General features: G+C 69.7%; 54 protein-coding genes, 1 tRNA gene, 2 pseudogenes and 1 riboswitch (2 of these 58 only partly in view). Of the genes and pseudogenes, 35 read left to right on the forward strand and 22 right to left on the reverse strand.

Going from position 1 to position 55,066, the window contains the following annotated elements; genetic code table 11:
• Positions 1–586, forward strand: the end of a protein-coding gene (locus ACTMTU_RS23725) for an immune inhibitor A domain-containing protein (RefSeq protein WP_441265500.1). It extends 1,832 nt beyond the left edge of the window; only the last 586 of its 2,418 coding nucleotides appear in the window; its start codon lies off the left edge, out of view; it ends in the stop codon at positions 584–586.
• A gap of 122 nt (positions 587–708) precedes the next feature.
• On the forward strand, positions 709–1,023 hold the full coding sequence (locus ACTMTU_RS23730) for a hypothetical protein (RefSeq protein ID WP_441265501.1): 315 nt from the start codon (positions 709–711) through the stop codon (positions 1,021–1,023).
• A gap of 57 nt (positions 1,024–1,080) precedes the next feature.
• Here ACTMTU_RS23730 and ACTMTU_RS23735 read toward each other — a convergent pair whose 3' ends face one another.
• Together ACTMTU_RS23735 and ACTMTU_RS23740 are read right to left on the reverse strand one after the other, a co-directional pair.
• Positions 1,081–1,665, reverse strand: coding sequence for an isochorismatase family protein (locus ACTMTU_RS23735; protein WP_441265502.1), 585 nt, complete (start codon positions 1,663–1,665; stop codon positions 1,081–1,083).
• 208 nt (positions 1,666–1,873) lie between these two features.
• Entirely contained in the window at positions 1,874–3,202 is a 1,329-nt protein-coding gene (locus ACTMTU_RS23740) for a nicotinate phosphoribosyltransferase (protein ID WP_441265503.1), read from the reverse strand.
• Positions 3,203–3,312: 110 nt separating this feature from the next.
• On the opposite strand from ACTMTU_RS23740, the gene clpS reads away from it, so the two are divergent.
• The 8 genes from clpS (at position 3,313) to ACTMTU_RS23780 (ending at position 9,069) form a co-directional block, all read left to right on the forward strand.
• The gene (clpS, locus tag ACTMTU_RS23745) at positions 3,313–3,609 is read left to right on the forward strand and encodes an ATP-dependent Clp protease adapter ClpS (protein WP_441265604.1); all 297 of its coding nucleotides are present in this window, start codon (positions 3,313–3,315) and stop codon (positions 3,607–3,609) included.
• The gene (locus ACTMTU_RS23750; protein ID WP_441265504.1) at positions 3,609–4,202 is read left to right on the forward strand and encodes a DUF2017 domain-containing protein; all 594 of its coding nucleotides are present in this window, start codon (positions 3,609–3,611) and stop codon (positions 4,200–4,202) included. Before clpS ends, ACTMTU_RS23750 begins: the two co-directional genes overlap by 1 nt.
• A gap of 309 nt (positions 4,203–4,511) precedes the next feature.
• A complete protein-coding gene (locus tag ACTMTU_RS23755; RefSeq protein ID WP_441265505.1) occupies positions 4,512–5,963 on the forward strand; it encodes an amino acid permease in 1,452 nt (483 codons plus the stop codon).
• 80 nt (positions 5,964–6,043) lie between these two features.
• Positions 6,044–6,466: a Mov34/MPN/PAD-1 family protein gene (locus tag ACTMTU_RS23760; protein ID WP_005317009.1), complete on the forward strand. Its 423-nt coding sequence runs from the start codon at positions 6,044–6,046 to the stop codon at positions 6,464–6,466.
• A 166-nt stretch (positions 6,467–6,632) separates the two neighbouring features.
• Positions 6,633–6,764 carry a putative leader peptide gene (locus ACTMTU_RS23765; RefSeq protein ID WP_307706644.1) on the forward strand — a complete coding sequence of 44 codons (132 nt, stop codon included), beginning with the start codon at positions 6,633–6,635 and terminating at the stop codon, positions 6,762–6,764.
• An 88-nt stretch (positions 6,765–6,852) separates the two neighbouring features.
• A complete protein-coding gene (locus tag ACTMTU_RS23770) occupies positions 6,853–7,131 on the forward strand; it encodes a MoaD/ThiS family protein (RefSeq protein ID WP_441265506.1) in 279 nt (92 codons plus the stop codon).
• A 6-nt stretch (positions 7,132–7,137) separates the two neighbouring features.
• A complete protein-coding gene (locus ACTMTU_RS23775; RefSeq protein ID WP_441265507.1) occupies positions 7,138–8,088 on the forward strand; it encodes a PLP-dependent cysteine synthase family protein in 951 nt (316 codons plus the stop codon).
• A gap of 228 nt (positions 8,089–8,316) precedes the next feature.
• Entirely contained in the window at positions 8,317–9,069 is a 753-nt protein-coding gene (locus tag ACTMTU_RS23780) for an MBL fold metallo-hydrolase (protein ID WP_441265508.1), read from the forward strand.
• Between the two features lie 96 nt (positions 9,070–9,165).
• Here ACTMTU_RS23780 and ACTMTU_RS23785 read toward each other — a convergent pair whose 3' ends face one another.
• Complete coding sequence (locus ACTMTU_RS23785; RefSeq protein WP_441265509.1) at positions 9,166–10,434, reverse strand: PTS transporter subunit EIIC; 1,269 nt, start codon at positions 10,432–10,434, stop codon at positions 9,166–9,168.
• Positions 10,435–10,688: 254 nt separating this feature from the next.
• On the reverse strand, positions 10,689–11,948 hold the full coding sequence (locus tag ACTMTU_RS23790; RefSeq protein ID WP_441265510.1) for a PTS transporter subunit EIIC: 1,260 nt from the start codon (positions 11,946–11,948) through the stop codon (positions 10,689–10,691).
• A gap of 183 nt (positions 11,949–12,131) precedes the next feature.
• Here ACTMTU_RS23790 and ACTMTU_RS23795 point away from each other — a divergent pair, with 183 nt between their 5' ends.
• The 4 genes from ACTMTU_RS23795 to rdgB all read left to right on the forward strand — a co-directional run bounded on the left by ACTMTU_RS23795 (position 12,132) and on the right by rdgB (position 14,399).
• Positions 12,132–12,419, forward strand: a complete 288-nt coding sequence (locus ACTMTU_RS23795; RefSeq protein WP_268247311.1) for a PTS glucose/sucrose transporter subunit IIB — start codon at positions 12,132–12,134, stop codon at positions 12,417–12,419.
• A gap of 83 nt (positions 12,420–12,502) precedes the next feature.
• The gene (gene rph / locus ACTMTU_RS23800; RefSeq protein WP_441265511.1) at positions 12,503–13,237 is read left to right on the forward strand and encodes a ribonuclease PH; all 735 of its coding nucleotides are present in this window, start codon (positions 12,503–12,505) and stop codon (positions 13,235–13,237) included.
• A 156-nt stretch (positions 13,238–13,393) separates the two neighbouring features.
• Positions 13,394–13,780, forward strand: coding sequence for a hypothetical protein (locus ACTMTU_RS23805; RefSeq protein ID WP_441265512.1), 387 nt, complete (start codon positions 13,394–13,396; stop codon positions 13,778–13,780).
• Between the two features lie 16 nt (positions 13,781–13,796).
• On the forward strand, positions 13,797–14,399 hold the full coding sequence (gene rdgB / locus ACTMTU_RS23810) for an RdgB/HAM1 family non-canonical purine NTP pyrophosphatase (RefSeq protein WP_441265513.1): 603 nt from the start codon (positions 13,797–13,799) through the stop codon (positions 14,397–14,399).
• Between the two features lie 61 nt (positions 14,400–14,460).
• Here rdgB and ACTMTU_RS23815 read toward each other — a convergent pair.
• From ACTMTU_RS23815 to bcp, 5 genes and pseudogenes are all read right to left on the reverse strand, one after another.
• Positions 14,461–14,532: transfer RNA gene (locus ACTMTU_RS23815), tRNA-Leu, on the reverse strand.
• A gap of 55 nt (positions 14,533–14,587) precedes the next feature.
• Positions 14,588–15,002, reverse strand: a pseudogene (locus tag ACTMTU_RS23820) (HNH endonuclease).
• A gap of 25 nt (positions 15,003–15,027) precedes the next feature.
• Positions 15,028–15,663, reverse strand: a complete 636-nt coding sequence (locus tag ACTMTU_RS23825) for an HNH endonuclease signature motif containing protein (protein WP_441265605.1) — start codon at positions 15,661–15,663, stop codon at positions 15,028–15,030.
• 156 nt (positions 15,664–15,819) lie between these two features.
• Positions 15,820–17,316, reverse strand: coding sequence for a glycine betaine/L-proline transporter ProP (proP, locus tag ACTMTU_RS23830; protein WP_441265514.1), 1,497 nt, complete (start codon positions 17,314–17,316; stop codon positions 15,820–15,822).
• A 147-nt stretch (positions 17,317–17,463) separates the two neighbouring features.
• Positions 17,464–17,931, reverse strand: coding sequence for a thioredoxin-dependent thiol peroxidase (gene bcp / locus ACTMTU_RS23835; RefSeq protein ID WP_441265515.1), 468 nt, complete (start codon positions 17,929–17,931; stop codon positions 17,464–17,466).
• A gap of 126 nt (positions 17,932–18,057) precedes the next feature.
• Here bcp and ACTMTU_RS23840 point away from each other — a divergent pair, with 126 nt between their 5' ends.
• The 3 genes from ACTMTU_RS23840 (at position 18,058) to ACTMTU_RS23850 (ending at position 19,288) form a co-directional block, all read left to right on the forward strand.
• Entirely contained in the window at positions 18,058–18,378 is a 321-nt protein-coding gene (locus ACTMTU_RS23840; protein WP_441265516.1) for a DUF3618 domain-containing protein, read from the forward strand.
• 43 nt (positions 18,379–18,421) lie between these two features.
• Entirely contained in the window at positions 18,422–18,778 is a 357-nt protein-coding gene (locus ACTMTU_RS23845) for a GroES family chaperonin (protein WP_005317038.1), read from the forward strand.
• A gap of 84 nt (positions 18,779–18,862) precedes the next feature.
• A riboswitch (guanidine-III (ykkC-III) riboswitch) is annotated at positions 18,863–18,926 on the forward strand.
• A 41-nt stretch (positions 18,927–18,967) separates the two neighbouring features.
• Positions 18,968–19,288 (forward strand): DMT family transporter, encoded by a 321-nt coding sequence (locus ACTMTU_RS23850; protein ID WP_159691667.1) that lies wholly within the window; start codon positions 18,968–18,970, stop codon positions 19,286–19,288.
• Between the two features lie 53 nt (positions 19,289–19,341).
• Here the strand turns inward: ACTMTU_RS23850 and ACTMTU_RS23855 are convergent, their stop codons facing one another.
• Positions 19,342–21,978 carry a transglycosylase domain-containing protein gene (locus tag ACTMTU_RS23855; protein WP_441265517.1) on the reverse strand — a complete coding sequence of 879 codons (2,637 nt, stop codon included), beginning with the start codon at positions 21,976–21,978 and terminating at the stop codon, positions 19,342–19,344.
• 142 nt (positions 21,979–22,120) lie between these two features.
• On the opposite strand from ACTMTU_RS23855, the gene ACTMTU_RS23860 reads away from it, so the two are divergent.
• The 4 genes from ACTMTU_RS23860 to ACTMTU_RS23875 are packed head-to-tail and all read left to right on the forward strand — an operon-like array spanning position 22,121 to position 25,414.
• Positions 22,121–22,921: an ABC transporter permease gene (locus tag ACTMTU_RS23860; RefSeq protein WP_441265606.1), complete on the forward strand. Its 801-nt coding sequence runs from the start codon at positions 22,121–22,123 to the stop codon at positions 22,919–22,921.
• A complete protein-coding gene (locus ACTMTU_RS23865; RefSeq protein ID WP_441265518.1) occupies positions 22,914–23,717 on the forward strand; it encodes an ABC transporter permease in 804 nt (267 codons plus the stop codon). Before ACTMTU_RS23860 ends, ACTMTU_RS23865 begins: the two co-directional genes overlap by 8 nt.
• A gap of 7 nt (positions 23,718–23,724) precedes the next feature.
• Positions 23,725–24,693, forward strand: coding sequence for an ABC transporter ATP-binding protein (locus tag ACTMTU_RS23870; protein ID WP_441265519.1), 969 nt, complete (start codon positions 23,725–23,727; stop codon positions 24,691–24,693).
• 13 nt (positions 24,694–24,706) lie between these two features.
• Positions 24,707–25,414, forward strand: coding sequence for a DUF1707 SHOCT-like domain-containing protein (locus ACTMTU_RS23875; protein WP_441265520.1), 708 nt, complete (start codon positions 24,707–24,709; stop codon positions 25,412–25,414).
• A gap of 303 nt (positions 25,415–25,717) precedes the next feature.
• Here the strand turns inward: ACTMTU_RS23875 and ACTMTU_RS23880 are convergent, their stop codons facing one another.
• Entirely contained in the window at positions 25,718–26,962 is a 1,245-nt protein-coding gene (locus ACTMTU_RS23880) for an SGNH/GDSL hydrolase family protein (RefSeq protein ID WP_441265521.1), read from the reverse strand.
• Positions 26,963–27,074: 112 nt separating this feature from the next.
• Here ACTMTU_RS23880 and ACTMTU_RS23885 point away from each other — a divergent pair, with 112 nt between their 5' ends.
• The gene (locus ACTMTU_RS23885) at positions 27,075–28,493 is read left to right on the forward strand and encodes a DUF445 domain-containing protein (protein WP_441265522.1); all 1,419 of its coding nucleotides are present in this window, start codon (positions 27,075–27,077) and stop codon (positions 28,491–28,493) included.
• A 216-nt stretch (positions 28,494–28,709) separates the two neighbouring features.
• Here the strand turns inward: ACTMTU_RS23885 and ACTMTU_RS23890 are convergent, their stop codons facing one another.
• Positions 28,710–29,012, reverse strand: coding sequence for a hypothetical protein (locus ACTMTU_RS23890; protein ID WP_441265523.1), 303 nt, complete (start codon positions 29,010–29,012; stop codon positions 28,710–28,712).
• A gap of 152 nt (positions 29,013–29,164) precedes the next feature.
• On the reverse strand, positions 29,165–30,103 hold the full coding sequence (locus ACTMTU_RS23895; RefSeq protein ID WP_441265524.1) for a CHRD domain-containing protein: 939 nt from the start codon (positions 30,101–30,103) through the stop codon (positions 29,165–29,167).
• A 182-nt stretch (positions 30,104–30,285) separates the two neighbouring features.
• On the opposite strand from ACTMTU_RS23895, the gene ACTMTU_RS23900 reads away from it, so the two are divergent.
• A complete protein-coding gene (locus ACTMTU_RS23900; protein WP_441265525.1) occupies positions 30,286–30,900 on the forward strand; it encodes a COG4315 family predicted lipoprotein in 615 nt (204 codons plus the stop codon).
• Positions 30,901–31,062: 162 nt separating this feature from the next.
• Here the strand turns inward: ACTMTU_RS23900 and ACTMTU_RS23905 are convergent, their stop codons facing one another.
• Together ACTMTU_RS23905 and ACTMTU_RS23910 are read right to left on the reverse strand one after the other, a co-directional pair.
• Positions 31,063–31,593 carry a YunG family protein gene (locus ACTMTU_RS23905; RefSeq protein ID WP_441265526.1) on the reverse strand — a complete coding sequence of 177 codons (531 nt, stop codon included), beginning with the start codon at positions 31,591–31,593 and terminating at the stop codon, positions 31,063–31,065.
• Positions 31,594–31,666: 73 nt separating this feature from the next.
• On the reverse strand, positions 31,667–32,854 hold the full coding sequence (locus tag ACTMTU_RS23910) for a damage-control phosphatase ARMT1 family protein (protein ID WP_441265527.1): 1,188 nt from the start codon (positions 32,852–32,854) through the stop codon (positions 31,667–31,669).
• A gap of 264 nt (positions 32,855–33,118) precedes the next feature.
• Between ACTMTU_RS23910 and ACTMTU_RS23915 the strand changes: the two genes are divergently transcribed.
• Positions 33,119–33,586, forward strand: a complete 468-nt coding sequence (locus tag ACTMTU_RS23915) for a GNAT family N-acetyltransferase (RefSeq protein WP_441265528.1) — start codon at positions 33,119–33,121, stop codon at positions 33,584–33,586.
• On the opposite strand, the gene ACTMTU_RS23920 is transcribed toward ACTMTU_RS23915, so the two are convergent.
• Complete coding sequence (locus ACTMTU_RS23920) at positions 33,513–33,905, reverse strand: DUF1304 domain-containing protein (RefSeq protein WP_441265529.1); 393 nt, start codon at positions 33,903–33,905, stop codon at positions 33,513–33,515. The two genes, ACTMTU_RS23915 and ACTMTU_RS23920, sit on opposite strands and share 74 nt — an antisense overlap.
• Positions 33,906–34,224: 319 nt before the next feature.
• On the opposite strand from ACTMTU_RS23920, the gene ACTMTU_RS23925 reads away from it, so the two are divergent.
• From ACTMTU_RS23925 to ACTMTU_RS23940, 4 genes are all read left to right on the forward strand, one after another.
• The gene (locus tag ACTMTU_RS23925) at positions 34,225–35,469 is read left to right on the forward strand and encodes an AAA family ATPase (protein WP_441265530.1); all 1,245 of its coding nucleotides are present in this window, start codon (positions 34,225–34,227) and stop codon (positions 35,467–35,469) included.
• 18 nt (positions 35,470–35,487) lie between these two features.
• The gene (locus ACTMTU_RS23930; protein ID WP_441265531.1) at positions 35,488–37,317 is read left to right on the forward strand and encodes a VWA domain-containing protein; all 1,830 of its coding nucleotides are present in this window, start codon (positions 35,488–35,490) and stop codon (positions 37,315–37,317) included.
• 723 nt (positions 37,318–38,040) lie between these two features.
• Positions 38,041–38,169, forward strand: coding sequence for a hypothetical protein (locus ACTMTU_RS23935; protein WP_441265532.1), 129 nt, complete (start codon positions 38,041–38,043; stop codon positions 38,167–38,169).
• 85 nt (positions 38,170–38,254) lie between these two features.
• Entirely contained in the window at positions 38,255–39,370 is a 1,116-nt protein-coding gene (locus ACTMTU_RS23940; protein ID WP_441265533.1) for an MrcB family domain-containing protein, read from the forward strand.
• 43 nt (positions 39,371–39,413) lie between these two features.
• Here the strand turns inward: ACTMTU_RS23940 and ACTMTU_RS23945 are convergent, their stop codons facing one another.
• Complete coding sequence (locus ACTMTU_RS23945) at positions 39,414–42,377, reverse strand: Z1 domain-containing protein (RefSeq protein ID WP_441265534.1); 2,964 nt, start codon at positions 42,375–42,377, stop codon at positions 39,414–39,416.
• A gap of 58 nt (positions 42,378–42,435) precedes the next feature.
• Entirely contained in the window at positions 42,436–43,989 is a 1,554-nt protein-coding gene (locus ACTMTU_RS23950; protein ID WP_441265535.1) for an ATP-binding protein, read from the reverse strand.
• 484 nt (positions 43,990–44,473) lie between these two features.
• Between ACTMTU_RS23950 and ACTMTU_RS23955 the strand changes: the two are divergent.
• From ACTMTU_RS23955 to ACTMTU_RS23965, 3 genes and pseudogenes are all read left to right on the forward strand, one after another.
• Positions 44,474–45,421, forward strand: a pseudogene (locus ACTMTU_RS23955) (GlxA family transcriptional regulator).
• 231 nt (positions 45,422–45,652) lie between these two features.
• The gene (locus tag ACTMTU_RS23960) at positions 45,653–46,375 is read left to right on the forward strand and encodes a DJ-1/PfpI family protein (RefSeq protein WP_441265607.1); all 723 of its coding nucleotides are present in this window, start codon (positions 45,653–45,655) and stop codon (positions 46,373–46,375) included.
• Positions 46,376–46,609: 234 nt separating this feature from the next.
• The gene (locus tag ACTMTU_RS23965) at positions 46,610–48,241 is read left to right on the forward strand and encodes a phosphodiester glycosidase family protein (RefSeq protein ID WP_441265536.1); all 1,632 of its coding nucleotides are present in this window, start codon (positions 46,610–46,612) and stop codon (positions 48,239–48,241) included.
• Positions 48,242–48,517: 276 nt separating this feature from the next.
• Here ACTMTU_RS23965 and ACTMTU_RS23970 read toward each other — a convergent pair whose 3' ends face one another.
• The gene (locus ACTMTU_RS23970; RefSeq protein WP_441265537.1) at positions 48,518–49,534 is read right to left on the reverse strand and encodes an SEC-C domain-containing protein; all 1,017 of its coding nucleotides are present in this window, start codon (positions 49,532–49,534) and stop codon (positions 48,518–48,520) included.
• Between the two features lie 240 nt (positions 49,535–49,774).
• Here ACTMTU_RS23970 and ACTMTU_RS23975 point away from each other — a divergent pair, with 240 nt between their 5' ends.
• Positions 49,775–50,488 carry a class E sortase gene (locus tag ACTMTU_RS23975; RefSeq protein WP_441265538.1) on the forward strand — a complete coding sequence of 238 codons (714 nt, stop codon included), beginning with the start codon at positions 49,775–49,777 and terminating at the stop codon, positions 50,486–50,488.
• Positions 50,489–50,549: 61 nt separating this feature from the next.
• On the opposite strand, the gene ACTMTU_RS23980 is transcribed toward ACTMTU_RS23975, so the two are convergent.
• A complete protein-coding gene (locus tag ACTMTU_RS23980) occupies positions 50,550–51,641 on the reverse strand; it encodes a sugar ABC transporter substrate-binding protein (protein ID WP_441265539.1) in 1,092 nt (363 codons plus the stop codon).
• Positions 51,642–51,944: 303 nt separating this feature from the next.
• Between ACTMTU_RS23980 and ACTMTU_RS23985 the strand changes: the two genes are divergently transcribed.
• Positions 51,945–52,262 carry a DUF6412 domain-containing protein gene (locus ACTMTU_RS23985; protein ID WP_441265540.1) on the forward strand — a complete coding sequence of 106 codons (318 nt, stop codon included), beginning with the start codon at positions 51,945–51,947 and terminating at the stop codon, positions 52,260–52,262.
• Between the two features lie 91 nt (positions 52,263–52,353).
• Positions 52,354–53,091, forward strand: a complete 738-nt coding sequence (locus ACTMTU_RS23990) for a YidC/Oxa1 family membrane protein insertase (RefSeq protein ID WP_441265541.1) — start codon at positions 52,354–52,356, stop codon at positions 53,089–53,091.
• Positions 53,092–53,120: 29 nt separating this feature from the next.
• On the opposite strand, the gene ACTMTU_RS23995 is transcribed toward ACTMTU_RS23990, so the two are convergent.
• Positions 53,121–53,456: a YnfA family protein gene (locus ACTMTU_RS23995; RefSeq protein WP_441265542.1), complete on the reverse strand. Its 336-nt coding sequence runs from the start codon at positions 53,454–53,456 to the stop codon at positions 53,121–53,123.
• A 284-nt stretch (positions 53,457–53,740) separates the two neighbouring features.
• Here ACTMTU_RS23995 and ACTMTU_RS24000 point away from each other — a divergent pair, with 284 nt between their 5' ends.
• Entirely contained in the window at positions 53,741–54,598 is an 858-nt protein-coding gene (locus ACTMTU_RS24000) for a fumarylacetoacetate hydrolase family protein (protein ID WP_441265543.1), read from the forward strand.
• Between the two features lie 85 nt (positions 54,599–54,683).
• Here the strand turns inward: ACTMTU_RS24000 and ACTMTU_RS24005 are convergent, their stop codons facing one another.
• Positions 54,684–55,066, reverse strand: partial view of a heme-degrading domain-containing protein gene (locus ACTMTU_RS24005; RefSeq protein ID WP_441265544.1) — the 3' portion only. 106 nt of this gene lie beyond the right edge of the window; the window shows 383 of its 489 coding nt (coding positions 107–489); its start codon lies off the right edge, out of view; its stop codon occupies positions 54,684–54,686.

The raw sequence follows: 55,066 nt of genomic DNA on the forward strand, positions 1-55,066 counted from the left end.
CGAGGGCGAGGTCGCCGGCTGGACCGCGAAGGGCTTCAACCGCATCGGTGAGTCCTTCACGCTCGAGTACGAGCAGTACTACATCGCCGAGAACCGCCAGTACGTGTCGTACGACAAGACCCTCGAGGTCGGCCCGTACAACTTCGGCTTCAAGGCGCCGCGCGACAACTGGGTCGAGCACTACCCCTACCAGAACGGTCTGATGATCTGGCAGTGGGACACCTCCCAGAAGGACAACAACACCAGCGCCCACCACGGCCAGGGTCTGATCCTTCCGGTGGACGCGCACGCCAAGCCGCTGAAGTGGTCCGACGGCACGGTGCTGCGCAACAAGATCCAGACGTTCGACTCGACGTTCAGCCGGTACCGCACGGACAGCTTCTGGCTGCACAACGCGGACAAGCCGCACTGGATCGCGTCCCAGCGGGGCAACCCGGTCTTCGACGACCGCAAGGGCGTCTACTGGTACCCGGAGAACCCGACGGGCAGCGTCAAGGTAACTGACACCAACACCAAGATCTCGATCGTCAAGGAGCCGCTGAGCGGCCGGACGATCACCATCAATGTTGGTCCGTCGACCAAGTAATCCGTAACACCCCAGGTCAAAGCACGATCGGCCGTCGCCCTCTAGCGGGCGGCGGCCGATCGTGTTTAGGTGCGTCTGACCGAGGTTCTTATTGACAGTGACTCACGGGGGAGTGGTTCCGCATGCCCGGCGGAGGTTATTGCAAGTTGCCAGGCGGCAGCGTCGTCGTCGCGATCAGCCTGCCGAGCCCGGCCGGGGGCGGTGCCACGGTCCGCTTCCTGGTCCACGCGGCGAACCGCGCGAGGGCGCTGACGCGGCTGCGGAACCTCGGCTTCAGGGCGGTGTACCTGCGGGGGAACACGGCACCGCCGACGCCGGACGAGATCACGGCGGTGCTGCACCACCCCGACGGTCTGCTGTGGCGTCCCGACCAGACCGCGGGCGCGGAACTCTGGCACCCGGCCCGAGCCCTCCTGCGCCCGGCCCGCCCGGCGTAGGGGCAGGCCCGGCGGCGGAGCCTCACATCGGTACAGCGGGAAGCGGGCGGGACCGCGTCACACCACCGGCTTGCCCGACAGGTCGACGCCCGCCTCCCGCATCTCCTCCAGCGCCCGCGCCGTCGAGTCCGCCGACACCCCCGCCGTCAGCCCGAGCAGCACATTCGTCCGGAAGCCCTCCCGCGCGGCGTCCAGCGCGGTAGCCCGCACACAGTGGTCGGTCGCGATGCCGACGACGTCCACCTCGGTGACGTCGCGGGCGCGCAGCCACTCCGCCAGGGCCGTGCCGTTCTCGTCCGTCCCCTCGAAGCCGCTGTACGCCGCCGCGTACGCGCCCTTGTCGAAGACCGCGGAGATCGCGCCGGAGGCGACGGCCGGTGCGAAATTCGGGTGGAATCCGACGCCCTCCGTGCCGGCCACGCAGTGCGGCGGCCACGAGCGGACGAAGTCCGGGTGGTCGGAGAAGTGGTCGCCCGGTTCGACGTGGTGGTCGCGCGTGGCGACCACATGGCGGTAGCCGGGCTGGGCGTTGCCGATCAGCTCGGTGATGGCGGCCGCGACATCGGCACCTCCCGCCACGGCGAGGCTGCCGCCCTCGCAGAAGTCGTTCTGAACGTCGACGACGATCAAGGCGCGGTGCATGGCGGGTGTCCTTCGGTGGGAGAGGGCGGACTGCGGACTGCGGACGGAAGCGGGGCGGACGGGCCGCACACGACCGCCGGCGCACAGGACCGGCGGCGAACAGAACTACTGAGCGTAGACACTCGCCACGCCGTACGGGAGGGGGTTGCGGCCGCGCGGCGGGTCGTCGTGCTCCCTGCCCCTTTACGGGTGGTTCATTCCGGCCTGCTCACACGTACTCGGTCGGGATGACCGCCTCGCCGCGCGACAGCTGGATCGCCGACATCGGCAGGCCCGCCCGCGCAGCGGCGTGCCGGGCGCGGGCCGCGTCCAGCGGTTCGCGGGCGACGACGTCGCCGCCCTTGACCAGCTCCACCAGCAGCTGCCGCTCCGCGAGCTCCGCGGGCACGTCGCCGACACCGACGACCTCGGCCTCCGCGATCCCGTCGGCGTCGAGACGGCGCGCGGCCCACTTGCGGCCGCCGACCGACATCTTGCCGCCCAGGGACTTCTTGGCGACTGGCTCGAGCGGCGCGGCAGTGTCCGTGGACCGGGCGCGGGCGACGAGCTTGTAGACCATCGAGCAGGTGGGGTGGCCGCTGCCGGTGACCAGCTGGGTGCCGACGCCGTAAGCGTCGACCGGTGCGGCGGCCAGGGAGGCGATCGCGTACTCGTCGAGGTCCGAGGTGACCACGATCTTGGTGTCGACGGCCCCGAGCTCGTCCAGCTGCTGGCGCACCCGGTGCGCGACGAGCAGCAGGTCGCCGGAGTCGATTCGGACGGCGCCGAGCTCGGGACCGGCGATGTCGACGGCCGTGCGGACGGCCTCGACCACGTCGTAGGTGTCGACGAGCAGCGTCGTACCCCGTCCGAGTGAGTCGACCTGCGCCTGGAACGCGCCGCGCTCGCTGTCGTGAAGCAGGGTGAAGGCGTGCGCGCTGGTGCCCACGGTGGGGATGGCGTAACGGAAGCCGGCCGCGAGGTCCGACGTGGAGTCGAAGCCGCCGACGTACGCGGCGCGTGCCGCGGCGACCGCCGACAGTTCGTGGGTGCGGCGCGCGCCCATCTCGATGAGCCGGCGTCCGCCCGCGGCGGCCGACATCCGGGAGGCGGCGGCCGCGATCGCGGAGTCGTGGTTGAGGATCGAGAGGATCACCGTCTCCAGCAGCACGCATTCGGCGAAGCTGCCCTCCACCCGGACGATCGGCGAACCGGGGAAGTACACCTCGCCCTCGGGGTAGCCCCAGATGTCGCCGCTGAAGCGGTAGCGGGCGAGCCACTCGAGTGTGGGCTCGTCGACGATGCGCTGTTCGCGCAGGAAGCCGAGGACGCCCGCATCGAAGCGGAAGTTCTCCACGGCGTCCAGGACGCGGCCGGTCCCGGCCACCACGCCGTAGCGGCGGCCCTCCGGCAGGCGTCGGGTGAAGACCTCGAAGACGGAACGCCGCTCGGCCGTGCCGGCCTTCAGCGCCGCCTGCAGCATCGTGAACTCGTACTGATCGGTGAAGAGCGCGGTCGACGGCACGTCCACCGGCAGCCCAAGGTCTGCTGTGTTCATGACGGTGATGCTAGCGCACATCTCGTCAATCTGACGAGATGTGCTTCCGGCGGGGCCGGGGGGCGTTTGTGCGATACGGCCTCCCGGGTGGCAGCATGGGTTGAGTGACGATGCCCGTAGAGATCGAACGAACCGAGTCGGCGGAGGAGGCGCACGCCGTCCCCGAGCCCGATGTGCCCTGGGTGACGCTGGTGCACAACGACCCGGTCAATCTGATGAGCTACGTCACCTACGTCTTCCAGGCCTATTTCGGCTACTCGAAGGACAAGGCGCACAAGCTGATGCTCGACGTCCATCACAAGGGGCGCGCCGTCGTCTCCAGCGGTACCCGCGAGGAGATGGAGCGTGACGTGCAGGCGATGCACGGATACGGACTCTGGGCCACGCTCACCCAGGACCGCGGCTGATGAGCTCTCACTTCGAGCCGCTCGACGGCGGCGGGGCCGCGGTCGCCCTGGACGAGGTGGAGATCGCCATCCTGCGCTCCCTCGCGGTTCAGCTCCTCGAACTCATCGGTCCCGGCGACGAGCCGGCCGAGGGGGCGGACCCGCTGGCGGCCCTCTTCGCGGAGGGACCGAGCGAGCCCCCGTCCGATCCCGCGCTCGCGCGCCTGTTCCCGGAGGCGTACGCCGATCCGGAGGCGGGAACGCCCGACGAGGAGCTGAGGGCCGCCTCCTCCGAGTTCCGGCGGTTCACCGAGAACGACCTGCGCACCCGCAAGCGGGAGGACGCCCTCGCCGTCGTGCGCAGCCTCGACGCCCTCACCCCGGCGGGTGACGGCGGCGCCGTCCTGAAGCTGGCGGCCGACGACTGTCTGCACTGGCTCGGCGCCCTCAACGACCTGCGGCTGACCATCGGCACCCGTCTCGACGTCGGTGAAGAGGACGAGAACGAGGACCTCTACCGCCTCCCGGACTCCGACCCGCGCAAGCCGATGGTCATGGCGTACCTGTGGCTCGGAGCGCTGCAGGAGACGCTCGTCGAGACCCTGATGCCCTGAGCGCTCCGTTCGCTCAACGGACTCTCAAATCCGGATAACGATCCCGTCAACGGGGCGTCACCGTTCCTCACGCGGCGGGTCGTTTGTCCGTATTTTCCTGTGGTGTGCGCCACTCTCCAGCCAGTGGATCACTGCTGCCGTCGTGATAGACCTTCACGACCGCTCGGGGAACGCCACCCCTGTCCCCCGAGTGCGCCCCGTCCGGCCGACCGCCGGAGGCACTCCATCCACATCCGGGGGGATCAGGACCTGATCCGCGGCCGCTCGACGAAGCGGGAGCGGATCGGCATGGAGAAAGGCGCATCACCAATGACCTCGGTACAGGTCGACAATCACGCCGGCGACGAGGCCGGGGGCAACACCTCTCAAGAGGGCTACGAGCGCGGACTCGGCAGCCGTCAGGTCCAGATGATCGCCATCGGCGGTGCCATCGGCGTGGGCCTGTTCATGGGAGCCGGCGCGAACATCGCCAAGGCCGGACCCAGCATCATCCTGATGTACGCCCTCGCGGGCGTCGTCATCTTCTTCATCATGCGAGCACTCGGTGAGCTGCTCCTGTACCGGCCCGTCTCCGGCTCCTTCGCCGAGTACGCGCGCGAGTTCCTCGGCCCGTTCTTCGGCTATGTCACCGGCTGGACGTACTGGCTGATGTGGATCGTCACCGGCATGGCCGAGCTCACCGCGGCGGCCATCTATATGCACTTCTGGTTCCCCGAGATCCCTCAATGGGTCAGCGCACTGGTCTTCCTGGTGGTGCTCTTCGGCGTCAACCTGATCTCGGTGAAGATTTTCGGCGAGGTCGAGTTCTGGTTCTCGATGGTCAAGGTCACCGCGATCATCGGCATGATCGTGATCGGTCTCGGCGTCCTCACCCTCGGCTTCTCCGACGCCGGTGACACCGCATCCGTCTCCAACCTCTGGTCCTACGACGGAATCTTCCCCAACGGCATCGGCTCCAGCCTGATGACCCTGCAGGGCGTCATGTTCGCCTACCTCGCCGTCGAGCTCGTCGGCGTGACGGCCGGCGAGTCGGAGGACCCGGAGAAGACCCTCCCCAAGGCGATCAACACGCTGCCCTGGCGCATCATCATCTTCTACGTCGGCGCCCTGGTCGTGATCCTCTCCGTCGTCAAGTGGACCGAGTTCTCCGCGGGGCAGAGCCCCTTCGTGCACGCCTTCGAGAAGATCGGCATCCCGCTCGCCGCTGGCATCGTCAACTTCGTGGTGCTCACCGCGGCCCTGTCGTCCTGCAACTCCGGCATGTACTCCACCGGCCGGATGCTGCGCGACCTCGCCTCCAACGGAGAGGCGCCCCAGGCGCTCGGGAAGCTCAACCGCCGCCGCACGCCGGCGGTCGGCATCGCGGTCTCCGTCACCCTCATGGGCATCGGCGTGGTCCTCAACTACATCGTCCCGGAGAAGGCCTTCGGGTATGTGGTGTCCGTCGCCACCGCGGCCGGAATCTGGACCTGGATGATGATCCTCGTCAGCCACATCCGCTACCGCTCGGCCGTGGACGCCGGACGGCTGCGCGCCTCGTCCTTCCCGGCTCCGGGCGGCGCCCTCTTCAGCTGGGTCGCCCTGCTCTTCCTCATCGGCGTGACCGGCATGGTCGCCTTCGACGAGGCGGGCCGGATCTCCCTGTACGTCGCCGCCGTCTGGGCCCTGGGCCTCGCCGTCGGCTGGCAGGTGCTGAAGCGGAACAACCCGCGCGTCGTCGAGCGGGCGGCGCAGCGGGAGTACGCGGCGAAGTCCGACTGACGACGGCGCGGTCCACCGCTCGTCTCAACTGATGGCCTCCGGATCTCGGATCCGGAGGCCGTCTGCCTATCCTGTGGCCCATGCTGACCATCACCCAGGCCCTCTTCGACCAGATCGTCGCCCACGCCCGTGAGGACCACCCGGACGAGGCCTGCGGCGTCGTCGCCGGACCGGAGGGCTCCGGCCGTCCCGAGCGCTTCATCCCGATGCTGAACGCGGCCCGTTCGCCCACGTTCTACGAGTTCGACTCGGGCGATCTGCTCAAGCTCTACCGCGAGCTGGACGACCGGGACGAGGAGCCCGTGATCATCTACCACTCGCACACCGCGACCGAGGCGTACCCCTCCCGCACCGACGTCAGCTACGCCAACGAACCCGGCGCCCACTACGTCCTGGTCTCCACGGCGGACACCGACGATGCCGGGCCCTTCCAGTTCCGCTCGTTCCGCATCGTGGACGGCGAGATCACCGAAGAGGACGTGAAGGTCGTGGAGGCGTACTGAGCCTCCGCCGCGGGCGCCCGATGGGCCGGTCCGGCTGCGCCGCGCACCCCGGCGCAGAGCGGGACGAACCCCCTCTGGGCGCCCGCGGTCCGCATCCTGAGCGCATAACGTCCATCATGCGAGATCACACTCCGGGGGGCGGACCGGGAATCGATACGATGAGCGCATGGTTCCCCATGACGTGAGCGACAAGACGCCGAGCACTCTGCTGCTCGTGGCGCGGCTGCACGTCGACCTGTGCCGCCTCGCCAGCGCGATGTGTACGGCAGCGCCCTGTCGTTCCCACGGCACAGCCTGACGGAACAGCGCACTCCAGCCACACCCCCTCGCGCGGGGGCCCACAGCCGCGCGCCCCTACGCCACCTTCCACCACAGGAGCCCACGTCATGGCCATCGAGGTCCGCATCCCGACCATCCTCCGCACCTACACCGGCGGCGCCAAGGCCGTCGAGGGCAACGGGGACACCCTCGCCGAGCTCCTCGCCGACCTCGAGTCCCGTCACAACGGCATCCAGGAGCGCATCGTCGAGGGCGACCAGCTGCGCCGCTTCGTGAACGTCTACCTGAACGACGAGGACGTCCGCTTCCTCGACGGCATCTCCACCAAGCTCGCCGACGGCGACAGCGTCACGATCCTGCCGGCCGTCGCCGGCGGCATGGTCTGATCGCTGATGCGATACGACTCCCCGCTCGCGGCCGTAGGCAACACGCCGCTGGTCCGGCTCCCGCGGCTGTCGCCCTCCGACGACGTCCGGATCTGGGCCAAGCTCGAGGACCGCAACCCAACCGGCTCGATCAAGGACCGCCCCGCGCTCCACATGGTCGAGCAGGCGGAGAAGGACGGCCGCCTCACCCCGGGCTGCACCATCCTCGAGCCCACCAGCGGCAACACCGGCATCTCGCTGGCGATGGCGGCCAAGCTCAAGGGCTACAGCATCGTCTGCGTCATGCCGGAGAACACCTCGCAGGAACGGCGTGACCTCCTGAAGATGTGGGGCGCCGAGATCATCCCGTCCCCCGCGGCCGGCGGCTCCAACACCGCCGTACGCGTCGCCAAGGAGCTCGCCGAGCAGAACCCGTCCTGGGTGATGCTCTACCAGTACGGAAACCCGGACAACGCCGGCGCCCACTACGCCACCACCGGCCCGGAGATCCTCGCCGACCTGCCGTCCGTCACGCACTTCGTCGCGGGCCTCGGCACCACCGGCACCCTCATGGGCGTCGGGCGCTACCTGCGCGAGAACAAGCCCGACGTCAAGATCGTGGCCGCGGAACCGCGCTACGACGACCTCGTGTACGGCCTGCGCAACCTCGACGAGGGCTTCGTCCCCGAGCTGTACGACGCGTCCGTGCTGACCACCCGCTTCTCGGTCGGCTCGGCGGACGCGGTCACCCGCACCCGCGAACTCCTCCAGCAGGAGGGCATCTTCGCGGGCGTCTCCACAGGCGCGGCACTGCACGCCGCCATCGGCGTCGGGAAGAAGGCCGTCAAGGCCGGCGAGTCCGCCGACATCGTGTTCGTGGTGGCCGACGGCGGCTGGAAGTACCTGTCGACGGGCGTCTACACCGCGGAGACGACGGAAGCGGCGATCGAGACACTCCAGGGCCAGCTCTGGGCATGACCCGGTCGGGGTCCGCCAAAGGCGCGCAGGGCTGAACACCCGAAGACCGTGAGCGGTCACAACTTCATACGAACCAGGCGATGTCACCCCTCGTTCCCGGCCCGGGACGGGGGGTGACGTTACCCACAACACGGGGCGGCTGAGGAGCGACCGGCCGTTTCGCGCCTTACGCTCGACGCACCGCACGACCTTCCCCCAGCCCTCCCCGTCAACGGAGGTTCCAGCTCCATGAAGCTCACCGTCGTCGGCTGCTCCGGGTCGTTCCCGTCCGCGGAATCGGCCTGCTCGAGCTACCTCGTAGAGGCCGACGGCTTCCGGCTGCTCCTCGACATGGGCAACGGCGCCCTCGGAGAGTTGCAGCGCCACTGTGGTCTCTACGATCTCGACGCCATCTTCCTCAGCCACCTTCACGCGGACCACTGCATCGACATGTGCGGGTACTTCGTCGCCCGCTACTACCGCCACGACGGCGGCCGCTGCGCACCCATCCCGGTCCACGGCCCCGAGGGCACAGAACAGCGTCTGACCACGGCCTACGCCGACACGCCCTCCGCCTCCTCCATGAGCGAGGTGTTCGACTTCCAGACCCTGAAGCCGGGGCACTTCGAGATCGGCCCCTTCTCCGTCTTCACGGAGCGACTGGCGCATCCCGTCGAGGCGTACGGCATCCGGCTGGAGCACGGCGGCAGGACGCTGACGTACTCGGGCGACACCGGTGTGTGCGACGCGCTCGACGACCTCGCCGCGGGCGCGGACCTCTTCCTGTGCGAGGCGTCCTTCACGCACGGCAAGGAGGACATCCCGGACCTCCACCTCAACGGCCGGGAGGCCGGGGCCTACGCCCGGCGCGCGAACGCGGGCCGGCTGGTCCTGACCCACATCCCGCCGTGGACGGACCCCGGGCAGACGCTGCGCGACGCCCGGGCGGTGTACGACGGCCCGACGGAGGTCGCCCGTCCCGGCGCGGTCTACGAGATCTGACGCCCGGCCGGCCCACCGGGCCGGGCCGCGGAGCAAAGGCCAAGGCCCCTGCCCTCCCGACGGAGGACAGGGGCCTTGGCCTTGGTGACGCGAGGACTACTTCGCCTCGGCCTTCTGCAGCTCGGCGAGCTCCTCGTCGGACTCGCGGCCCGGCGTGGGGAGGTTGAACTTGGTGATCGCGAAGCGGAACACCACGTAGTAGACCGCCGCGAAGCAGAGGCCGACCAGGGCCAGGCCCCACGGGTTGGACGCGATACCGAGGTTGAGCAGGAAGTCGATCGCGCCGGCGGAGAAGCCGAAGCCGTCCTTCATCCCGAGCGCCCAGGTCAGCGCCATGGAGACACCCGTCAGCACGGCGTGGATCGCGTACAGCACCGGCGCGATGAACATGAAGGTGAACTCGATCGGCTCGGTCACACCGGTGACGAACGAGGTCAGCGCGAGGGAGAACATCATGCCGCCGACGACCTTGCGGCGCTCGGGGCGGGCGCAGTGCACGATCGCGAGGCAGGCCGCCGGGAGGGCGAACATCATGATCGGGAAGAAGCCGGTCATGAACTGTCCGGCCGTCGGGTCGCCGGCGAGGAAGCGGGCGATGTCGCCGCTCTTGCCCTCGTAGGAGCCGGCCTGGAGCCACGGGAACGAGTTCAGCAGGTGGTGCATGCCGACGGGGATCAGGGCCCGGTTGGCGACACCGAAGATGCCCGCGCCGACCGCGCCGGAGCCGACCAGCCACTCACCGAGGTTGTGCAGACCGGCGCCGAGCCACGGCCAGATCAGGCCGAAGACGATGCCGATGACCAGACCCGCGAAGGCGGAGAGGATCGGGACCAGGCGCCGGCCGCCGAAGAAGCCCGCCCAGTCGGGCAGCTTGGTGCGGTAGAAGCGCTGGTACAGCAGGGCGACGACGATGCCCATGACCACACCGCCGAGGACACCGGCGTTGACCGGGGCCTCGTTCATGACGATCTTGCCGTCGGCGACGGCGGCGACCTTCGGCAGGTTGCTGTCCGTGAACTGGGCCAGCACGCTCTTGAAGACCAGGTAGCCGGTCACGGCAGCGAGCGCGGTCGAACCGTCGGACTTCTTCGCGAAGCCGATGGCGATGCCGACGGCGAACAGCAGCGGCATGTTGTCGAGCAGAGCGCCACCACCGGCCGCCATGTAACCGGCGATCTTGGTGATGAACTCGGGGAACGACTCCTTGCCGAGCATGTCCGCCTGGCCGAAGCGCACCAGGAGCGCGGCGGCGGGCAGCACGGCGACGGGCAGCATCAGGCTGCGGCCGATGCGCTGCATGACAGCCATCACGCCTGCGCCCGTCTTCTTCTTGTCCGCCTCTGGGGCGGCGCTGGCCGTGGACATCAACTTCCTCCAGTGGGCAAGGCGCCGCCGGAGGACAGGACTACGGGGAGGGCGGCGTCTCAAAAAAGGGGAATGCGGCCTGTGGTCTGGACCGCATGGTCTACACCATTGAGTGGTGTAGACCTGTTGTAGCACGGTGAGGGTTAGATAAGGAACCTGCGAATTTTCCGGACCCGATAACGATCCGGTCAATGCGCGCAAAAGGCCTCCGGGAGCCGGGCACCCGGAGACCTTCCCTGCCTGGTCGGCGGCCTCTACCTGGTCGCCTCCCGGTCCATCTCCTCCTGGATCTCCTCCGGCTCGCGCCCAGGTGTAGGGATGTTGAACAAAGTGATCGCCAGCCGGAAGACCACGTAGTAGACCACCGCGAACCCCGCGCCGATCGGCAGGATCAGCCACGGCTTCGTATCCAGGTGCCAGTTGACGACGTAGTCGATCAGGCCCGCGGAGAAGCTGAAGCCCGCGTGCACCCCCAGTGCCCACGTGATCGCCATCGACGCCCCGGTCAGCAGCGCATGCAGCCCGTACAGCAGCGGCGCCACGAACATGAACGAGAACTCGATCGGCTCCGTCACGCCCGTCACGAACGACGTCAGGCCGACCGAGAACATCAGGCCGCCCACCCGCTTGCGGTGTTCCGGCCGGGCGCAGTGGGTGATCGCCAGGGCGGCCGCCGGGAGACCGAACATCATGATCGGGAAGAAGCCCGACATGAAAAGACCCGCGTCGGGGTCCCCCGCGAAGAAGCGGGTCAGGTCGCCCTGCACCACCGTGCCGTCCTCGCCCTGGTACTCACCCGCCTGGAACCAGAAGAACGTGTTCAGGAACTGATGCATACCGACCGGGATCAGCAGCCGGTTCGCGACGCCGAAGATCCCCGCGCCCCAGGCCCCGAGGTCGATCAGCCGCTTCGAGAAGGCCGTCAGCGCGTCGCCCACCGGGTCCCAAAGCAGACCGAACAGCACACCCAGCACACAGCAGACGAACGCCATGATGATCGGGACGAGCCGGCGCCCGTTGAAGAAGCCCAGCCAGTCCACCAGCCGGGTGCGGTGGTACCGCTGCCAGATCACGGCCGTCAGCAGACCGATCAGGATGCCGCCGAGCACCCCCGGGTTCTGCGGAGTGCCGTCCGGCATCGCCTCCGTCACCGTGCCGTCGACCGGGAAGGCCCGCAGGACGTTGTAGTACACGAGGAAGCCCGCCACCGCCGCGAGGGCGGTCGAACCGTCGGCCTTCTTCGCGAAGCCGATCGCGACGCCGATGCAGAACAGCAGGGGCAGGCCCAGGCTGCCGTCGAGGATGCCACCCCCGCCCTTGATCAGGACCTCCGCGGTCCGATCCCAGAACGGGCCGTCCAACGAGGCGTCGAACAGGTTGCCGAGGCTGACCAGCAGACCCGCCGCGGGCAGCACGGCGACCGGGAGCTGCAGGCTGCGGCCGACCTTCTGAAGCCCTTGGAAGAGTCCGTTCCACCATTTCCGCCGCGGCGCTGCCGCGCTCTCGGTGCCCATCGGCTTCCTCCCGGAACAGGCCTGGTTTGGCAGCTGTTGCAGACTGGTGTAGACCAGTCGCGATACGGTCCTGGGGCCCGGTCGCGAGACAGGGCACCGGTGATCGTCATCTTTCGATACAAGACGGTTACTCGCCCGTGAAGATGGGCCAACCGTGCGTTACCGTGACAACCCGGACCTACGGTGGGCCGAGGCGGTGGGCCGGACGCTCAACGCTCCGAACGCAGGGAGAAAGACATGGCCAGCAAGGCTGAGAAGATCGTCGCCGGGCTCGGCGGAATCGACAACATCGAGGAGATCGAAGGCTGCATCACCCGCCTCCGTACCGAGGTCGCGGACCCCAGCCTTGTCGACGAAGCCGCCCTCAAGGCCGCCGGCGCCCACGGCGTCGTCAAGATGGGTACCGCCGTCCAGGTCGTCATCGGCACCGACGCCGACCCGATCGCCGCCGACATCGAAGACATGATGTGACCTGAGCGGACACCGACGCACGAGGGGCCTGATTCCGACCGAGCGGAACAGGCCCCTCACCCATCTGCCGATAGGCTCGGCCCATGTCTCGCATCGACGGCCGCACCCCCGAACAGCTCCGCCCCGTCACCATCGAACGCGGATGGAGCAAGCACGCCGAGGGCTCCGTCCTCATCTCCTTCGGAGACACCAAGGTCTTCTGCACCGCCTCCTTCACCGAAGGCGTCCCCCGCTGGCGCAAGGGCAGCGGCGAAGGCTGGGTCACCTCCGAGTACTCCATGCTCCCCCGCTCCACCAACACCCGCGGCGACCGCGAATCCGTACGCGGCAAGATCGGCGGCCGCACCCACGAGATCAGCCGCCTCATCGGCCGCTCCCTGCGCGCCGTCATCGACTACAAAGCACTCGGCGAGAACACCGTCGTCCTCGACTGCGACGTCCTCCAGGCCGACGGCGGCACCCGCACCGCCGCCATCACCGGCGCCTACGTCGCCCTCGCCGACGCCATCGCCTGGGCCCAGACCAAAAAGATCGTCAAGCCCGGCCGCAAGCCCCTCACCGGCACCGTCGCCGCCGTCAGCGTCGGCATCGTCGACGGCACCCCCCTCCTCGACCTCTGCTACGAGGAGGACGTCCGCGCCGAGACCGACATGAACGTGGTCTGCACCGGCGACGGCCGCTTCGTCGAGGTCCAGGGCACCGCCGAGGCCGAGCCCTTCGACCGCAAGGAGCTCAACGCACTCCTCGACCTCGCCACCGGAGGCTGCGCCGACCTCGCCGCCCTCCAGGCCGAGGCCCTCGGACAGAGCGCCCAGTAGCCCTGCCGAAAGACGCGATTCCTGCCCGCCAGGACAACCCGCGGACAGAAACCGCCAGGTAAAGAAGCAACCAAGAAGCCCCCACGGGGCGTCGTAGTCGATACGGGCGCACGGGCCGAACCGTGCGCCCGTCCGTATCCGGGGAGGACCGTCAGAATGTCTGCGCGCCGCCGCATCGCACTCACCATCGCCGCCGCTGCCCTCATCGTGCCCGCAGCCACCGGCTGCAGCGCCCTCGACAAGGCACTCGACTGCGTCGAGACGGCCGACGCCATCGCCACCAGCGTCAACAAGCTCCAAGAAGCCGTCTCCAGCGCCACCGAGGACCCCACCAAGGCCCGCGAGGCACTCGACGACATAGACCGCGAACTCGACAGCCTCGGCGACAAGACCGACAACGCCGACCTCACCAAGGCCGTCGACGACCTCGGCACCGGCGTCGACAACGTCCGCAAGTCCATAGAGAACGGCGACGCCACCCCCGACATCACCCCCGTCACCGACGCGGCCACCGAGATCGGCAAGGTCTGCACCCCCGGGTGACCCCGATAATCGGGACATGACCCGACTGATCCTCGCCACACGCAACGCCGGAAAGATCACCGAACTCAGGGCCATCCTCGCCGACGCGGGCATCACCCACGAACTCGTCGGCGCGGACGCCTACCCGGAGATCCCGGACGTCAAGGAGACCGGCGTCACCTTCGCCGAGAACGCCCTCCTCAAGGCGCACGCCCTCGCCAAGGCCACCGGCCTGCCCGCCGTCGCCGACGACTCCGGCCTCTGCGTCGACGTCCTCGGCGGCGCGCCCGGCATCTTCTCCGCGAGGTGGTCCGGCCGCCACGGCGACGATCAGGCGAACCTCGAACTGCTCCTCGCGCAACTCCTCGACATCGACACCCCCCACCGCGGCGCCCACTTCGCCTGCGCCGCCGCCCTCGCCCTCCCCGACGGCACGGAACGCGTCGTGGAAGGCCGCCTCCGGGGCACCCTCCGCCGCTCCCCGCACGGCACGAACGGCTTCGGCTACGACCCGATCCTCCAGCCGGAGGGCGAAAGCCGTACCTGCGCGGAACTGACCCCGGACGAGAAGAACGCGATCAGCCACCGCGGCAAGGCGTTCCGGGCGCTGGTGCCGGTGGTGAAGGACCTGCTGGGCTGAGCCGGCGCAGCGCTGAGGGCCCGGATCGCGACCTGCGCGAACCGGGCCCTCGCAATCAGTGTGCGCCCGGTCGGATTCGAACCGACAAACACGACCACCTAAAGATCGCCGCTCGCCCTTGGCGTACGGGCGCGTGCACCGCGCCACTACTGTACTGGGCAGGGCCCGCGTCGTTGAGCCGAACCTGCCTACCGTGTTCGCCCCCGTCCACCCCTGCACCAAGTGCTGGTGATCGCATGGCAGTTGGGGCACAGTAGCCGCAGGTTCTCCCGTCGGTCGTCGTTGTGGTCGCCGTTGATGTGATCGACCTCCAGTGTCATCGGCCGACCGAACCACACGGGGCCGGTCCCGCACTCGTCGCACAACTCGGGAACGTCGATCTCGTGCAGGGCACGGCGCAGCAGAGCGGTCTTCGTGCGACGCCCCACGTGACGGCTGGGCCCCGTGAGGCCCGCGACGCGGTCGCGGGAAGTGCGACACATCGATGCCGTAGTACGCGAAACGCCTGAGCAGATGGCGCTGCAGGTTCTTGTACGGCCGGGTGCCGAGAAAGGCGATCACCTCGTCGATGTCGGCGCAGGTCCCGGCGGCCTCGGCGAGCACCTCGGCGGGTACCGACGAGCCCCGCTCATGTTCCCGCCCCGGCGCGTGTGGTGTTCCGCCGGGTCTTCGCCCTGCCCCGATACGTGTCGGTCGCCGAGTGGCAGTTCGGACACAAGAGGCGAAGGTTCTCCAGCCTGTTGTTCCGCCAGTCCCCGTTCACGTGATCCACTTCCGGTGGCAGGGGGCGCCCTCGCCACAGAGGCTCGGTGCCGCAGAGCGCGCAGCGTTCAAGGACTCCGAGCGCAACCATCGCCCGTCGCAGGCGCTCGCCCGGAACACGGCGTGCGTCGACGGGATCCTGGACGGAGAGCAATGTCTGTGGAGTCCGGCGCGATCGGCTTTCTCCTGCGCGATCGGGTCGGGTGAAGTGTGACGTGTCGATGCCGAGGGCTCTGACACGGCGGCTGATGTGCGTGTGATGGCCGCCCACCACTTCGAGGCCGAGCCGCCTCAGCACTTCGCACATAGTCGTTGACGCGGCGACAGCGGGCTCCAGAACCTCCTTGGTCCACCGGACGCCCTCCCGCTCGAAGTGCGATGTGTCTACGTTCATCCGCCGCATGCGCCCGAGGACGTAGCGCCGCGTCGGGCTCTTCGGATCCACCCCCAGCCTCATCAGCGCCTCGCTCAGTGTCCGTGACGATCTCGCCGCCTCGGTCAGGCGCTCCCGGGTACGGACTCGCCGGCATCGTCCCCTCCGTCCCGGCCGCGTGTTCGCGGTCCCGTACGGAGTAACGAACCGTTTATCGGACAGTTACTGCCGATAAACAGAATGGCCCGTCCCGATTGCCGGGGCGGGCCGTTCCTCGCGAACCGGTCAGAACTTCGGCTCCGGGGCCGCCGCCAGGACCATGTCGGCGGCCTCCTCCTTCGTGCTCACCGACGGGGGCGAGCCGTCCAGGGGCTGCTGGGCCGTCTCCTTCATGCATGCCACCGCGATCACGCCGACCAGGGCCGCCGCCATGGCGTAGTACGCCGGCATCAGGTTGCTGCCCGTCAGGCTGATCAGGGCGGTGATCACCAGGGGGGTGGTGCCGCCGAAGAGGGACGCGGAGAGGTTGTAGCCGACGGAGAGGGAGCCGTACCGGACGTGGGTGGGGAAGAGCGCCGGCAGGGCCGCGGACATCGTGCCGAGGAGGCAGACCAGGGACAGGCCCAGCATCAGCATGCCCGTGGCCATCGCCAGGACACTTCCCTGACCGATCAGCAGGAACGCGGGTGCCGACAGGAAGAGGAATCCGAGCATGCCCGCCATGAGCAGGGGTTTGCGGCCGAAGCGGTCGTTCAGACGGCCCACCTGGTTGATGATCGCCATCAGGAAGACCATGACGCCGATCAGGATGAGCAGGCCGTGCGTCTCGCTGTAGCCGAGTTCGTCGGACAGGTAGGTCGGCATGTACGACAGCAGCATGTAGTCGGTGATGTTGTACGCGCCGACGAGGGCGATGCACAGGATCAGCGTCGGCCAGTACTTGCGGAAGATGTCGGCGAGGTCGCCCTTGGCCGTCGTCTCGACGGCGTCGGCCGCCTCCGAGGCGTGCGCGGACTCCGCTTCGAGCTTCTGGAAGGCAGGGGTCTCGTCGAGCTTCAGCCGCAGGTAGACACCGACGAGGCCCAGTGGTGCGGCGACGAGGAAGGGCAGCCGCCAGCCCCAGGCCTCCATGGCGTCGTTGCCGAGCCATGCGGTGAGGAACGTGACCAGCCCGGCCGCGCCGACGTAGCCGGCGAGCGTGCCGAGTTCGAGGAAGCTGCCGAAGAAGCCGCGTCGTTTGTCGGGGGCGTACTCGGCGATGAAGGTGGACGCGCCGCCGTATTCGCCGCCGGTGGAGAAGCCCTGTACGAGGCGGAAGAGGATCAGCAGGACGGGCGCCCAGAATCCGATGGTGGCGTACGAGGGGATCAGGCCGATGGCGCCCGTGCCGATCGCCATCATGATCATCGTCGCGGCGAGCACCTTCTTGCGGCCGAGCTTGTCGCCGAGGGGCCCGAAGACCATGCCGCCGAGCGGGCGAACGAGGAAGGCGACGGCGAAGGTCGCGAAGGAGGAGAGCAGCTGGACCGTGTCGTTCTCCGACGGGAAGAAGACGTGGCCGATGGTGACGGCCAGGTAGCTGTAGATCCCGAAGTCGAACCACTCCATGGCGTTGCCGAGCGAGGCGGCTTTCACCGCTCGCTTGACCGCTGCTTCGTCGGTGACCGTGATGTCGGTCCGCCGCAGTTTGGGGTTCCTCCGCTGTTTGATCGTGCGGAAGAGTACGGGGTGGCGTTTGATCGCTGCGGGATCGGCCTTAGGTTCCTGGCCGCTTTCCGCCATGACCTGTTCCTTTCCTGGACTCCTCTTCCAAGAGCATCGTCTGCTCCCTCGCGCCAACCGCAAACCGAAGTCCCACGCGAATGGGACTTCGGTCACAATTTGTGCGCTCGGTCGGAAAGGGTGCGGAAAGGGGGATGAGGGCCCGGCTCAGATGCCGAGGTCCTTGATGATCTTGGCGACGTGGCCGGTGGCCTTGACGTTGTACAGGGCGCGCTCGACCTTGCCCTCCTCGTCGACGACGACGGTGGAGCGGATCACGCCGGTCACCGTCTTGCCGTAGAGCTTCTTCTCGCCGAATGCGCCGTATGCCTCAAGGACCTCCTTGGAGGGGTCGCCGACGAGCGTGACCTTGAGGGACTCCTTCTCGCGGAACTTGGCCAGCTTCTCGGGCTTGTCCGGTGACACGCCGATGACGTCGTAGCCGGCGCCGGCCAGCAGTTCGAGGTTGTCGGTGAAGTCGCAGGCCTGCTTGGTGCAGCCTGGGGTGAGCGCGGCGGGGTAGAAGTACACGATCACCTTGCGGCCCTTGTGGTCCGCGAGCGAGACCTCGTTGCCGTCGGCGTCGGGAAGGGTGAAGGCGGGGGCGGTGTCGCCGGGCTGGAGTCGCTCGCTCATGGTTCTCCTCGGTGTGCTTCGGGGCGTACGGCGTCGAGCGTAATGGGGGTGCCGTCGGGTGCGGTGGCGGGTGAGCTGACAGACTGTCGACGAAGGATTACCGGACACGACCACGGAGGCAGCGCGGTGTCGGATGCCAGGACCCCTGCGCAGATCGAGGCGGACATCGTCCGCAGGCGCGAGCGGCTCGCCGAGACGCTCGACGAGATCGGTGTGCGTGTGCACCCGAAGACGGTCATCGGTGACGCGAAGGCCAAGGTCGCCTCGACGGTGGACCGGACGGCGGGGCGTGCTTTCGTCGCGGTGAACCGGTCCGTTTCGGACGTGAAGGCGCAGTTCGTGTCCGACGACGGGTCGCCGAGGCTGGAGCGGCTGGTGCCTGTGGCGCTGGTGGCGGTCGGTCTGGTGGGTCTGCTCGCCGTGTCGGCGCGCAGGCGCCGTTTGTGACCCTGGGACCCCTGGGGGTGGCCGTGGCAGGTAGGTTCGTCGCGTGAGCGCCAAGAGTCATGAGCACAGTCCCCAGCACGACAAGCTGCCCATCCGGATGCTGCACGACCGTGTGCTGGTGAGGACCGACATTCCGGAGGGTGAGCGGCGTTCCACCGGCGGCATCGTCATCCCGGCGACCGCTGCGGTGGGTCGGCGTCTGTCCTGGGCCGAGGTGGTCGCGGTCGGGCAGAGCGTGCGGACGGTGGAGCCCGGGGACCGGGTGCTGTACGACCCGGAGGACCGGGCGGAGGTCGAGGTGCGGGGCGTTGCGTACGCGTTGATGCGGGAGCGGGATCTGCACGCGGTGGCGGCCGACCGTTTCCAGGGCTCGGAGGATTCGACGGGGCTGTATCTGTAGCGCGGGTACGCGGGCTGTCCCGGGGCGGCGGCAGTCAGGGCCGGTGGCGGAGGTCACCGGCCCTTTCGTCTGCCCCGGGGGCGTCTTTTGCTACGTTGGAGTGACCCCGACGAGACGCGCCGTACCGGGTAGGAAAAGACGACGCACCCCGTTGTTGTTCGCGTTGTTCCGCGTCTCGGAGGTGCCGTCATGGCCTGGGTCCTGCTTGTTGTCGCCGGTCTGCTCGAGGTGGGCTGGTCGATCGGTATGAAGTTCACCGAGGGTTTCACCAGGCTGTGGCCGAGTGTGTTCACCGGTGCGGGGATCGTCGCGAGCATGTTGCTGCTGTCGTATGCGGCGAAGTCACTGCCGATCGGCACGGCCTACGGGGTGTGGGTGGGGATCGGTGCGGCCGGTGCGGCCGTGGTCGGCATGTTGGTGCTGGACGAGCCGGTGACCGCTGCCCGGATCTTCTTCGTGTGTCTGCTGCTGGTCGCGGTGGTCGGTCTCAAGGCGACCTCGGGGCACTGAGCCGCTGAGGGCTGCCGGGTGCCCCGAGGTCGCGGTTCCGCCGACCTGCGGGTTCAGTGGGGCCGGGCGGCCGGTCCGGTGGGGCCGGCCGGCGGTGTCGCAGGGTCGGGTGCGACGGGTGTGACGGGTGCGGTGGGGCTGCCGGCCCCGGTCGGTGTGCGGGGGATCCGCCCGGGGGGCCCTGGGCGGGGGATCCGCCCGGGGGGCCCTGCGGGGCCGGTGCCGGGTCCTTCGCCGAGGCCAGGCCGGCTGCCCGCGCCGCCGACTCCGTAGGGGCCGCCGTCGCGGCCGGTGCCGGCCTGCTCGCCGGGGTCGCGGGGCCGGTAGGGGTCTTCGGGGTTGCCGGACTCCGGGCTCCGGGGGTCGCGCTGTCCCGGCGGCGGCTCGTTCGAGCCGGGCGCGAGACGCAGGTCGAAGCCCTGGACGGGGGTGCCTTCGAGGGCGGCGGCCGTGTACTGGCCCCAGATCTGGGCGGGGGCGCCGCCGCCGTTGATGCGTGACATGCCCAGCGCCCCGTACAGCGGTGTCTGGGCGCCGGTCTTCGGGTTCTGGCCCATGACGGCGATGACGGTGGCCAGTTCGGGGGTGTAGCCGGCGAACCAGGCGGCCCGGTCCTCCTCCGCGGTGCCGGTCTTGCCGGCGGCGGGTCGGCCGGCCGACTGGGCGGCGGAGCCGGTGCCGCCGTCGACGACGCCGCGCAGGACGGCGGTGGTGGTGTCGGCGGCCTCGCGTGTGACGGCCTGTTCGCTGCTCGGTTCGGGGAGCGGCACCTCGGCGCCGTTCTTGGTGATGCTCTCGACGAGTGTGTAGTCGGTGTGTTTGCCGTGGTTGGCGAGGGTGGCGTACGCGCCTGCCATGTCGAGGACGCTGGCGGTGGCGGGGCCGAGGGCGATGGAGGGGGAGGGGCTGAGGTCGGGGGTGGTCCTGGGGAGGCCGAGGGCGATGGCGGTGTCCATGACGCGGGAGGGGCCGACGTCGACCGCCATCTGTGCGAAGACGGCGTTGACGGATTCGTCGGCGGCCCTGCGGACGGGGATGGGGCCGTAGGAGACGTCGTCCTCGTTCTCGGGGGCGTAGCGTGCGCCGGTCCAGCCCTGGACGGGGCGTTTGCTGTCGCCGACGTAGACGGTGTTGGGGTTGATGGGGTGGCCGTCCTGGGTGGTGGAGCGGTTCTCCACGGCGGCGGCGATGACGAACGGTTTGAAGGTGGAGCCGACCTGGTAGTCGCGGCGGGTGGCGTTGTTGACGAACTGTTTTGTGTAGTCGATCCCGCCGTACATGGCGACGACCTTGCCGGTGGCCGGTTCGACGGAGACGCCGCCGACGCGGACGTTGCGGTCGGCCTCGCGTTCGCTGTCGAGTTCCGAGTTCACCTGTTCGTCGACGGCGGCGGAGAGTGCGTCCTGCTTTCCGCGCTGGAGTGTGGTGGTGATCCGGTGGCCGCCGGTGGCGAGTGTCTTCTCGTCGAGGATGCCGCGTGCCGCGAGGTAGTCCTTCACGGCCTGGACGATGTAGCCGCCCTGGCCGGAGAGTCCGCTGACGGGCTTCGCCCGTTCCGGCATCGGGAAGGTCAGGTCCGCCCGGTCCGCCGCGCTGAGCCACTTCTCCTTCACCATGCCGCCGAGGACGTACTTCCAGCGGGCGAGCGCCGCCTGCTTGTTCTCGGGGTAGGTGGCGACGTCGTAGGCGTTGGGGGCGTTGAGGAGGGAGGCGAGGTAGGCGCCCTGCGCGATGTCGAGGTCTTCGACGTCCTTGCCGTAGTAGGCGTGCGCGGCGGCCTGGATGCCGTAGGCGTTGCGGCCGAAGTAGCTGGTGTTGAGGTAGCCCTCGAGGATCTCGTTCTTGCTCTGGTTGCGGCCGAGCTTGATCGCGATGAAGAACTCCTTCACCTTGCGGGTGATGGTCTGTTCCTGGCCGAGGTAGTAGTTCTTGACGTACTGCTGGGTGATGGTGGAGCCGGACTGTTTGCCCTTGCCGGTGACGGTGTTCCAGGCGGCGCGCACCATGGCCATGGGGTCGATGGCGGGGGCGCTGTAGAAGTCGCGGTCCTCGGCGGCGAGTACGGCGCGCCGGACGGGGAGGGGGATCTTGTCGAGGGAGACGTTCTCGCGGTTGACGTCGCCGTCGCGGGCGATGTGGGTGCCGTCCTCGTAGAGGTAGACGTTGGTCTGGGCGGTGGCCGCGGCGTTGGCGGGCGGGATGTCGACGAGCAGGTAGCCGGTGACGAGGCCGCCGATGACGAGCAGTGAGGCGAAGAGCAGGGCGCCGAGTGTGACGCGCCAGGTGGGGACGGCGCGCCGCCAGCCGGTGCGCTTGGGGCGGGATGCGCGGCCCTTCTTCGTGCGGGCGTTCATCGCGGCGGTCGCCGTCGCTCCGGCCTGTTCCTTGTGCGGGGAGGAGGCCGGCCGGTCGGGTTCCTCGTCGCCGTCGGGGTCCTCGTCCGCGGGGGCGGCCTGTCCCGTGGCGGGTTCCTCGTCGTCGCCGGCTTCCTCTTCGGCGCGCGCCTCGTCGTCGTTGCTGTCCTCGTCGTCGGCGCGTGCCTCGTCCGCCTCGGGGGTCTCGTCCTCCCCGGGGGCCTGGTCCGTGTCGTCGGGACCGGTCTCCGTGCCGTGCCGCTTGTCCGTGTCGGGCGGGTCGGCTGCCGTCGCGTCCCGGGGTGTCCAGCCCTGCTGCTGCGGCTCGTCGCTCATGGCACACATACTGCACTTTTTGTGTCGATAACCTCCGTATCCGGGCGCTTCCGGCGTCGTAAATCCCCTCGCGATGGCCAGTCGCCCTGGGCTAGGGTCGTGCGCTTTGGTGCCTGGGCGGACGCATGAAGGGGGAGTGGCTGTGCGGCTTTACGCGGTCGTCGCAGCGGGTGGGTTCCGGCGCCATGCGACGTATCGGGTGGCGACGGCGGCCGGGGTGTTCACCAACACCGTTTTCGGCTTCATCCTGGCGTACACCTATATCGCCCTGTGGGACGAGCGCCCGCAGCTCGGCGGGTACGACCAGTCGGAAGCGCTCACCTATGTGTGGCTGGGACAGGCGCTGCTGATGACCTGCGCCATGATGGGCGGCGGTTTCGAGGACGAGCTGATCGAGCGGATCCGTACCGGCGACATCGCCATCGACCTCTACCGCCCCGCCGACCTCCAACTCTGGTGGCTCGCGGGGGACCTGGGGCGGGCGGCCTTCCATCTGCTGGGGCGGGGCATCGTGCCGATGGTGCTCGGCGCCCTGGCGTTCGACCTGGCACTGCCGGGATCGCCGTGGATCTGGGCGGCGTTCCTGCTGTCCGTGGCGCTCGGCGTGGTGGTGAGCTTCGCGGTGCGGTTCCTGGTGTCGCTGTCGGCGTTCTGGCTGATGGACGGCGCCGGGGTGATGCAGATGTGCTGGCTGGCGGGACTCTTCTTCTCCGGGATGCTGCTGCCGCTGAGCCTGTTCCCCGGTCTGCTGGGCGAGGTGGCGCGGGCACTGCCCTGGTCGTCGCTGCTTCAGGTGCCCGCGGACGTGTTCCTCGGCAAGCACACAGGCTGGGACCTGCTCCAGGTGTACGCCTTCCAGGGCGGCTGGGCACTGGCGCTGCTCGCGGCAGGCCGGATGCTGCAGTCCGTGGCGACCCGCAGGGTGGTGGTCCAGGGTGGCTGACGCGCTCAGGGCGTACGGGCTGATCGTGGCGATGTGGGTGCGCTCGACGATGGCCTACCGCGCGTCGTTCGCGATGACGACGCTCGGGAACTTCACGGCCACCGCGTTCGACTTCGTCGCGATCCTGCTCATGTTCTCCCACGTCGACGCGCTGGGCGGCTACTCGCTGCCCGAGATCGCGTTCCTGTACGGGACCACCAGTACCGCCTTCGGCCTCGCCGACCTGGTGATGGGCTCCATGGACCGGCTCGGACGACGGGTGCGCGACGGCACCCTGGACACCCTGCTGGTGCGGCCCGTGCCGGTCCTCGCGCAGGTCGCCGCCGACCGGTTCGCGCTGCGCCGGCTCGGCCGGGTGACACAGGGTCTGATGGTGCTCGCGTACGCGCTGTGGACGCTCGACGTCGAGTGGACGGCGGCCAAGGCCGCGATGGTGCCGCTGATGCTGCTGTGCGGCGGGGCGATCTTCGCGTCGGTGTTCGTGGCGGGCGGCGCGTTCCAGTTCCTCGCGCAGGACGCGGCCGAGGTGCAGAGCTCCTTCACGTACGGCGGGAACACGCTGCTCCAGTACCCGCCGTCGATCTTCGCGAAGGACCTCGTGCGCGGGGTGACGTTCGTCGTGCCGCTGGCCTTCGTCAACTGGATGCCGTCGCTGTACGTGCTGGGCCGTGAGGATCCGCTCGGCCTGCCCGACTGGTTCGCCCTGCTGCCGCCCGTCGTCGCCGCGGGCTGCCTCGGGCTCGCCGGACTGGCCTGGCGGGTCGGGCTCCGTTCGTACCGCAGTACCGGAAGCTGAGGACACAGTGGATTTCATCGAACTCGACGGCGTCGAGAAGGTCTTCGACGTACGGCGCAAGGTCGGGCGGCTGCGCCGGGAGAAGTACCAGGTGCGGGCGGTCGACGGGATCAGTTTCACCGTCCCGCGCGGCGAGATGGTCGGCTACATCGGCCCGAACGGCGCCGGCAAGTCCACCACGATCAAGATGCTCACCGGCATCCTCACGCCCAGCGGCGGCCGGCTCCGGGTCGCGGGCATCGACCCGTCGCGGGAGCGGACACGGCTGGCGCAGCGGATCGGGGTGGTGTTCGGGCAGCGCACCACCCTGTGGTGGGACCTGCCGCTGCGCGACTCGTACCGCCTCATGCACCGCATGTACCGCATCCCCGACGCCACGTTCCGGCAGAACCTGGACCGCTGCGTCGAACTGCTGGACCTGGCAGAGTTGTTGGACGTGCCGGTGCGTCAGCTCTCGCTCGGGCAGCGGATGCGCGGCGACATCGCCGCGGCGCTGCTGCACGACCCGGAAGTGCTGTACCTGGACGAGCCGACCATCGGTCTCGACGTCATCTCCAAAGCCAAGGTGCGGGGGTTCCTGCGTGACCTGAACGCGGAACGCGGCACGACGGTCCTGCTCACCACGCACGATCTGACCGACATCGAGCAGCTGTGCAAGCGGGTCATGGTCATCGACCACGGGCGGCTCATGTACGACGGGCCCCTGGCCGGGCTGCACGAGGTGGGCGAGAGCGAGCGCACCCTGGTCGTGGACCTGGAGCGGGAACTGCCGCCGATCGAGATCGGGTCGGCGCGGACGCTGAAGGTCGAGGGGCCGCGGCAGTGGCTGGCCTTCCCGGCGTCGCTCTCCGCGGCGCCGCTGGTCGCGGCGCTGGCCGAACGGTACCCGCTGGTTGACCTGTCGGTGCGGGAGCCGGACATCGAAGCGGTGATCGCGAAGATGTACGCGGAACGTTCTGCGGGGCCGCTTGCTTGACTAGGCTGGCGGTATGACGAGCGAACTCCCTGAGATGCGTGCCTCCGATGCCGAGAGGGAGCGGGTCGCCGAGCGGTTGCGGGACGCCGTGGCCGAGGGCCGCCTCGACATGGAGGAGTTCGACCAGCGCCTGGACGCGGCCTACCGTGCGCGTACGCACGGCGACTTGGAGCCGCTGGTACGGGACCTGCCGGCACCGGGCACGACGTCCGGCGCGGCGTCCACCACGACACCGGCACGCGCCTCCTGGGCAGGCCGCGTCGGCGGCCCGGCGACGTCGAGCGGCGCGTTCTCGTTCTGGGGCGGCTTCTCACGCCGGGGGACATGGACGGTCGGCCGGAGGTTCACGGCGTTCACGCTGATGGGCGGCGGCGAGCTCGACCTGCGGGAGGCCCGGTTCGAGGACCGCGAGACGGTGATCGACTGCGTCGCGATCATGGGCGGCATCCAGGTCGTCGTCCCGCCCGGCCTGAACGTGGAGGTCAGGGGCATCGGCCTGATGGGCGGCTTCGACGAACACGGCAGCGTGGAGGCGGACCCGGACCCGGGCGCACCCCGAGTGATCATCAGGGGCCTGGCGCTGATGGGCGGCGTGGGCGTGGAACGCAAGCTCACGAGGGCGGAGAAGCAGCGGCTCAAGGCGGAGCGGGCGGAACGGGAGCGCGAGCGGAAGCTCGGCAAGGGTGGCGACGGGCAGAAGGAACTGGACGGCGGGGCGTGACGCCGCCGGGTCCGCTGCGCGGGGCTGTTCCCCCACCCCGCCCCTTCCCGTAACCGGGCTCCGCCCGGACCCGCCACCGCGCTCCGCGCGGTGTTTCGGGGGCTCTGCCCCCGTACCCCCGCGCCTCAAACGCCGGCGAGGCTGAAGTTGCCAGGCAACTTCAGGCCGTAGGGGGAGTTTGAGGACACCGCGCGGAGCGCGGTACGGGGTGCGGGGCCTGCCCCGCCACACGGCGGAGCCGCACATCGGTACAGCGGGAAGGGGCGGGGAGGGGAACAAGCCCGCCGCAGGCGCAACGCCCCGCTACAGCGTCGACAGATCCACCGCGCGCCCCATCCGCGCAAACCCCGCGTCGCTCGGATGCAGATGGTCCCCGGAGTCGTACAGCGGCAGCAGCCTCCCCGGTGCGTACGGATCGCGCAGCGCCCGGTCGAAGTCGACGACCGCGTCGAAGATGCCGCCCGTACGGATCGCCGTGTTGATCTTCAGGCGTTCGGCGTCGGCCGCGGCCGTGCAGCGGTGGTGGCCGCCGCAGGGCGCCAGCGTGGAGCCGATCACGCGCCAGCCACGCGCGTGGGCGCGGTCGGCCAGCTCGGTCAGGCCCGCGGTCACGTTGACGGCGGTCGGGGCGTTGGGGGCGCGCAGTACGTCGTTGATGCCGATGGCGACGATCACGGTACGGGCGCCGGACCGGCCCAGCACGTCGCGGTCGAAGCGTTCCAGGGTGCTGGGGCCGCGCCCGTACTCGAGGAGCCGGTTGCCGCTGATGCCCTGGTTGAGGACGCCGTAGCGGCCGCCGAGCCGGTCGGCGAGCACGTCGGGCCAGCGGTTGTCGTGGTCCGGGGTCGCGGTGATGCCGTCGGTGATCGAGTCGCCGACGGCGACGATCGCGCCGCGTGCCTGGGCGGTCAGCACATCGACGGCGGTGATGTGGTGCCAGGAGCGGATCTGCGTCGTGAACGCCTCGCCGCTCTCGTCCTGCGCGAGGTCGCCGTCCGCCAGGTACGACGTCTGGACGGCGTGCGGGTGCGTGGTGACCGGGCCGCCGGGCGCCGGGGTGTGGACCGAGATCAGCAGATCGCCGTCGTAGGGGATCCGCAGCACGACGGGGTCGCTGACGACCTGCCCGCCCGGGTCGACGGTCGCCTCGTGCGCCCCGCCGAAGGTGATCCGGCGCAGGGTGCCCGTCTCGGCGGCGGCCCCGTCGCCGGCGCGCACCGCGAGGGATGCGCCGGTGATCAGCAGCGGCTGTGTGCCGTAGAGGTTGGAGAAGGTGACGCGGGCGGCGGTGCCGCCGATGCTGGTGTGGACGACGTTCCGTACGGAGCGGCCCGCGCGGCCGCTGGGCCCGCCGACGGCGGAGGCGGCCGGTGCGGCGGAGACGGGGCTCGCGGACCAGGTGCCGATCCACACCGGCGTCGCGGACGGGGGCGTACGGACGTCGGGCCCCTTCTTGACGGTGCCGACACCGAGGTAGATACCACCGCATATGAGGGCGATCGTGGCCATGAGGGCAGCGAGGTTCACATACCCCTGACGCTTGTTCATGGACACATCATCCGGCATGGCACGGGAACTCGATGTGCCGCCCGGGAGTACCTGATGTAGGGACGAGTGGTAGGGACATTGCGTGCGGACGCAGCGCGGACGGGTGGAGCGGATGGAACGTACAGAACCGGATGAGCCGGGCGGCCCCGACCGGGCCGTGCGGGGCGGAGCCGTGGAAGGCGGCGGTAGGCCCGGCGGTGGTCCGGACGGTGGCGCCGGCGGGCCCGGCCGGCCGCAGGCCGGGGTCGCGCCGTCGACGGCGCTGCCCGCCTTCGCCTACACCGAGGCCGACGAGGAGAAGCGGCGCGGTGTGCGGCGGATGAAGATGACCGCCACCGGTCTGCTGCTGGGCGTCGCACTCGTCTTCGTCCTCGCCACCTGGGCCAAGAACGCGGGCCTCGGCGGCTGGGCCGGTTACGTCGCGGCCGCCGCGGAGGCCGGCATGGTCGGCGCGCTCGCCGACTGGTTCGCCGTCACGGCCCTCTTCCGCCACCCCCTCGGCATCCCGATCCCGCACACCGCGATCATCCCGAACAAGAAGGACCAGCTCGGAGCCTCCCTCGGCTCGTTCGTCGGCGAGAACTTCCTCTCCGCCGACGTCGTACGCGTCCGGCTGCGGGCCGTCGGCATCGGCAGCCGGCTCGGCGCGTGGCTCGCCCAGCCCGCCCACGCCGACCGCGTCACCGCCGAGCTGTCCACCGCCCTGCGCGGCGCGCTGACCGTGCTGCGCGACTCCGACGTGCAGGCGGTCGTCGGCGAGGCGATCACCCGCCGCGCGGAGGCCGTCGAGATCGCGCCCGGCATAGGGAAGACCCTCCAGAAGGTCGTCGCCGACGGTGCGCACCACCGTGCCGTCGACCTGATCTGCACCCGCGCGCACGACTGGCTGATCTTCCACTCCGACTCGGTGATGGACGCGGTCGAGGGCGGCGCCCCCGGCTGGACCCCGCGCTTCGTGGACAAGAAGATCGGCGAGCGCGTCTACAAGGAGCTGCTGCGCTTCGTCACCGAGATGCGCGACATGCCCGGCCATCCCGCGCGCGGGGCGATCGACCGGTTCCTCGGGGACTTCGCCGCCGACCTCCAGTCGGACACGGACACCCGTGCGCGCGTCGAGCGCTTGAAGTCGGAGCTGCTGGCCCGCTCGGAGGTCCAGGACGTGATCGCGTCGGTCTGGTCCTCCGTACGCGCGATGATCATCTCCGCGGCCGAGGACGACCGCAGCGAGCTGCGCCTGCGGGCCCGCGCGTCGCTGCTGTCCCTGGGCTCGCGCCTGGCGACGGACAGCCGGCTCCAGGCGAAGGTGGACGGCTGGGTGGAAGACGCCGCGGTGTACGTCGTGACCACCTACCGCGGCGAGATCACGTCGCTCATCTCGGACACCGTCGCCAGCTGGGACGCGGAGCACACCTCCCGGAAGATCGAGGCGCACATCGGCCGCGACCTGCAGTTCATCCGGATCAACGGCACGGTGGTCGGCGCCTTGGCCGGTCTGCTCATCTACACCGTGGCGCATGCGCTGGGCGCGTGACCGGTCCCTGCCCGACGGTCACGCGCCCAACGCCTCATGGGGAGGTACGGATGAATACGTGCGGGGTGCGGCCGGCGTTCAGCGCGCGCCGCATCTTCTTCGGATCCCGTCCCGTCGCGCATGCGGGAGCCCGTCCCTTCACCCGCGTGGCAGCCCGTCCCTTCACCCGCGTGGGAGCTCGGGCCGGCTACGGCCCGGGCTCGTCCCCGTACCGGGTCAGCCGCTGCGCCGGGTGACCGTCCACGAGGCCAGCGCCACCCCGGCGGCCACCGTGAACACCGCGGGCCAGGCGCCGACCTTCTTGGCGAGCGGGTGCGACCCGGCGAACGCGGCGACGTACGCGGCGCTCAGCCCGGCCGCCGCCTTCGGCCCGGCGTCCTGATGCCACTGCCGGGCGGCCACGGCCCCCGCGGCGGCGAGGGCGACGCCGCCGAGGGGACGCTTCCTGGTCCAGCGGGCGACTCCGTACCCGCCGACGAGTCCGCCTGCCGCCACCGCCGCTGCGGGAACCCTGGCCATTGCTGCCGCCTCTCGCGCTTTCGCTGTCGTCGTGCCGACGTGCTGCCTGTGCCGACGGGGGTGCCGGGAGGCCGTGCCGTCGTGCCGCTCCGCCGTCGTTCAGGTCGTTCCGTCGTTCGGTCGTGCCGTTCCGAGCCTAGAACGTCCTCGTCCTAGTGGAAGAGCTGGCCCCTGACCGCACCGTCGGGGAACTCCTCCGTGTGGATGTTGGAGTAGAAGCCCCACGGGTTGTCACGGATCTCCTTGACCACTCCGGCGTGCTGGTCGTGCAGCCGGCCCGAGACAGCGAACAGGCCCTCCGGTACCGGCTTGTCGAAGAAGCCCAGCACCACGTCGCCGTTCTTGCCGAAGTCGCCCTTGTGGATGTGGGCGGCGGCGGGCGCCTTGATGTCCGCCCAGGCGAGCGAGAAGTCGACGGTCGTTCCCTTGGGGTGCAGGAACGTCACCGCTTTGCCGTCCCGGTCGTTGACCTTCGTCGCGTCGTTGTTGGCGACCTCTTGGGCGCCGTTGGCCAGGGCGCGCAGCTTGCCGCCCTTGATGATGTGGAGCGGATTGATGTTCTCGTGGAGCTGCTTCAGCTGGCCGCGCACGGCCCCGCCGGGGAACTCCTCGCTGTGCAGGTTCATGTAGAACCCGGAGGGATGCTCCGTCAGGCTCTTGGCGAGCGCCGCGTCGGTGAGGGTCGTATGCCCTGCCGCCGAATGCAGCGACTCGGGCATCGCGGTGCCGAACAGCGGCACCTTCACATCGCCGTTCTGCCCGGCGGCGCCCTCGTGGATGTGGCCCTGGCTGGGTACGAAGCCCTGCCACTGCATCGCGAAGACCACCCGGTCGCCCTTCACCTGCATCAGGGCGACCGCCTTCCCGTCCGGGTCGTTCACGGCCGCCCCGCTCGCGTCGGGCACCTCGTGCGCGCCGGTCATGACGACGGCGAAGGTGACGGCCTTGCCGTGGCTGGGCTTGGTGAACGTGGCAGCGGTGTGTGCGCTGCTTCGCCCGCCTCCGTGGCTGTCGTGCGCGACGGCTGGGACGACGCCGGCCACGGCCAGCACGAGGGCGGCGGCCGGCACGGCGAGAGTGCGCTTGTGCATTGCGGATGAACCTCTCATTCTGGGCCGACCGGTCGTGGTCGGTCGGGGTCTTGTACGCGTCGCCCGGGCGGCCCGTTCAAATGAGGAATCCGCTGAATCCGATTGAACAGCCGCTCAGTTGAGGCCGTACCACCCGCCGTACGCACAGCTGTTCACACACCCGGAAGCCGAGGGACACCACCATGCGCAGCACCCGGAACCCTGGCCGCACCAAGGCCCTGATCGCAGCCCCGCTGATGGCGCTGGCGCTGCTCACCGTGACCGCGTGCGAGGACTCCGGCGGCTCGGGCTCGTCGTACGGAGCGGGTGCGGCCGGGAAGCCGGCGGACCAGCAGCAGGCCGCGTCACCGGCGGGCGCCCCGGCGGAGGCGCCGGCGGAGGAACAGCCCGCCGCCGACGGGTCCGCGGACGCGGCAGCGCCGAAGCAGCCGCCCGCCCCCTCCATCTCGATCAGGACCGCGGAGTCGGACCTCGGCACGATCCTCGTCGACGACCAGGGCCGAACGCTGTACGGATTCACCAAGGACAAGCCGGGCCAGGCCAACTGCGACTCCGACTGCATCGCGGTCTGGCCGGCGCTGATCTCCGCCAAGGACGTGACGGCCGGCGAGGGCACGGACGCGTCGCTGCTGAAGGAGATCAAGCTCGGCGCGGGCGCGGAGCAGGCGGTCTACGGCGACTGGCCGCTGTACTACTACGTGGGCGACGTGACGGCGGGCGACGTGAACGGCCAGGGGCTGGACGGCGAATGGTTCGTGGTCGCGGCGGACGGCAAGCTCATCAAGTCGGAGGCGTGACGGGCCCTCCGGGGCCGGCCCCGGTCAGGTCTGGTCCGGCCCGTTGCTTACGGAAGCTGCGCGAGGACTCCCGTACGGCCGCGGCGAACTTGGCCGGAGCCGTGTCGTGGACCGTGTGGCCCGTGGGGAGTGACACGAGCCGGGTGTTCTTGCGGCGGGCGGTCATGGCCGCCGCGTGCTCCGCGCCGAGCACATCGCTGTCGGTCCCGTGGACGAGCAGTGCGGGGCAGTCGCTCGCCAGCCAGTCGTCCCAGTGGTCGCCCCGGACATGTCCGGTTCTGCCGGTTGCTGCGCGACCATGGGGCCGCCGGCCAGCCGGGCACGGACCCGGCGGTCCAGCAGCTCGTACTCCTCCGCGCGACGCCGGGGCCGGCCGGCGGGCCTGGTGACGGTACGGCCGGCGGTGACCGTCTGGCCGAGCCGGAACTGGTCGCGGGTGAGGTCGATCTCGGTGCCGTCGGGCAGCCGGTTCCACCAGTGGAAGCCGTGCTGTTCACCGTCCAGGTGCACCTCGCCGACGACGAGATCGCCGCCGAGCAGATCGTGCACGACGAGGGCCGTTATGTCGCAGTGCCCCCACGCCGGGTTGCCGGCGCTCCACCCGGCGCGCTCCTCGTCGTCGGCGGAGCAGGTGTCGGCCCCCCAAGAGGCGCGCAGAGCGTTCTCGATGCCCGTCAGGGTGTGCGGTGCCATGCGATGCAGGATGCCGCAGGCCACTGACAATCCCCGGGGCGGGCGGTTCACCCGCTGAGCCGACGCGGCACCCTCAACCTCGGGACCGGGTGTCGACCTGCACCAACGCATGGGTGCCGCTGGTGCGCCATGCCTCCCCGCTCGCCTCGAGAGCGGCCAGGACATCGCGGTCCAGGCCGGTGATCACGTCCGACTTCAGGGTGCGCAACGCCGCGACCGGGCCCGGGAAGTACGCCGTCCGCTCCGCGAAAGGCGTTGTCGGGGACCACAGTTGGTCGCCGACGAGACGCCGGTAGTTCAGGTCGCCCTTCAGGACCGTCACGCTGGCGGCCGCGAACTGCCCCCGCAGATCGTCGGGCATCGCGCTGTACGGGAACGGAGCGCAGAAGAACTCGTGCGCGCGGACCGTCAGCCGCCCGGCGGCCGTCGCGGCCCACAGGCGCCGGCCGATCTCCGCGGCGTAACCGGCCGCGGGCGCATGGGTGAGCCGGCGCAGGCTGTCGACGACGTCCGACATGGTCGCGTCGGAGATGTAGTACGGGTGCGGCTTCACATGGAGGACCACCTCCGCGGCACGCTCCGAGTGCAGAAGGTGGTCGATGAGGACGAGGTCGGGGATGAGTTCCCGGCCCGCGTTGTCCGCGACGAGGTGCACGGTCGCCGCGCCGCCGGTCGGCAGGAGGGCCCACAGCGCCGCACTCTCGTCGGCCACCAGACCCGAGTCCCGGCCGGCGGCCGTCGACTCGTGGGCGCCGCCGGAGTCGATACGGAAGCCGAGATCGGCGCGGTTGCCCCACAGGGAACCCAGGAGGAGCGCGGGCGCCTGGACGTCGGCGGGCCGCCCGGACAGTTCGTCGAGGGCGGCGAGCTCCTCGTCGACCAGCTTGCCGGCCAGTTCGGCGGCCTTGAAGGGACCGAAGGGATCGATGCCCTGCCAGGGGCCGGGAGTGAAGTAGCCGAGAGCGCCGAGGAGTTTGCGGTAGAAGAAGCTCTCGGCCCACAGGAACGGCACGTCGAACCAGGACCGGCCGAAGTGCTCCCGCCCCCACGCGGCCCACCGCTCACGGTCGTGCGCGTCCGCGTCGAGCGGCTCGATCACGCCCTCCGTGGCCTCGGCGAGCAGAGCGTCGAGGGCGGCGTGCTGCGCGGGCCCGAGGGGAAACGCGTCCCGCACCTGCTGGATGAGCACCGGGTGCCGTTCGGCCAGGACGGCCCAGGGGAACGAGCCGGGTTCGCTGCTCACGATCACTTCGGCCGGCATCAGGTCTCACGTACTCCTCGGTCGCTTCTCGGGCCCCGGTCGGTATCGGTGCGGGCGCGCCGCCGTGGGCCGGTCCGGGGGCAGGCCCGTGACGCCCGGCGCCCGGCACCTCGCCGTATCGCGTCCCGGCACGGGCCGACCGTACCCGCCGGGCGCGCGGACACACGCGCAGCGCCTGCCCCGTGGCTCGAGTGTCAGCCAAGGCTCCCGCGCGGTCAGCCATGCGGACGGAGACCGGCACCCGCGCCGTGCCAGACTTCCCTGATGGAGATCAGGACGGCGCAGAAGGACGACTTCGAGGGCTACTTGGGCCTTGCGGCGCAGGTCGAGCACTGGTTCGGCCCGATGGTCGACGACCCCGGCTTCCACCAGGCGGTGACCGAGCACATCGGCCGGTCGACCGCGCTCGTCGCCACCTCCGGCGGACCGGACCTGCTCGGCGGTCTCCTGTTCGGCCCGAGCCACCCGACCCACCACGTCCACTGGCTCGTCGTCTCGTCACAGGCTCGCGGCCGGGGCGTCGGCAAGGCGCTGATGGCGGATGCCATGAGCCGGTTCGTGCGGAGCGGCCCGGCCACCGTCGAGGTCGTCACCTTCGGCCCCGACCACCCCGGCGCGGTCACGAGCGGCGCCCGCGTCTTCTACGAACACCTGGGATTCACCCCGGCCGAGGCCACGGAACCGGGCCCGGAGGGCGGCTCCCGGCAGATCTACCGGATGACATTCGCCTGATCGCCTTCCGGCCCCCGTAAGCGCCGCGCTGGAGGACGTCGGCCGGCAGCACGACGGCCGGGGGCAGCGCCTGCCCGAGAGAGCCGCGCCACAGCTCGGGATCGGAGACGAAGAGCATGATCCCGCCGCCGACCATGAAGAACGACAAGTTGATGATCAGCGTGCGGCCGACCGTCTCGTGCCCCAGGTGCAGCGTCACGAACCCGGCGATCAGGCCGAGGGCGAGGAACAGGTTGTAGAAGCCGACGTTGAACCGCCACAGCCGCACCTCGGGCGCGTCCGCCGTGCTGTCGAAGCGTGTCGCGGTACGGAAGATCACGCCGGGGAGCATGGCAGGCAGGACAGCGGCTCGAACAACCGGGGGCCGGTCGCGGTCGCGCCGGTTCGCTCCGCCCGAGGCAGTCCCGAAAGGAGGCCGCCCGCCTTCGCGTGAGAACGTATTTTGACAACCGATCGGAGACAGATGGGGGCGTGGGGGCGTCGCGGCCTGCACTTGATCTCGCTCCGGCAAATGACTGTTTCTGAGAACAGCACGGCGTCACCGTTCCCACCTCGGCTACTTGTCACGTCCTCGTGGCTTCCGAGGCCAGGGGCCGTCTCCTCAGAACCAAGAGGGCGTCACAGGCGGGGAGTTGAACATGGGCGCACAGGACGCACAGGACGCACAGGACGCACAGGACGCACAGGACGCACAGGACGTGCTGGACACGGCCGGCCGGCTGCGGGCGATCAGTGACGAGCTGGCGGACCGTTTCTACGAGCGGGCCGACGTGGTCCGGACGCTGGTGGTGACGCTGCTGGCGGGGCAGCACTCGTTGGTGCTCGGCCCGCCCGGAACGGCGAAGTCCGAGATGGCCCGGGAGCTCACGAGCAGGATCGACGGGGCGGCCTACTGGGAGATCCTCCTGTCGAAGTTCACCGCGCCGACGAGGATGTTCGGGCCCATCGACGTCGCCGCGCTGGCCCGGGGCGAGTACCGCCAGGTCTACGACGGCCGGGCCACGACCGCGCACGTCGCGTTCATCGACGAGATCTTCAAGTGCTCCACGGCGGCGCTGAACGAGACGTTGGGCTACCTCAACGAGCGGATCTACCACCCCGAGAGCGGCGGCGAGCCGATCCGCTGCCCCCTGATCGGAGCCATCACGGCGAGCAACGAACTGCCCGGCGGAGAGGACACGGCCGCGATCTACGACCGGCTGCTGGTGCGGATCGAGGTCGGGTACCTGGCAGACCCGTCGAACTTCGCCGCGCTGGTCCGCTCCGCCGTCAGCCGCCCGGCCGCACCGACACGGACCACGATCGAGCTGGCCGCGCTGCAGCACGCCGTGACCGAAGCCGTCCCGGCCGTCGACGTTCCCGACATGATCGTGGACGCCATCTGCACGCTGCGCGCCGCGCTGCGCCGCAAGGAACTCGTCGCGTCCGACCGCCGCTGGCGGCAGGCGGTGCGCCTGCTCCAGGCGTCCGCGTACCTCGACGGCCGCCCGGCGGTCGCCGAGACCGACCTGTCGGTGCTGACCCACGTGCTGTGGGACTCTCCCGCCGAACGCCCGACCGTCGAGCGCGAGGTGCTGCAACTGGTCAACCCCGACGCGAAGGAGGCGCTCGACCTGGCCGACACCATCGAGGAACTGGAGGCCCAACTGGACGCCATGGCCGGGCAGTCCCGTGAGGCACTGAGCGAGTGGGTCATCAAGAAGGCCCACAACAAGCTCGCCATGGCGGGGAAGCGGCTGGAGAAGCTGCGTGAGGAGGCGGCGAACGCCGGCCGCTCCACCGCGGCCATCGACCGGGTTACCGGCCGCCAGCGCGCCCTCCGCGCCCGCGTTCTCACCGAGGCCCTCGGTGTCGACGCGAGCATGGTGCAGGCCCAGCTCTGACCACGGGGAAACAGGACCATGGGTGAGACAGGGGCCCGGCCGAACGCGACATGGGGCGGGCCGCATGCGACAGGCGGCGGGCCGGACGAACTGGGTGAGACGGTGAGCCGGCCGGGCGGGGCGGCCGGCGAGTCGGGTGAGACGCCGGGCGGGGCGGCGCGCGAGCTGGGTGAGACGCCGGGCAGGCCGGGTGAGGCGGCGCGCGAGCTGGGTGAGACGGTGAGCAAGCCGCGCGAGGCATCGGCCGGGCTGGGCGAGTTGGCGAGCCTGGCCGGGAAGTGGCTGGGCCTGTCCGCCGCCGCTCCCGAGCGGCACACCGCGGCCGTGGTCGGGGACCGGTTCGACCGGATCACTTGGCGCGACACCTACGAGCAGTCGGCCGGACTGCGCGATCTGGCCGAGGAGCTCGGCCGGCGCGACGACCACACCACCGACCTCCTGACCGACGCGTTCCTGGCCGCCTACAAGGTCGCCCCGCGGTTGCGCGAGCGCGCCGAGATGGACCCGTCCCGGCTGGTCAACCACCAGGTCATCACCTCGCTCATGGAATCACCGGCGTTCGCCGAGCTGCGCCGGGAGACGGCGGGCGACCCCTACGCCGCCGCCATGGCCGTGCTCGCCCAGGCCGCCGCGCTCCGACGGATGCTGGAGCGTTCCCGGGACGCCCAGGGGCGGGCCGAGCAGTCGAGGAAGGCCCAGCAGGGCATCGAAGGAGCGGCGACCGCCGTGAGCGAGGCGCTCCAGCAGGCCGCCGACGCGGCCAACGAGGACGGCGCCGTACCGGCCCGGGCCGCCGACGCCGTGCAACAGGCGATCGAGGCGGCCGAGGCGGCGGAGACCGCTGAACGGCGGGCCGCCCAGGACGCCGCGCAGGTCCTCGCGGCGGCGACCCCCGGTATCCGCGCGGCCGCGCGGAACGCGGCGGCGAAGGCCGCCGAGGCCGTGCGGCAGGAAGCCGCGCTGATGCGGGCATGGGGCGTGGGTCCCGGCGAGCTGGAGCGGATGCCGTTCGACGAGCGTGCGCGGCTCGCGGAGCGGCTGCGCACCGGCCGTCTCGCACAGTGGGCCGAACTGATCGGCCGCTTCCGACAGATGGCCGACGGTGAGCGTGCCCGCAAGGTGGAGAACGCCACCGGGGAACTGGTCGGCGTCACACTCGGCAACGACCTCTCCCGCGTCATCCCTTCCGAACTGGCCAACCTCGGCCTGCCTGAGCTGCGTGCGGTGTTCGCCGCGCGCTACGCCGCCGGGGAGCTGATGCTCTACGACAGCCAGGGAGAGCAGAGCACCGGCAGGGGCGCGATCATCGCGTGCGTGGACACCTCGCACTCCATGTACGTGGAAGGGCCCGGCGGAGTCACCCGGGAGGCGTGGGCCAAGGCGTGCGCCCTGGCGCTGCTGGATCAGGCCCGCCACGCGGGGCGCGACTTCATCGGCATCCTGTTCTCCTCCGCCGACAAGATCCAGGTCTTCCGCTTCCCGGCCGAACGGCCTGCCGACATCTACGGGGTCCTCGACTTCGCGGAGACCTTCCTCGGCGGCGGCACCAGCTACCAGGCGCCGCTGACAGTGGCGAAGGACCTGCTGGGGGAGGAGTTCAACGACGCCGCACGCACGCGCGGCGACATCGTAATGATCACCGACGACGAATGCGGCGTCACCGAGGAATGGATGCGCGGCTGGAACGACGCCAAGCACCTACTGGGCTTCCGGGTCTTCGGCATGGCCATCGGCGCCCCGCGAGCCGCCGAAGCCGGCTCGGTGCTGGAGGCGCTGTGCGACAACCTCCGCTCCATCGACGACCTGATGGACGTCCACGCGGCGGCGGATCTGTTCCGGGTGATCTGACGGGGTCTCCTCCCCCACAACCGCGACGCGGGAGAGGAGCCGCTCCATGGCGCAGAAGCAGGCGACGACCGTGGAGGCGCTGAGCGCCACTCAGCTCCCCGAAGCACCGAGCCGCATGCGGTGCAGGAAGTCTGCTCCGGGGCGCCGTTACCGACCAGCCGGTTCGGTGAATCACGCGAAAGAGGAGGCATGGGAGCCGGGGGCGGCCGGCCCTGCCTGGCGCCGCTTCGAACGAAGTCCTGCTCGTGATCCGCGTCGTGGTCCTGGTGGCGGCTGAGACCGGCCAACGCCGTCGGTCAGCCGAGCCGGCGGTCGAGAGCGCCCGCACGAAGTTTCCGGAGCCGGCGGTAGAAGTAGCTCTCGGCCCCCAGGAACGGCACGGCCCTCGGAGGTCTCCTCGGGGAGCGCGTCGAGCGTGGCGTGCTGCGCTGGTCTGCAGGGAACGCGTCACGCACCTGCCCGATCAGCGCTGGGTACCGCTTGGCCAGCACTCCCCAGGCGACCGACCCGGGCTCGTTGCTTGGGCATCGGGCGTCACGTACTCCTCGACGGGAGGCGCTCCGTTTCATCCAGACGACAGCACGGCTTTCTCCCTGCATGCCCTCCGCCGGAACCTCTCCTCGGCACCCTGCTGTGTGTCAGCGACCCGGGCGCACCCGCGCCGAGACCCTGATCGGCCTCTACTGCACTGTCCACCACCCCTCAGGTGCAGGCCGCAGCTGCTTGAGCGTCGCTAGGGCCCAGGAGTCGGCGATCGACGTGATCACCGACCTCTTGCTCTGGCTCCGCGCCCACGGTTTCGACCCGGACGAGGCGCTGGACCGGGCACAGATGCTGTCGGAGATTGAATAGCCGTCGCGCGTAGGTTCAGCATCGCTACCCCGAGATTCGGTCGATCCCTGGGCTATTGGCAATGTTCATGAAGTAGCGTCTGGTCATGGACATGAGAGACCTGCTCCTGCGAGTGGCTGAGTTGTACGACGCCGGCGCCGGTACCGAGGGACATGTGCCTGGCCAGCAGTTGCTGCGTAGCGTGCAAAAGCGCAAGGATTTGACCTTGCCTGACGGCTACATAGCGAAGGCGAGGGGTGGTCAAGGAACAGCGGCTGCAACGCCCTGGATCGGAGTGTTCGATCCCCGTATCACTGAAGATCCCAAGCAGGGCTTGTACCTGGCGTACATCTTCAGTGCCGATCTGCGGACCGTGACACTCACGCTCCAGCAGGGTTCGACGAACCTCGAGCGGAAACTGGGCAGGGGGATCGCTCTGCGGCAACACCTCGCCCGTCGGGCCGCTGGAATTCGTCAACAGATGCCTGGGGACAGTCTGCAGGGGTGGCAGAGGCAGCCTGATTTTCGAGATCGTGGAGCGAGGGCGCAGGCTTACGAAAAGGGGAGTATCGTCGCACGCGCTTATCAAGTGGCCAGCCTTCCTCCGGAAGTGAAAATTCAGGCCGATCTTCTACGGGGGACTCGGTTGCTTCAGGATGCGGCGGCGGCTGAGAAAGTGTGGATGATCGATGAGGGTAAGAGCACCACCCAGGTTGGTTATGAAGGCGTGGGTCATACTGTGGAAGATCCGCTGGGTGGGTTCCATCCGAAAAATAGCAGTGAATACCTGGCGAATATTCCAGCCAGGCAGCAAGTCAAGAATCGTGACCATGAACGTTTGATCGCCGAGTTTGGGCCATATGTGCTAGAGCGGGGATATAAGCCGATCACTGACCTAGTGCATCCCAGGGACTTGGTGCTACGCGAGAGGGTTCCTCGCTCGATGCATTCGGGCGCTCCTGAGTGGCTCGTCGAGGTGAAGGTTATTCGTGCAGGGAATCCAACCTCGGCAGTGCGTGAAGTTATGGGCCAGTTGCACGAGTATAGCTATTTCCTCTATGGCGAGAAGAGCTTGCCTCGGCCCCATCTCATAGGTCTCTTCACGGAAGATATAGGAGTCTACTCGCACTATCTGGAGGGACACGGCATCGCGTCGATCTGGAAGGCGAGTGCTGGCTGGAGCGGGTCAGCTCTCGCTGCAGAGTGGAATATGGTTGGTTGATCCGATGCCCGGATTGTGCTGGAAATGCCCAGGGTCGAGCACACTAACCGATGGTGACGATCGGGTTCTTGAGTGCAGAATTTATTGCGCGGAAGCGCACTAGGCCTGAGCCAGGCGGGATAGCGGAAGCGGGGGCTACGAGCGAGAAGACCATAGCGACCTTCCCGGGGTGCAGGGTCCCCCGTGTTGTGATTGCTGTGTCAGGATCTTCTTCGATCACCGGGTACAGAAGCACGGCGCCGCGGCGTGGTTTCGTGAAGTGCTCGGTGACGGGATCAGCGGTCGGGGGCAGTGCGCCCGCTATGCGCCGTGCCGTTGCTCGATGCTTTGGGTCACTGATACTTCCGAAGAGTTCGACCCTGCGGCGCTGGCGGTGTGAAATGGCGAGAGGTTGACTGTCGCTGATCCGTGCTTCGAGGCGGCGTCCTGAGGTGTGCTGAGGTGCGATAAGGAGCCAGTCGTCAATCAGGTGAGGGTGGCGACTCAGATCCTGCAGGTACTCCAAGTGCGGTTGGAAGGCAGAGGGGTTCCACCACTTTAGTTTGGTCAGCACTCCCATGAGGTCGCTGTGACTGATGGAGGCGGTGAGTGCAGACAAGCGGTACGTTCGACCACGATCTGCGTGATGGTAAGTGAACTCGTCTCGATCCACGCCCATGCTCTTCACCAGCGGCATCCATAGCTCAGTATTGTGCTGGAGGTCAATACTGTGGGTCGGGTGTGCCGTGGGTTCAACTATCTGGCCAGGGGTTCTCATTTCGACCAGTTCGGCGTTGAACATCTTATTTCGCGCCGATGGTTTGATCCAAGGTAGGTGTTGAGCTACGAGAGGCGGGATCTGCCATGGAGTGACCTGCGGCTTCCCATCAACGAGTTGGGCGTATTGGGAAAGTTGGGAGCGGAACGCTTCCTCATCCCGGCAAATGGCCTCGAACACTTCGTAGAGATCCAGAGCCTGGCCCTTGCCATGGGGCTCCTCCCGCCCAATGTAGAGCCTGACCAAGTCGCGGTAGCCCGGGCGGAACCCGAACCAGCGGCCCATCTGCATCAGGGTGTCGGCCTGCTGGGTGGTGCGGCGGTAGTACGTCGTTGTCAGGCCTTCGATGGTGAAGCCTCGGGAGAGCTTGGTGCCGCCCACGAGGATCTTCCAGACATGCGGCGTGCGGTCGAAGTCGAGATCGAGCTGCTCGAAGTACTTGTCGGAGTTCCCGTTGACGATGACTACGGGGTTGCCGCCTGATCCAATGCGCTGGCGTGCTCGGCTTACGTAGGGACGCAGCGCTGTGTACGAGGCGGGGACGGGCAGGCCTTCAGCGCGGGCCTCGCAAACGGGAGCGAAGTCCGTCTCCCATAGTGCTTCGAGGCGCTCGTGGCCGGCGGTGGATGCGTATCCCGCCTGGTGCCACATGGTGTTGATGCGCAGGGCGAGATCCGCGTGGTCATCGACCTTCACGGATTCGTGCACCAGCATCGTGTGGTGGCGGAACGGACCGTCGGGGACACCATGGTCGGCGCGGAACAGCTTCAGTGCGCCGGACAGCACGAACGAGTCCATGGCGTCCAGGAGGCGGTCGTCCATGTCTGGCCCGACCCCGCGGACGTGGGCCTTCTCCTGAGAGTTGGCGTAGGTCCGTTCCTCGTGAGGAATGGCGGTGTCCAGGTCGTGGAAGTCCTGAACGCCCATGTACCCGGCAGGGCGTGGAAGCGAGATCAGGAAGTCAGAGGGGAAGATGTCCTCGGAGTCGCCTGGGTCGACAAAGACGTTGGCGAACGGCGTCGCTGTGTAGCCCACATACTGTGCGCGCGGGAGAAGCGTGAGGAGCTGCGATATCAGGGCATTGATAGCCGTGCGTTCGGTGCGGCCCTGCTCCCACTTCTTGGGATTGGACGTGTTGACAGAGGCCTGGTCGGATTCATCGTCGATGATCAGGACCGGCAGCTCGCCGAGAAGGCCGTGGATCTGCTTGAGGTCCTTCACCAGCTTGGTGAGAACCGACTTGTTCTTCTTCACCACGACCATGCGGGCTGCCGTGCGGTGGAGGTTCGCGGGGTCGTGGAGTGGCCGGGTCGGCTCGCGCTTGTCGTACTCGAGTGCCCTGATGCCCTGAGCGAGGCTCTTGTAGTCGTTGTCCCGGGTGGTGAGCCGTTCGATGTCGAAGGCTCCGAGCGTGGACGGGCGCCCACCGTGGCGTATGAAGTCCGGCCAGTCGTTGTCGTCGTCGCCGACGTAGTCGATGCCCACAAGGGAGTCGACATCGCCCGGATCGGCGCCCCGGAGGATGTTCTCCTGGCCGATCAGCTCCATATCGAGACGCCTCTGCGTCTGCGCACGCAGCAGGTTGAGGGTTCCCGCGAGAACGATCACCAGCCGGTATCCCGCGTCGATGGCCTTGGCTGTCACGCCGGTGAAGTTGGCCGTCTTTCCCGACTGGACGTAACCGACGACAAGCCCTTTGGTCTGGCGGGCTTCCGGCTGCTCCGGGTCCGCGAGGCGCTCGACTACTGCCCGGCTAGCCTCGTCCAGACTCGCGATGGCCGCGTCGGACCAGCCCTTGTCCTGGAGCTTGCGCTCGTAGGAAGACCAGTAGAAGGCGCGTGCCGCCGCCTTCTCGGGCGTGTACCAGGGGGTGAACTCCCGTGTGATCACAGTGGCCGGCGGGATCGCCGGCACCGGTACGACGTCATCCAGCGCCTTGCGGAGGTCCGTGCTGAGCCTGAGCAGCTCGTATGCGGCCGCTCGGCGCTCCTCGGTGCGCGGCGCCGCGTCCAGAGCCCAGTCCGGAGCCTCAGCGAAGTCCCAGGCGGTGAGGGTGCGGCTCCAGAGAGACTTGAGCGCTTCGGCGCCGGTATCTGAGCCCATCAGCCGGGCCCGGAAGGTTTCCTCGGTCAGGTCCGCGTCCGGAGCGTCCTCGTCAGCGACGAATGCCGCCCACTTTCCGAACGGCCGAGGACCGTCCTGCATCGCCGCCAGCGCGGAGGTGTGGATCTTCAGGAGCGTGTCTGACACGGGAATCCTTGTGATGAGTCGAACGTCGGAGCGGTGATGACGAGGGAAGGCGAGCGGGTCAGTCCATACCGCGTTCGCGGCGTTCTCGCTGGGTTCTGACAGACGTGAGCAGGATGGTGTTCCAGTAATCGATACGGTCCTGTCGGCCCCGTTCCCAGCGACCCAGACCGAAGCAGTCCTCCAGAAGGAGGTACAGCAGAGTCTTGGTGACGGGCGCGTCGTTGGCGCCACCGCGTCTGCCATCGTTGAAGTCCTCGCGGAAGGACTTGTTGAGCAGCACGGTGTTGGTGTCGCGGTTGAGCTCGAAGAAGCGGTCCGCGGGCAGCGGCACCCAGGAGAAGGCGATGGGGTCTTCGCCGGGTTTCTGGGGCAGTTCTTCGGTGATGACCCGCTTGATCTTGGGGTCGATGCCCTTGCCGGGTGCGGTCACCGGTTTCCGGACGATCTCTGAACGCTTAGCGCCGTCCCGGTATGCCGCTTCGGCGTCTGCCAGGTATGCGGGAAACGAGTGGCCAGCGGCGTCGACGGCCCTCTCCACGCCGGCGGTGAAGGAGGGAGTCACCGTGACTCCCTCCTTCTTCACGTCCAGACTGAACACCGGGTTCGGGTGGGAGGGGAGGTCGACCTCGATCCGAGCAAGTGCGAGATGGCCTTCGGGGGTGCGCAAGTTGTTCCAGCCGCCCGCCTGCACGAGACGGTCGTTCCGGTAGAAGTAGAAGCCCTGCCGTTCGTTCAGCGAGCCGATCTGGCGGAAGCCCGCCTGCCGGGACTTGGCCGGCCAGATGTGGGCTGTCAGCTGGATATCGCCGACTCCTTCGACGGGGGCCGTGTACTTCTTGGGGTACTGCGCCCGTCCCGGAACCTTGTAACCGAAGGGGTCCAGAGCTTCCACCGCGATGTGGTCCAGCTCTTCGCCGAGCATTCCCTCGCCGGAGCTCACGTCCCACACCGCGATGTCGAGCGCTAGTCCGCGGGAGAGGAAGCGATGCAGGTAGAGGCCAAGGTGGGTCTCAAGCCGGGAAATCGCCCGCGACAGGTACTGATCGCTCTGCCCGGGAGTGACGGTACGGAACGCGCGCACGAGATCCCACCGGACCACCGTTCCCTGCCACTCGATGATGCCGTCATAACAGTCGACGAGGTCCTGTGCGTATGCGGGATCAACGGTGTCGCAGCGGAAGTCGTCGGCTATGCCCTCGGCGGTCAACCGCCGTCCCGCCGCGCGGCTCCGCTTGGTGCGGCTGACGACCGTGAGTGAGTCGGCGTGAGAGAGGGAGGCGGCCTTCAGACCCGTGCCGTACATGCCGAGAGCGCGGTCGTCGTAGTCACGCCGGTGTCCCACGGTCATGGCCGCGTCCAGTGCCGAATCATCCATGCCGTGACCGTTGTCGACGATCAGGAGGCTGAGGATGCGCTCCGCGTCGCGTAGGAAGTGCACAACGACCTTGTCAGCCCGGGCGTCGATCGAGTTGTCGATCAGGTCGGCGACGGCGACCTCGAACCCGTAGCCCTGATTGGTGAGTGCTTTGGCGTAACCCGCGTCTGGAGGCAGGTGCCTGCTGCCGGCGGTCGGAACCTCGTACTGCCAGGAGGCAGCGGAGTCATGGCTCATGGACTGGTTACTTCTCCCATGCACACAGGACTGGGCCCGTGTGGGGGAAGAGCGGCCCGTCAGCTCATCAGGTGAAATGCGAGATTATCGCAAGTCCTTTACAAGTGTCAGCGGCAGCTCCGTCTCAGCCTTGAGCGCGATGGGTGTTGCCGGTGGAGTGGCTGGATCTCCACGTCATGGCCGTGAACGCCGCCCGGAGCCGCTTGCCGCCCGCCCGGACCCGCCTGCGCCGCCCTTGGAACTGCGACCGGTCCACCCATCCTTTCCTGGTCGGTCGGCGTCCCGTCCCGTGTGAGTCGGCGGGCGAAAGGGCAGCGACCCCGTGATGTCCGCACGGTGCAGTTGTGTGCCGCCGTCCCGCGATACCGCGTGCACGACGCGTGCCCGGGAAGGCTCGTCGGGCTTCGGCCGTGGCAAGGTAGGTGAAATCGCCCCCCGGGAACGCTAGTTGAGCCGGGAAGCCATCGACGTAGGCTCCGGCCGTATGCAAGTAGTCGCGGTGCTCGCGCTCGACGGAGTGTCGGCCTTCGATCTCGCCATTCCCTGCCAGGTGTTCACGCTCGCCACCCACCCCGACGGTTCTCCCGCCTACGACGTGCGGGTCTGTGCCGATCGGGCCGTCACCGCGAGTGCCGGGCCCGCGCAGCCGTTCCGGCTGTCGTCCCCGTACCGGTGGGACGACGCCCGGGACGCCGACACCGTCATTTGCCCGGTGTTGCCGCCGAGGAGGAGCCCCACCCGCGGGTGCTCGGGTTGTTGAAGGACGTGGCGGCCGCGGGGAAGCGGATCGCCTCCATCTGTACCGGGGCCTTCGTGCTTGCCCGGGCCGGGTTGCTGGACGGGCGGCGGGTGACGACCCTCTGGCGGTTCGCCGACGCGCTGGCCGGCCGGTTCCCCGGCACCCAGGTCGACCCTTCGGTGCTGTTCGTCGACGAAGGGCAGGTTTTGACGTCCGCCGGGATCGCCGCGGGCCTCGACCTGTGGTCTGCACATGGTGCGCCGCGACCACAGCGCGGCGGTCGCCGCGGACGTCGCCCGCATGACGGTCATGGCGCCGCAGCGGACGGGCGGGCAGGCGCAGTTCATCGAGTACCGGGCGCCGGAGTGCGACTCCGCCGACCTCGGCGCGACACTGCGGTGGATGCGGGACAAGCTGGGCGAGCCGCTGACCGTCGCCGACATCGCCGCCCACGCGATGATGAGCAAGCGCAGCCTGGCGCGGCACTTCCGCGCGCAGACGGGCACAACTCCGCTGCGCCGGCTGCTCGACCATCGCCTCCAGCGCGCACGGGAGCTTCTGGAGAGCACCGAACTCCCGATGCGGCGGGTCGCGGAGGCCACCGGCTTCGGGTCGGTCGAGACGTTCCGGCACCACTTCGCGCGTCAGGTCGGGACCACACCGTCCGCGTACCGCACGGCCTTCCGTATCTAGTCCCCGCCCGGCCGGCCGGCTGGCCGCATCTTGCGCACCATGGGCACTGGAGCCGCCGTCACCGGGCGCCGCGTGCCGGAAGACTGAACGCGTCTTCGACCCCCGGGCGCCCGGCGACAGGCACTCGGGGGCACGGCTCACGCGTCTTCACGGAGGACTCCCTTGCCCCCCTTGCACAGGCGAAATCTGCTCCGGTCCGGTGCCGCCGCGGCGATCGGCGGCGCCGGCCTCGTGGGTGCCGCCGCTGCTCCGGCCAGTGGCGCAGCGTCCCAAGGCTCCTCACCGGCGCCCTCGCCAACAACCGCAAGCGCAACCGCAACCGCAACCGCGACACAACCCGTGGGCGCCCGGCCGCGCCGTGAGCCGTTACGCGTCCACACGGTGCTGTACGACGGCGTCGAGGAGCAGGACTTCGCCGGCCACGTCGAAGTCTTCGGGATCGTCGGGGAGGAGCGCATCGCGCAGACCTTCGTCACCGTCGACGGGCCCCTGACGGTGAAGACGTCCGCCGGTATGGAGGTGGTCTGTCGCGCTCCCTGGTCGCCCCGCTCCGCCGACCTGATCGTCGTGCCGGGCGCCGGATACGGCGAGGGTTCCGGCCTCCAGCGGGAGGTGCGGCGCGGCGTACTGCCCCGCGCCCTGAAGGCGGCCCGGCGCCCCGGCCTGATCCTCGGCGGGGTGTGCACCGGCACCACGCTCCTCTCCGCCGCGGGCATCACGACCGGACGCCCCTGCACCACGCACCACATCGCCACGGACGACCTCGCGGCGCAGGGCGGCCGCGTCGTCGGAGGCCGGGTCGTCGACGACGGTGACCTGGTGACGTGCGGCGGGGTCACCTCGGGCATCGACCTGGGCATCTGGCTGCTCGAACGGTTCTTCGGCCCTGAGGTGGCGCTGTTCGCCGAGGAGGTGCTCGAGTACGAGCGCCGCGGGACCGTGTGGCGCGCCTGACCGCCGGGCCCGGCCGTCTGCCGGGTCCGCCGTCCGCATCGACCCCACGGCACGGTGCGGACGGCGGGCCCAGCGCGCGGCTGCACGCCAGACATGCCCGCCCGCTCAGTATCCGTCCGCATTCATCTGCGGGAACGAGTGCCTTCAACCGGGTAGTTGTGGAAGTTGTGCCCCAGGACACCTGGCGGCGATGCAATGTCACAGCCGTACGGTTCCGACGATCGAAGGGCAATCATGCAGCGAAAGTCCCTCTCCATCCTGGCAGCAGCCGCGGCGGTTCTGGGCGCGGCCGTGGTCGTGCCCGGCGCGGAGGCCTCGCCACCGGTCTCCGGATCCGCCGCGGCACCGGCGTCCCCGGTTGCCGCGACGGCAGCCCCCGGTGCCCGTTCCGCGACGCCGTCCCTGCTTCTCGGCGCCACGTCCGAGACCACCACCGTGAGACCGGGCGTGACGCTGACCTCGATGTCGCTGGGGAAGCGCGACGCCGACGACCAATGGACCGTGCACGTGTATCTTCCGGCGACCGTGGACGGGCCGCTCAAGAGCGCGGGTACGGCGCTGGGTTCGAAGGCGATCGCCGACCGGGTCGCCGACGCGGTGCGGGACAAGGGCTTCACCCCGCGGGTGGAGCGGGTCGTGATCCCCGCCTACGCCGACCGGCCCGCCGGGACGCTGGGCTGGACCGTGCGGGTCGGACGGTACGCGGCCGAGGCGGACGCGGCGGCGGTGCTCAGCCAGGTCCGGGCGGCCGGGTTCGCGGGCGGCACCCGCTACATCCCCCAGGACGGCAACGACATCGGCGCACCGCAGAAGGTGCACGTACTGCGCGTGGACTTCCGCACGTTCGACGGCACCGTGGGCACCGACTTCGGACCGGCGCTGAACGGTACGGAGAAGCTGACCGACCTCATGGCCGCGACCGGCGCGACGGCCGGCGTCAACGGCCAGTGGTTCTACAACAACGCCCCCGGCGGCCTGTACGTCAAGGACGGCAAGCTGCTCGGCTCCGCGACCCAGGGCCGCGGCGGCGTGAAGATCACCCGCGGGGGCCGTTCGGTCGAAGTGGACGCCTTCACGGCGCACGTGACGCTGCGGGCCGGTGGCGAGACGGCCGAGATCGACGGCGTGAACCGGGTGCCCGGCGACGTCTGGAACTGCGGTGGTGTGGGCGGTGACCTGCCCACCGAGAAGCCCCAGCACGACCTGCGGTGCACCGACAGCAGCGAACTGGTCCGGTTCACCCCGGAGTTCGGCAGGACGCCGACCGGCGCCGGGGCCGAGGTGGTGCTCGACGCGACGGGCAGGGTGACCGCGGTGAACACGTCGCGCGGCGCGGCGGTGCCCGACGGCGGGTCGACCGTCCAGGCCATCGGGGACCGGGCCGGCTGGCTGCTCGAGCACGCCACGGTCGGGAAGAGGATGACGGTCACCGAACGGGTGGAGGACAGCCGGGGCCGCATGGTCGCGCTCACCCCGGACACGACGATCCTCCAGGTCGGTCCGACCTTGGTACGGGACGGGAGGGTCTCGGTCAACGCCGCGGCGGACGGTCTGATCCGCGAGGGCACGGACCAGACCTTCACCTACAACTGGACCGTGCGCAGCAACCCGCGCTCGATGATCGGCGTCGACGGGCAGGGCCGGATGATGCTCGTGGTCGTCGACGGCCGGCAGGCCGGGTACAGCGAGGGCCTCGGCATCGGGAGGACCGCTGAGCTCATGAAGGCCCTCGGCGCGCGTGAGGCACTGAACCTCGACGGCGGGGGATCCAGCGTCATGGCGACCGCGGACTCCGGCATCGTCAACCGGCCGTCGGACGCCGCCGGTCAGCGTTCGCTCGGCAACGTGCTCCTCGTCCGCCCCTGACCCACCGGCCCGAACCCGGCCCGGCGCCGGTCGCGGACCCGACGGGACCCGGTGTGACGAACCTGGCCCGGCCCCGGCCCGACGGGACCCGGACCCGGGCCAGGACCGACCCGGAACGGGCCCGGACCGAGCCCGGGCCGGCATCACGAGCGGGCCGCTGCGCACCGACCCACCCCGGTCGGTGCGCACGGCCCGCTCGCCGCCGTTCGCCCCGCTGCGCACGCGAGAGCGCGCCGTCTCGTCGGCGGCGCGCCACGCGTCCGCGAACCGCGGGGGCTACAGCTCCGCCACCCCGTGGCACTCCCCGTACGTCCGCCCCGACCCGCACCAGCAGGCCGCGCCCTTCGGCGGCGGCCAGGCGACCGCGCGGCCGCGGGCGGCCAGCGTGGTCGCGTACTGGGGGAGGAGGTCCGCGTTCGCGGGCGAGGACTGCTCGGAGGCGGCGAAGGCCTCGTACGAGGGGACCGTCGCCGTCACGATGCCCAGGTTCTCCGTGCCCGTCGCCGACAGGTCACGCAGGGAGGCCTCGATGTCCGTGAGGTGGGCCCGGTGGGTCGGGTACTCGGACTCGAGCTGGGGATACGCCTCGAGGAGTTCGTCGAGTTCCGCCTCCGGCCAGTGGAGGACCGCCACCGGGAAGGGGCGGGACAGGGCCGAGCGGTAGGAGCCCAGTTCGGAACGGAGACGGGCGATCTCGGCCTTCAGTTCGGCCGGGTTGTCGGAGCCGAGCGCCCACAGACGCTTCGGGTCGTGGAGTTCGTCGAGGCTGACGTCGGGGGTGTGACCGGAGTGGACCCGGTCGGCCAGGGAGTCCCACTCGTCGTGCGGGAGGCCCAGCAGGCGGCGGACGCGGTGGCGGCCCGAGAGGAGGGACCGGGTCGCGTAAGGGACCTCCTCGCCCTCGGTGAGGAGGATCGACAGTGCTGTCGAGAAGCACTCGTGGGAGGCCTCGAGCTCGTCGTGGTTCTCCAGCGTCTCTGCGACGATCTCCCACGGCGCGGCCTCCGCCGGCGCGGCGGTGCGGATGCCGCTGATCAGGGCGCGGGCCTCGGCCTCGTGACCGTACTCCCAGAGGTTGGCGGCCTGGAGGGCCTTGACGAGCTGCGGGTGCTCGGGGTTCTCGGACGCCAGGAGGCGGTCGTAGAGGGTGGAGGCACGGCCGCGTTCGCCGGCGAGTTCCAGGTGGGCTGCGGCCTGGAGGAGCAGCGGTTCGGCGTCCTCCGGATACTGCTCGGCGGTACGCAGCAGGCGCTCGGCTTCGGCAATGTGGTCAGCAGGCGTGTCGGGGCGCATGCAGCACACCGTACTGCTGTACGGGGCACGGCAGGGGGCCGACCCGATTCCGCCCCGGGCCGGACCCTGGTGCCGGCCCCGCCCGGTGCGAGCGGGGCCGGAACGCTGGTGAGTTGAAGGCGCTGGCCCTACCCTGCGCCCGTGCTTAGGCGGTGGGAGCAGCGGCGGTCATGGCCCCGGGCTGCGCGCCGGACGGGGACACGGCAGCGGTCACCGTTACGGGGCCGGCGGCAGGGGCGTGTGCGGCTCGCCCGTGTGCTGTGGGCCACCGCGGAGGCCGCCGTCACGTTCGGCGTCGTCGTGCTGCTCCTCGTCGCCCACCAGTTGTGGTGGAGCAACCGGCAGGCCGAAAAGGGCGCGGAGCGGCAGGTCCAGGCACTGGAGCGGCGCTGGGAGGGCGAGGCTCCACGTCCCGTGCCGGTGCCGGACGAGACGGGACAGGAGCTCGGTGCCGCGGAAGCGACGGGCCCGGAGCCGGAGCCCGAGCCGGCCCGCCCCCGCCGGGACCAGGCGTACGCCGTCCTGCGCATACCCAGCCTCGGTGTCGTCGCGCCCGTCGCCGAGGGCGTCGCCAAGCGGGGTGTCCTCGACAAGGGGTACGTCGGGCATTACCCGCGGACCGCCCAGCCCGGCCGCGCCGGGAACTTCGCCGTCGCCGGGCACCGCAACACCCACGGCGAGCCCTTCCGCCGCATCGACCGGCTCCGCCCCGGCGACGTCGTGGAGATCGAGACGCGCGACGCGGTCTACGTGTACGCCGTCGACAAGACGCTCACGAAGACCTTGCCCGGCGACACCGGGGTGATCGAGCCCGTCCCGCGGAGCGCGGTGCGCCCCGCCGCCGGGTACGGCGCGGCGGGGCACTACCTGACGATGACGACGTGCACGCCCGAGTTCAGCTCGAAGTACCGGCTGGTGGTGTGGGGCCGGCTGGCCTCGGTGCGGCCGCGCTGACACGGGTACGGGCGCGGCGTGACGACCACGGACCGCGTGGCGCACCGGCACCCGGGAGCGGCTACGAGAGGCCGAGCTCCGCGCAGGCGTCCGCGAAGGCGGGTTCGCAGATCTGCTCCACCGTATAGAGGCCGTCGGCGACGACGGTCTCCTTGATGTTCTCCTTGGTCAGTGCGATGACCGGGATGCGCACGGTGGGGACGGACTTCTCCGTCGGAGTGTCGATGTCGGTGTGCGCGGCGGCTCCGAGGGACATGTTCCTGGCCAGCAGGATGGCCATCTCGGCGGCGGCCGCGGCCTCCGGCGCGTACTGCTTGTAGACCGTCATGTACTGATCGCCGGCGACGATGCGCTGCACCGCCGCGAGTTCCGCGTCCTGGCCGGTGACCGGCGGGAGGTCGGACAGGCCGGCGGCCTTGAGCGCGGAGATGATGCCGCCCGCCATGCCGTCGTTGGCGGAGTAGACGCCGACGATGGCGTCCTTGCCGAGGGCGGCGATCGCCGCGTCCATGTTGTCCTTGGCGTTCTCCGGCTTCCAGTCCTTGGTGTCGTACTCCAGGCCGATCTCCACCTTGCCGTCGAGCTCGGTGTGGGCGCCCTTCTTGAACATGGCGGCGTTCGGGTCGGTGAGGGCGCCGTTCATCATGACGACCTTGCCGGACCGGGCGTCGTCGCCGAGGGCCTCGAGCAGGGCCTTGCCCTGGATGTGGCCGACCTGTTCGTTGTCGAAGGAGACGTAACCGTCGATCGGCCCCTCGGCGAGACGGTCGAAGGCGACGACGGGGATACCGGCCTCGTCGGCCTTCTCGATCGCGCCGGCGATGGCCTTGGCGTCCACCGCGTCGACGATCAGTACGTCGACCTGCTCCTCGATCATCGATTCGAGCTGCTGCGTCTGCAGACCGGCGTCGTGCTTGGCATTGGCGTAGAGGACCTTGCCCTTGCTGTTGGTCAGCCGGGCTATGCGTTCCTCGATGACCGGTTTGTCGAACTGCTCGTAGCGAGCGGCCTGGTTCTCCGGAAGCAGCAGACCAACAACGATGTCATCGCTCAGCCTCACACCCGGCTCCTCGGTGGTCCCACAGCCGGAGAGCGGTACGACCATCGCGGCGGTGGCGGCTGCGACGGCGGCACGACGCAGAAGTGCGTTCATTGGTTGAATCCAACCTCCCTGACAGGCCGCATCATTTGCAGCCAAGGTGGCCGAAAGCCAACTCTGTGGGCCGAGAAGCGTCAAGGCCTGCACAGTCAACGTGACCGCAACGTGATTCTGAGTAATCAATCGTTCAAATTCTGAGACCGGTGTTGCGGGCGGGCGGGGCCGTGGGCTTGCCCATCCCGCGGAGGCCCAAGAGGCGCATGGGAAACGGGAACCCCGCGAGGGAGTTGTTCGTCCTCCCGTGTGCGCGAGGCCGGCGCGAGCACCCCCGGCCGTCACGGACAGAGGGAGGGGCGCATGGCCGGTCGCACGGCTCGGCTGCTCCGGCCCGCCGCGCTGCTGCTCCTGCTGCTGATCGAGATCGTCCTCGTCGACGGCGGCAGCATCTCCGCCGCGCTCGCGCTCGCCGCGACCGCCACCGCAGCCGTCGGATCCGCCCTCCTCGTCTGCGCCGTCATCAGCGCGCGCTGCGCGCCCGTCGTGCCACGCACCCGCGTCAGGACCGCCCTGCGCGACCGTGAGCAACGAACCGCGTTCCTGCCGCAGCGAGATCCCGATGCCCGGGGGCGAACGCGTCCCAGGGCGCCCGGTCGTCCCCTCCTGACGGCCCTGTAGGCGCCCACACGCCACCACGCAGTCCCCGCGCGGGCCGTCATGCCGTCATGTCCTCGTTCCCGGCACGACGAGACCCCCGGAGGGCTCACCCATGTCCGTTTTCGCCGCCCTGGTCGAACAGCTCGCGGAGCTGCTCCGGCCGCTGTTCGCCGCGTCCGCCACCGCCGCCGCGATCATCGCCTTCACCGCGCTCGTGCGCCTCGCCGTCCATCCGCTCTCTCGCGCCGCCGCGCGTGGCCAGAAGGCCCGCACCCGCCTCGCGCCGCAGCTCGCCGAACTGCGCACCAAGTACGGCAGGCACGCCAAGGATGCGGAGCGGCTTCAGAAGGCCACGATGGAGCTGTACGCGCGGGAGAAGGTGTCGCCGCTCTCCGGCTGCCTGCCGAGCCTGCTCCAGCTGCCGGCGTTCTTCCTGATGTACCACCTGTTCTCGAGCGCCGAGATCGGCGGCGAGCCGAACGGCCTCCTCGGCCACTCGCTGTTCGACGCGCCCCTCGGCGACCGCTGGACGGACGCCCTCGCGCACGGCGGGATGTTCGGCGGGGCCGGACTCGTCTACGTCGCTCTCTTCGTGATCGTCGCCGCCGTCGCGACCTTCACGTACCGGCGCACCAAGCGGCAGATGGCCGCCGCGCCCACGACCGGCGAGCAGCTGCCGGGCATGGGGGCGATGATCAAGGTCATGCCGCTGCTGTCGTTCGCCACGCTCGCGACCGTCGCCGTCGTACCGCTGGCCGCCGCGCTCTACGTCGTCACCTCCACCACCTGGACGGCGGCGGAGCGGGTCTTCCTCTACCGGGACACGCCCGTGCCGATGGCGCAGCTCTGAACGGGCTCGGTGCGGTCGGCCACCGTGGATCAGTGGCCGCGCGGCGCGTACATGATGACGGCCATCCCGGCGAGGCAGATCAGCGCGCCGGCGATGTCGTAACGGTCGGGCCGGTAGCCGTCCGCGACCATGCCCCATGCGAGGGAACCGGCGACGAAGACCCCGCCGTACGCGGCGAGGACGCGGCCGAAGTTCGCGTCGCTCTGGAAGGTGGCGACCACGCCGTACAGACCGAGCGCGACCACCCCGCCGCCGATCCAGAGCAGGCCCCGGTGCTCGCGAAGGCCCTGCCAGACGAGCCAGGCCCCGCCGATCTCGAGAAAGGCCGCAGCGAGGAAAAGGGCGACGGAGCGTACGACGGACATGGCACCGACCCTAGCCGGGCGGATGGCCCCGCCCTGCCTGGGCGACGACGCCGGCCGGGCGGGCGGCTGCCTCGTGCGTCGCGGCGGGCGCGCGGCGGCGGGGCGCCATCGGTCGGGGCAGGGGCCAAGCCCTTCGGGCACCGCCGCTACCCGTCGGTAAGGGTCCAGGTGGTGAACAGGGTCTTGCAGGGTGGTCGGATGTCTTGGAGGATCAGCCAATCCTCCGATCCGCCGATGGCCGCACCTGTCGGGCCGGGCTCGCACTCGACCAGGGGAGACTGACCATGAAGTTGCTGCGTGTCGGCACGGCAGGCGCCGAGCGTCCCGCTCTGCTCGACCAGGACGGGAAGCTGCGCGACCTGTCCGGTCTCGTCACGGACATCGACGGGGCGCTGCTCGCCGACGCCGCCGCCCTCGACCGGATCAGGGCCGCGGCCCAGGCCGGTGACCTGCCCGTGCTCGACGCGGCCGGGCTCCGCGTCGGGCCGCCGGTGGGCCGGATCGGGAAGGTCGTGTGCATCGGGCTGAACTACCACGACCATGCCGCGGAGACCGGGGCCGAGCCTCCGGCGGAGCCGGTCGTCTTCTTCAAGGCCGCGGACACCGTCGTCGGACCGGACGACACCGTGCTCGTCCCGCGCGGCAGCCGCAAGACCGACTGGGAGGTCGAGCTCGCGGTGGTCATCGGACGTACGGCCCGCTACATCGAGCCGGACGAGGACCCGCTTTCGTACGTCGCCGGCTACGCCGTCGCCCATGACGTGTCGGAACGCGAGTTCCAGATCGAACGTGGCGGCACCTGGGACAAGGGCAAGAACTGCGAGACGTTCAACCCGCTGGGGCCGTGGCTCGTGACCGCCGACGAGGTGCCGGACCCGCAGGCCCTGGGACTGCGGCTGTGGGTCAACGGCGAGCTCAAGCAGAACGGCACGACCGCCGACCAGATCTTCCCGGTCGCCGACGTCGTCCGGTACGTCAGCCGGTTCATGGCCCTGTACCCGGGCGACGTCATCAACACCGGTACGCCGGCGGGCGTCGCGCTCGGTCAGCCCGAGCCGAAGCCGTTCCTGCGCGCCGGTGACGTGGTCGAGCTCGAGATCGACGGCCTCGGCCGCCAGCGCCAGGAGCTCAAGGACGCCTGAGTCCGCACGCCCACGACGGGGGGCGTGCGGTGCGGCGGACGCGGCAGCCGACCGCGCCCGCCGCACCGCACGGACCCGAACCGTCTCACCTGTCGATGAAGCGCTCCAGCGCCTCGACCACCATCGCGTGGTCCTCGGCCTGCGGCAGACCCGAGACCGTCACCGAGCCGACGACCCCGGCTCCGACGACCGTGATCGGGAACGAACCGCCGTGCGCCGCGTACAGGTCCGGGTCCAGCCGCGAGGACTCCTCGAACGTGGTGCCCTTGGCGCGGTGGCGTGCCCCGACCAGGTACGAACTCTCGCCGTACCGCTCCACGACCCGCCGCTTGCGGTCGATCCAGGCGTCGTTGTCGGCGCTCGAGCCCGGCAGCGCGGCATGGAACAGCTGCTGCGCCCCGCGGCGGATGTCGATGGCGACCGGAGCCTCGCGCAGGTGCGCCATCTCGACCAGCATGCTGCCGAGCG

It is taken from the genome of Streptomyces sp. OZ13 (genome assembly GCF_052068155.1).
GTDB lineage: Bacteria > Actinomycetota > Actinomycetes > Streptomycetales > Streptomycetaceae > Streptomyces.

Bases quoted from the DNA above. Each gene is read 5' to 3' on its own strand.
- ACTMTU_RS23730 (WP_441265501.1), top strand. From the start codon at position 709: ATGCCCGGCGGAGGTTATTGCAAGTTGCCAGGCGGCAGCGTCGTCGTC.
- ACTMTU_RS23735 (WP_441265502.1), bottom strand. From the start codon at position 1,665: ATGCACCGCGCCTTGATCGTCGTCGACGTTCAGAACGACTTCTGCGAG.
- ACTMTU_RS23740 (WP_441265503.1), bottom strand. From the start codon at position 3,202: ATGAACACAGCAGACCTTGGGCTGCCGGTGGACGTGCCGTCGACCGCG.
- clpS (WP_441265604.1), top strand. From the start codon at position 3,313: ATGCCCGTAGAGATCGAACGAACCGAGTCGGCGGAGGAGGCGCACGCC.
- ACTMTU_RS23750 (WP_441265504.1), top strand. From the start codon at position 3,609: ATGAGCTCTCACTTCGAGCCGCTCGACGGCGGCGGGGCCGCGGTCGCC.
- ACTMTU_RS23755 (WP_441265505.1), top strand. From the start codon at position 4,512: ATGACCTCGGTACAGGTCGACAATCACGCCGGCGACGAGGCCGGGGGC.
- ACTMTU_RS23760 (WP_005317009.1), top strand. From the start codon at position 6,044: ATGCTGACCATCACCCAGGCCCTCTTCGACCAGATCGTCGCCCACGCC.
- ACTMTU_RS23765 (WP_307706644.1), top strand. From the start codon at position 6,633: ATGGTTCCCCATGACGTGAGCGACAAGACGCCGAGCACTCTGCTGCTC.
- ACTMTU_RS23770 (WP_441265506.1), top strand. From the start codon at position 6,853: ATGGCCATCGAGGTCCGCATCCCGACCATCCTCCGCACCTACACCGGC.
- ACTMTU_RS23775 (WP_441265507.1), top strand. From the start codon at position 7,138: ATGCGATACGACTCCCCGCTCGCGGCCGTAGGCAACACGCCGCTGGTC.
- ACTMTU_RS23780 (WP_441265508.1), top strand. From the start codon at position 8,317: ATGAAGCTCACCGTCGTCGGCTGCTCCGGGTCGTTCCCGTCCGCGGAA.
- ACTMTU_RS23785 (WP_441265509.1), bottom strand. From the start codon at position 10,434: ATGTCCACGGCCAGCGCCGCCCCAGAGGCGGACAAGAAGAAGACGGGC.
- ACTMTU_RS23790 (WP_441265510.1), bottom strand. From the start codon at position 11,948: ATGGGCACCGAGAGCGCGGCAGCGCCGCGGCGGAAATGGTGGAACGGA.
- rph (WP_441265511.1), top strand. From the start codon at position 12,503: ATGTCTCGCATCGACGGCCGCACCCCCGAACAGCTCCGCCCCGTCACC.
- ACTMTU_RS23805 (WP_441265512.1), top strand. From the start codon at position 13,394: ATGTCTGCGCGCCGCCGCATCGCACTCACCATCGCCGCCGCTGCCCTC.
- rdgB (WP_441265513.1), top strand. From the start codon at position 13,797: ATGACCCGACTGATCCTCGCCACACGCAACGCCGGAAAGATCACCGAA.
- proP (WP_441265514.1), bottom strand. From the start codon at position 17,316: ATGGCGGAAAGCGGCCAGGAACCTAAGGCCGATCCCGCAGCGATCAAA.
- bcp (WP_441265515.1), bottom strand. From the start codon at position 17,931: ATGAGCGAGCGACTCCAGCCCGGCGACACCGCCCCCGCCTTCACCCTT.
- ACTMTU_RS23850 (WP_159691667.1), top strand. From the start codon at position 18,968: ATGGCCTGGGTCCTGCTTGTTGTCGCCGGTCTGCTCGAGGTGGGCTGG.
- ACTMTU_RS23855 (WP_441265517.1), bottom strand. From the start codon at position 21,978: ATGAGCGACGAGCCGCAGCAGCAGGGCTGGACACCCCGGGACGCGACG.
- ACTMTU_RS23875 (WP_441265520.1), top strand. From the start codon at position 24,707: ATGACGAGCGAACTCCCTGAGATGCGTGCCTCCGATGCCGAGAGGGAG.
- ACTMTU_RS23880 (WP_441265521.1), bottom strand. From the start codon at position 26,962: ATGAACAAGCGTCAGGGGTATGTGAACCTCGCTGCCCTCATGGCCACG.
- ACTMTU_RS23885 (WP_441265522.1), top strand. From the start codon at position 27,075: ATGGAACGTACAGAACCGGATGAGCCGGGCGGCCCCGACCGGGCCGTG.
- ACTMTU_RS23890 (WP_441265523.1), bottom strand. From the start codon at position 29,012: ATGGCCAGGGTTCCCGCAGCGGCGGTGGCGGCAGGCGGACTCGTCGGC.
- ACTMTU_RS23895 (WP_441265524.1), bottom strand. From the start codon at position 30,103: ATGCACAAGCGCACTCTCGCCGTGCCGGCCGCCGCCCTCGTGCTGGCC.
- ACTMTU_RS23900 (WP_441265525.1), top strand. From the start codon at position 30,286: ATGCGCAGCACCCGGAACCCTGGCCGCACCAAGGCCCTGATCGCAGCC.
- ACTMTU_RS23905 (WP_441265526.1), bottom strand. From the start codon at position 31,593: ATGGCACCGCACACCCTGACGGGCATCGAGAACGCTCTGCGCGCCTCT.
- ACTMTU_RS23910 (WP_441265527.1), bottom strand. From the start codon at position 32,854: ATGCCGGCCGAAGTGATCGTGAGCAGCGAACCCGGCTCGTTCCCCTGG.
- ACTMTU_RS23915 (WP_441265528.1), top strand. From the start codon at position 33,119: ATGGAGATCAGGACGGCGCAGAAGGACGACTTCGAGGGCTACTTGGGC.
- ACTMTU_RS23925 (WP_441265530.1), top strand. From the start codon at position 34,225: ATGGGCGCACAGGACGCACAGGACGCACAGGACGCACAGGACGCACAG.
- ACTMTU_RS23930 (WP_441265531.1), top strand. From the start codon at position 35,488: ATGGGTGAGACAGGGGCCCGGCCGAACGCGACATGGGGCGGGCCGCAT.
- ACTMTU_RS23940 (WP_441265533.1), top strand. From the start codon at position 38,255: ATGGACATGAGAGACCTGCTCCTGCGAGTGGCTGAGTTGTACGACGCC.
- ACTMTU_RS23950 (WP_441265535.1), bottom strand. From the start codon at position 43,989: ATGAGCCATGACTCCGCTGCCTCCTGGCAGTACGAGGTTCCGACCGCC.
- ACTMTU_RS23965 (WP_441265536.1), top strand. From the start codon at position 46,610: ATGCAGCGAAAGTCCCTCTCCATCCTGGCAGCAGCCGCGGCGGTTCTG.
- ACTMTU_RS23970 (WP_441265537.1), bottom strand. From the start codon at position 49,534: ATGCGCCCCGACACGCCTGCTGACCACATTGCCGAAGCCGAGCGCCTG.
- ACTMTU_RS23980 (WP_441265539.1), bottom strand. From the start codon at position 51,641: ATGAACGCACTTCTGCGTCGTGCCGCCGTCGCAGCCGCCACCGCCGCG.
- ACTMTU_RS23985 (WP_441265540.1), top strand. From the start codon at position 51,945: ATGGCCGGTCGCACGGCTCGGCTGCTCCGGCCCGCCGCGCTGCTGCTC.
- ACTMTU_RS23990 (WP_441265541.1), top strand. From the start codon at position 52,354: ATGTCCGTTTTCGCCGCCCTGGTCGAACAGCTCGCGGAGCTGCTCCGG.
- ACTMTU_RS23995 (WP_441265542.1), bottom strand. From the start codon at position 53,456: ATGTCCGTCGTACGCTCCGTCGCCCTTTTCCTCGCTGCGGCCTTTCTC.
- ACTMTU_RS24000 (WP_441265543.1), top strand. From the start codon at position 53,741: ATGAAGTTGCTGCGTGTCGGCACGGCAGGCGCCGAGCGTCCCGCTCTG.